Source organism: Streptomyces sp. MNU76, assembly GCF_020982545.1.
Lineage (GTDB): Bacteria > Actinomycetota > Actinomycetes > Streptomycetales > Streptomycetaceae > Streptomyces.
This window is the reverse complement of the sequence record NZ_JAJKLK010000002.1, coordinates 1-57671: the sequence shown is the minus strand read 5'-3', so window position 1 is coordinate 57671 and position 57671 is coordinate 1. Positions and strand designations below refer to the sequence as shown.

46 protein-coding genes and 8 pseudogenes (1 of these 54 running past the window's edge) are annotated in these 57671 nt (G+C 71.4%); 29 read left to right on the top strand and 25 right to left on the bottom strand.

Going from position 1 to position 57671, the window contains the following annotated elements; all coding sequences use genetic code 11:
• Positions 1-132 carry the 3' end of a class I SAM-dependent methyltransferase gene (locus E4N62_RS06245; protein WP_230212591.1) on the top strand. It extends 675 nt beyond the left edge of the window, so 132 of the gene's 807 nt are visible here — the last part of the coding sequence; the start codon falls outside the window, past its left edge; it ends in the stop codon at positions 130-132.
• A 115-nt stretch (positions 133-247) separates the two neighbouring features.
• Here the strand turns inward: E4N62_RS06245 and E4N62_RS06240 are convergent, their stop codons facing one another.
• Complete coding sequence (locus E4N62_RS06240; protein WP_230212588.1) at positions 248-763, bottom strand: helix-turn-helix domain-containing protein; 516 nt, start codon at positions 761-763, stop codon at positions 248-250.
• Between the two features lie 89 nt (positions 764-852).
• Here E4N62_RS06240 and E4N62_RS06235 point away from each other — a divergent pair, with 89 nt between their 5' ends.
• The 4 genes from E4N62_RS06235 (at position 853) to E4N62_RS06220 (ending at position 5417) form a co-directional block, all read left to right on the top strand.
• Positions 853-1350: a PaaI family thioesterase gene (locus tag E4N62_RS06235; RefSeq protein ID WP_230212586.1), complete on the top strand. Its 498-nt coding sequence runs from the start codon at positions 853-855 to the stop codon at positions 1348-1350.
• A 495-nt stretch (positions 1351-1845) separates the two neighbouring features.
• Positions 1846-3849, top strand: a complete 2004-nt coding sequence (locus E4N62_RS06230; RefSeq protein ID WP_230212584.1) for a serine/threonine-protein kinase — start codon at positions 1846-1848, stop codon at positions 3847-3849.
• A gap of 182 nt (positions 3850-4031) precedes the next feature.
• On the top strand, positions 4032-4865 hold the full coding sequence (locus E4N62_RS06225; RefSeq protein ID WP_230212581.1) for a PIG-L family deacetylase: 834 nt from the start codon (positions 4032-4034) through the stop codon (positions 4863-4865).
• A gap of 129 nt (positions 4866-4994) precedes the next feature.
• Positions 4995-5417, top strand: coding sequence for a hypothetical protein (locus E4N62_RS06220; RefSeq protein WP_230212578.1), 423 nt, complete (start codon positions 4995-4997; stop codon positions 5415-5417).
• A 127-nt stretch (positions 5418-5544) separates the two neighbouring features.
• Here the strand turns inward: E4N62_RS06220 and E4N62_RS06215 are convergent, their stop codons facing one another.
• Positions 5545-5736 carry a hypothetical protein gene (locus E4N62_RS06215; protein ID WP_230212576.1) on the bottom strand — a complete coding sequence of 64 codons (192 nt, stop codon included), beginning with the start codon at positions 5734-5736 and terminating at the stop codon, positions 5545-5547.
• Between the two features lie 359 nt (positions 5737-6095).
• On the opposite strand from E4N62_RS06215, the gene dhaK reads away from it, so the two are divergent.
• The 3 genes from dhaK (at position 6096) to E4N62_RS06200 (ending at position 8195) form a co-directional block, all read left to right on the top strand.
• A complete protein-coding gene (dhaK, locus tag E4N62_RS06210; protein ID WP_230212574.1) occupies positions 6096-7088 on the top strand; it encodes a dihydroxyacetone kinase subunit DhaK in 993 nt (330 codons plus the stop codon).
• An 89-nt stretch (positions 7089-7177) separates the two neighbouring features.
• Entirely contained in the window at positions 7178-7792 is a 615-nt protein-coding gene (gene dhaL / locus E4N62_RS06205) for a dihydroxyacetone kinase subunit DhaL (protein ID WP_230212571.1), read from the top strand.
• Entirely contained in the window at positions 7785-8195 is a 411-nt protein-coding gene (locus E4N62_RS06200) for a PTS-dependent dihydroxyacetone kinase phosphotransferase subunit DhaM (RefSeq protein ID WP_230212568.1), read from the top strand. The genes dhaL and E4N62_RS06200 overlap by 8 nt, the downstream gene beginning before the upstream one ends.
• A gap of 375 nt (positions 8196-8570) precedes the next feature.
• Here E4N62_RS06200 and E4N62_RS06195 read toward each other — a convergent pair whose 3' ends face one another.
• A complete protein-coding gene (locus E4N62_RS06195) occupies positions 8571-9311 on the bottom strand; it encodes a glycoside hydrolase family 75 protein (protein WP_230212566.1) in 741 nt (246 codons plus the stop codon).
• A 370-nt stretch (positions 9312-9681) separates the two neighbouring features.
• Between E4N62_RS06195 and E4N62_RS06190 the strand changes: the two genes are divergently transcribed.
• Together E4N62_RS06190 and E4N62_RS06185 are read left to right on the top strand one after the other, a co-directional pair.
• Positions 9682-10662, top strand: a complete 981-nt coding sequence (locus E4N62_RS06190; RefSeq protein ID WP_230212564.1) for a fibronectin type III domain-containing protein — start codon at positions 9682-9684, stop codon at positions 10660-10662.
• 162 nt (positions 10663-10824) lie between these two features.
• Entirely contained in the window at positions 10825-11361 is a 537-nt protein-coding gene (locus E4N62_RS06185) for a hypothetical protein (protein ID WP_230212562.1), read from the top strand.
• Positions 11362-11532: 171 nt separating this feature from the next.
• On the opposite strand, the pseudogene E4N62_RS06180 reads toward E4N62_RS06185, so the two are convergent.
• From E4N62_RS06180 to E4N62_RS06165, 4 genes and pseudogenes are all read right to left on the bottom strand, one after another.
• Positions 11533-12072 (bottom strand): annotated as a pseudogene (locus E4N62_RS06180) (PadR family transcriptional regulator); the annotation flags it as partial.
• 74 nt (positions 12073-12146) lie between these two features.
• Positions 12147-14167 (bottom strand): annotated as a pseudogene (locus tag E4N62_RS06175) (FAD-dependent oxidoreductase).
• 213 nt (positions 14168-14380) lie between these two features.
• A complete protein-coding gene (locus tag E4N62_RS06170) occupies positions 14381-15157 on the bottom strand; it encodes a putative protein N(5)-glutamine methyltransferase (RefSeq protein WP_230212560.1) in 777 nt (258 codons plus the stop codon).
• 112 nt (positions 15158-15269) lie between these two features.
• The gene (locus tag E4N62_RS06165) at positions 15270-15968 is read right to left on the bottom strand and encodes a GNAT family N-acetyltransferase (RefSeq protein WP_230212558.1); all 699 of its coding nucleotides are present in this window, start codon (positions 15966-15968) and stop codon (positions 15270-15272) included.
• Positions 15969-16314: 346 nt separating this feature from the next.
• Here E4N62_RS06165 and E4N62_RS06160 point away from each other — a divergent pair, with 346 nt between their 5' ends.
• The 7 genes from E4N62_RS06160 to E4N62_RS49275 all read left to right on the top strand — a co-directional run bounded on the left by E4N62_RS06160 (position 16315) and on the right by E4N62_RS49275 (position 22539).
• Entirely contained in the window at positions 16315-16920 is a 606-nt protein-coding gene (locus E4N62_RS06160; protein ID WP_230212556.1) for a sulfite oxidase-like oxidoreductase, read from the top strand.
• Positions 16921-16966: 46 nt separating this feature from the next.
• Positions 16967-17758 (top strand): ferredoxin reductase, encoded by a 792-nt coding sequence (locus tag E4N62_RS06155; protein ID WP_230212666.1) that lies wholly within the window; start codon positions 16967-16969, stop codon positions 17756-17758.
• A gap of 204 nt (positions 17759-17962) precedes the next feature.
• Positions 17963-18547: a hypothetical protein gene (locus tag E4N62_RS06150; protein ID WP_230212554.1), complete on the top strand. Its 585-nt coding sequence runs from the start codon at positions 17963-17965 to the stop codon at positions 18545-18547.
• Positions 18548-18710: 163 nt separating this feature from the next.
• Positions 18711-19112, top strand: a complete 402-nt coding sequence (locus tag E4N62_RS06145; RefSeq protein WP_230212552.1) for a DUF485 domain-containing protein — start codon at positions 18711-18713, stop codon at positions 19110-19112.
• Positions 19106-20731 (top strand): cation acetate symporter, encoded by a 1626-nt coding sequence (locus tag E4N62_RS06140; protein ID WP_230212550.1) that lies wholly within the window; start codon positions 19106-19108, stop codon positions 20729-20731. The genes E4N62_RS06145 and E4N62_RS06140 overlap by 7 nt, the downstream gene beginning before the upstream one ends.
• A gap of 100 nt (positions 20732-20831) precedes the next feature.
• Positions 20832-21800, top strand: coding sequence for an acetylxylan esterase (locus E4N62_RS06135; RefSeq protein WP_230212548.1), 969 nt, complete (start codon positions 20832-20834; stop codon positions 21798-21800).
• Positions 21801-21810: 10 nt separating this feature from the next.
• On the top strand, positions 21811-22539 hold the full coding sequence (locus E4N62_RS49275; protein WP_374116946.1) for a nuclear transport factor 2 family protein: 729 nt from the start codon (positions 21811-21813) through the stop codon (positions 22537-22539).
• Positions 22540-22618: 79 nt separating this feature from the next.
• On the opposite strand, the gene E4N62_RS06125 is transcribed toward E4N62_RS49275, so the two are convergent.
• Complete coding sequence (locus tag E4N62_RS06125) at positions 22619-23419, bottom strand: class I SAM-dependent methyltransferase (RefSeq protein ID WP_230212546.1); 801 nt, start codon at positions 23417-23419, stop codon at positions 22619-22621.
• Positions 23420-23483: 64 nt separating this feature from the next.
• Between E4N62_RS06125 and E4N62_RS06120 the strand changes: the two are divergent.
• A pseudogene (locus E4N62_RS06120) lies at positions 23484-25068 on the top strand (alpha-amylase family glycosyl hydrolase).
• Positions 25069-25114: 46 nt separating this feature from the next.
• On the opposite strand, the gene E4N62_RS06115 reads toward E4N62_RS06120, so the two are convergent.
• The gene (locus E4N62_RS06115; RefSeq protein ID WP_230212544.1) at positions 25115-26899 is read right to left on the bottom strand and encodes a sulfatase; all 1785 of its coding nucleotides are present in this window, start codon (positions 26897-26899) and stop codon (positions 25115-25117) included.
• Between the two features lie 385 nt (positions 26900-27284).
• Here E4N62_RS06115 and rho point away from each other — a divergent pair, with 385 nt between their 5' ends.
• Together rho and E4N62_RS06105 are read left to right on the top strand one after the other, a co-directional pair.
• Positions 27285-28427 carry a transcription termination factor Rho gene (gene rho / locus E4N62_RS06110; protein ID WP_230212542.1) on the top strand — a complete coding sequence of 381 codons (1143 nt, stop codon included), beginning with the start codon at positions 27285-27287 and terminating at the stop codon, positions 28425-28427.
• Positions 28428-28507: 80 nt separating this feature from the next.
• A complete protein-coding gene (locus E4N62_RS06105; RefSeq protein ID WP_230212539.1) occupies positions 28508-29737 on the top strand; it encodes a D-alanyl-D-alanine carboxypeptidase family protein in 1230 nt (409 codons plus the stop codon).
• Positions 29738-30012: 275 nt separating this feature from the next.
• On the opposite strand, the pseudogene E4N62_RS06100 reads toward E4N62_RS06105, so the two are convergent.
• The 12 genes and pseudogenes from E4N62_RS06100 to E4N62_RS06045 all read right to left on the bottom strand — a co-directional run.
• A pseudogene (locus E4N62_RS06100) lies at positions 30013-30615 on the bottom strand (glycosyltransferase 87 family protein); the annotation flags it as partial.
• A 257-nt stretch (positions 30616-30872) separates the two neighbouring features.
• A complete protein-coding gene (gene mptB, locus E4N62_RS06095; RefSeq protein WP_230212664.1) occupies positions 30873-32264 on the bottom strand; it encodes a polyprenol phosphomannose-dependent alpha 1,6 mannosyltransferase MptB in 1392 nt (463 codons plus the stop codon).
• Between the two features lie 152 nt (positions 32265-32416).
• A complete protein-coding gene (locus E4N62_RS06090; RefSeq protein ID WP_230212537.1) occupies positions 32417-33337 on the bottom strand; it encodes a glutaminase in 921 nt (306 codons plus the stop codon).
• On the bottom strand, positions 33337-34752 hold the full coding sequence (gene aspA / locus E4N62_RS06085; protein ID WP_230212535.1) for an aspartate ammonia-lyase: 1416 nt from the start codon (positions 34750-34752) through the stop codon (positions 33337-33339). The genes E4N62_RS06090 and aspA overlap by 1 nt, the downstream gene beginning before the upstream one ends.
• Positions 34753-34982: 230 nt before the next feature.
• Entirely contained in the window at positions 34983-36029 is a 1047-nt protein-coding gene (locus E4N62_RS06080; protein ID WP_230212533.1) for an asparaginase, read from the bottom strand.
• An 8-nt stretch (positions 36030-36037) separates the two neighbouring features.
• Positions 36038-37486, bottom strand: a complete 1449-nt coding sequence (locus E4N62_RS06075; protein ID WP_230212531.1) for an amino acid permease — start codon at positions 37484-37486, stop codon at positions 36038-36040.
• Positions 37483-38214 (bottom strand): FadR/GntR family transcriptional regulator, encoded by a 732-nt coding sequence (locus E4N62_RS06070; protein ID WP_230212529.1) that lies wholly within the window; start codon positions 38212-38214, stop codon positions 37483-37485. Before E4N62_RS06070 ends, E4N62_RS06075 begins: the two co-directional genes overlap by 4 nt.
• Positions 38215-38334: 120 nt before the next feature.
• Positions 38335-38877, bottom strand: a pseudogene (locus tag E4N62_RS06065) (undecaprenyl-diphosphate phosphatase); the annotation flags it as partial.
• Positions 38878-38918: 41 nt separating this feature from the next.
• The gene (gene crcB / locus E4N62_RS06060; protein ID WP_184898206.1) at positions 38919-39293 is read right to left on the bottom strand and encodes a fluoride efflux transporter CrcB; all 375 of its coding nucleotides are present in this window, start codon (positions 39291-39293) and stop codon (positions 38919-38921) included.
• Positions 39290-39679, bottom strand: a complete 390-nt coding sequence (locus E4N62_RS06055; protein WP_230212527.1) for a DUF190 domain-containing protein — start codon at positions 39677-39679, stop codon at positions 39290-39292. The genes crcB (E4N62_RS06060) and E4N62_RS06055 overlap by 4 nt, the downstream gene beginning before the upstream one ends.
• A pseudogene (gene crcB, locus E4N62_RS06050) lies at positions 39676-40089 on the bottom strand (fluoride efflux transporter CrcB); the annotation flags it as partial. The gene E4N62_RS06055 and the pseudogene crcB (E4N62_RS06050), both read right to left, overlap by 4 nt.
• 269 nt (positions 40090-40358) lie before the next feature.
• Positions 40359-41324, bottom strand: a pseudogene (locus E4N62_RS06045) (SMP-30/gluconolactonase/LRE family protein); the annotation flags it as partial.
• Between the two features lie 113 nt (positions 41325-41437).
• Between E4N62_RS06045 and E4N62_RS06040 the strand changes: the two are divergent.
• Positions 41438-42241, top strand: coding sequence for a hypothetical protein (locus E4N62_RS06040; protein ID WP_230212525.1), 804 nt, complete (start codon positions 41438-41440; stop codon positions 42239-42241).
• A gap of 314 nt (positions 42242-42555) precedes the next feature.
• Here E4N62_RS06040 and E4N62_RS06035 read toward each other — a convergent pair whose 3' ends face one another.
• Complete coding sequence (locus E4N62_RS06035) at positions 42556-44124, bottom strand: arabinogalactan endo-1,4-beta-galactosidase (protein ID WP_230212523.1); 1569 nt, start codon at positions 44122-44124, stop codon at positions 42556-42558.
• 216 nt (positions 44125-44340) lie between these two features.
• A complete protein-coding gene (locus E4N62_RS06030) occupies positions 44341-46362 on the bottom strand; it encodes a beta-galactosidase (RefSeq protein ID WP_230212520.1) in 2022 nt (673 codons plus the stop codon).
• A gap of 209 nt (positions 46363-46571) precedes the next feature.
• Between E4N62_RS06030 and E4N62_RS06025 the strand changes: the two genes are divergently transcribed.
• From E4N62_RS06025 to E4N62_RS06005, 5 genes are all read left to right on the top strand, one after another.
• Positions 46572-47891, top strand: coding sequence for an extracellular solute-binding protein (locus E4N62_RS06025; protein ID WP_230212518.1), 1320 nt, complete (start codon positions 46572-46574; stop codon positions 47889-47891).
• Complete coding sequence (locus E4N62_RS06020; RefSeq protein ID WP_230212516.1) at positions 47888-48811, top strand: carbohydrate ABC transporter permease; 924 nt, start codon at positions 47888-47890, stop codon at positions 48809-48811. Before E4N62_RS06025 ends, E4N62_RS06020 begins: the two co-directional genes overlap by 4 nt.
• The gene (locus E4N62_RS06015) at positions 48808-49713 is read left to right on the top strand and encodes a carbohydrate ABC transporter permease (protein WP_230212513.1); all 906 of its coding nucleotides are present in this window, start codon (positions 48808-48810) and stop codon (positions 49711-49713) included. The genes E4N62_RS06020 and E4N62_RS06015 overlap by 4 nt, the downstream gene beginning before the upstream one ends.
• Complete coding sequence (locus E4N62_RS06010) at positions 49710-50741, top strand: LacI family DNA-binding transcriptional regulator (protein WP_230212511.1); 1032 nt, start codon at positions 49710-49712, stop codon at positions 50739-50741. Before E4N62_RS06015 ends, E4N62_RS06010 begins: the two co-directional genes overlap by 4 nt.
• 182 nt (positions 50742-50923) lie before the next feature.
• The gene (locus tag E4N62_RS06005; RefSeq protein WP_184898189.1) at positions 50924-51724 is read left to right on the top strand and encodes a VOC family protein; all 801 of its coding nucleotides are present in this window, start codon (positions 50924-50926) and stop codon (positions 51722-51724) included.
• Between the two features lie 16 nt (positions 51725-51740).
• Here the strand turns inward: E4N62_RS06005 and glgX are convergent, their stop codons facing one another.
• Together glgX and E4N62_RS05995 are read right to left on the bottom strand one after the other, a co-directional pair.
• On the bottom strand, positions 51741-53867 hold the full coding sequence (gene glgX, locus E4N62_RS06000) for a glycogen debranching protein GlgX (protein ID WP_230212509.1): 2127 nt from the start codon (positions 53865-53867) through the stop codon (positions 51741-51743).
• Positions 53864-54379, bottom strand: coding sequence for a pep a2 (locus E4N62_RS05995; protein WP_230212507.1), 516 nt, complete (start codon positions 54377-54379; stop codon positions 53864-53866). The genes glgX and E4N62_RS05995 overlap by 4 nt, the downstream gene beginning before the upstream one ends.
• Before the next feature lie 268 nt (positions 54380-54647).
• On the opposite strand from E4N62_RS05995, the gene E4N62_RS05990 reads away from it, so the two are divergent.
• The 3 genes and pseudogenes from E4N62_RS05990 to E4N62_RS05980 form a co-directional block, all read left to right on the top strand.
• The gene (locus E4N62_RS05990) at positions 54648-55010 is read left to right on the top strand and encodes a DUF5133 domain-containing protein (RefSeq protein WP_230212504.1); all 363 of its coding nucleotides are present in this window, start codon (positions 54648-54650) and stop codon (positions 55008-55010) included.
• A gap of 60 nt (positions 55011-55070) precedes the next feature.
• A pseudogene (locus tag E4N62_RS05985) lies at positions 55071-57078 on the top strand (maltotransferase domain-containing protein).
• Positions 57075-57671, top strand: a 597-nt coding sequence (locus tag E4N62_RS05980; RefSeq protein ID WP_268269102.1) for an alpha-amylase family glycosyl hydrolase, incomplete at its 3' end; no start/stop codon positions are given. The pseudogene E4N62_RS05985 and the gene E4N62_RS05980, both read left to right, overlap by 4 nt.

Genomic DNA, 57671 nt, shown 5'->3' with positions numbered 1-57671 from the left:
CCGGAGGAGATGGACACCTACGCCCGCGCCGCCGGCCTCGTCCCCGAGAGCCGCTTCGGCGACTGGCCCGCTGACGCGGCCCCGTACTCCCTGGACTCGCCGCTCGCCATCTGCACCTACGTCAAGCCCTGACCCGTCAGAGCATCGCGAGGAGGGCGTACCCATCTCCGTGCCGGTCGGTGGCGATGGTTCCGTGCAGTGCGGTGATCGCCAGGATGGTGAGGATCCCGACCGGCGACGAAGACGGTCAGGCCCGGTCCGTAGCGGGCCGGGTCTCGTCACCTCGGACATCTGCCCCGGCGAGGAACCGCGCCGAGGGGCCGGGACGGGCACGGGCGTCCCGCGGGGTCAGCGGTCCGTGGCCCTTCTCGCAGACGACCACCGCCCGGACGGTGTCGCCGCAGTCCGCGTGACTCACCTCCAGAGGCGGCCCCTCGGGGTCGGCCGTGTACCGGTCGCCCCACTGCTTGAGTGCGATCATCGCGGGCCACAGGTCCCAGCCCTTGCGCGTGAGCCGGTACTCGCGCCGGGTGCGGCTGCCGGGCTCGCGGTAGGCGACGGTCTCCAGGATCCCGGCCGCGACCAGCTTGCGCAGCCGGTCCGCGAGGACGGCCTCGGACAGCCCGACGTGGCGCCGGAAGTCGTCGAAACGCCGTACGCCGTTCATGGCGTCCCGCAGCAGCAGCAACGACCACTTCTCGCCGACCAGATCCAGCGTCCGGTGGACCGTGCAGTTCTCCGCGCTCGTCTCCAGCCACCTCATGTGCTCATCCTAGGCTGACTTCGCGATTGACAGCCAGATGCGTGCCCAGCTAGCTTCATTTGGAGAAGCCAGCTACTTCGGGAGTGGAAATGCGCAGGTCACGTACGTTCGCGTGGGAGGACCCCACCGTCTCCGCCCGAGCCGTCGGTGACCACAACGGACTCGACTTCCTCCGGGAGATGCTCGCCGGGCGGCTGCCCACTCCTCCGGTGGCCGCCACCTTGGGCTTCACCCTGGAGGAGGCCGAGCACGGCCGGGTGGTCTTCGTCCTGGTGCCGGGCGAGGAGCACTACAACCCGATCGGGAGCGTCCACGGCGGGGTGTACGCCACCCTGCTGGACTCGGCGGCCGGCTGCGCGGTGCAGTCCGTGCTGCCGCGGGGCATGGGCTACACCTCGCTCGATCTGACCCTGAAGTTCCTGCGCCCGGTCACCGTCGACACCGGCAAGGTCCGCGCGATCGGCACCGTCCTCAACAGCGGCCGCCGCACCGCCCTGGCCCAGGCCGAGCTCCGCGACTCCGAGGACCGGCTGCTGGCCCACGCCACCAGCAGCTGCATGGTGTTCCCCGTCCCGCCCAGTTCGTAGCCGTGCCGTAGCCCGGCAGGCGTCCGCAGGACCCGACTTTCCCGCCGCGTACGCTCGTTCGCCGGGCCGGACGACGTTGGCCGGGGCTCCGTGCTGTGGTCATGCTCCGGGCCTCGGGGGCAATCTTCAGCACGGGTGCAACAGCTCTGCACCGCACCTGAGTTCATCTTCACGACCCCTGTGGGCTCTTCTCCACGATCCCTGGAGCGGAGTGGGTCGGAGCGGGTTTCGCGAGTGCACCGGATGAGCCGGGGGCGGTCGGCGGTCCAGACGTCCCAGGGGCGAGGTCCATGGGGAGCGCCGCCATCACGCCGGAGAACGACAGCTGTCCGATGTGCACGGCCGGATATCATCCAGCCTCGAACGTCTCCCGCACGACCGATCGGACTGTCTGTGAGCGCTGCTGGACCGGTCGGGCGGATACAGCCCGCTCGCCCGGGTGATCCCTCCCGTGTCGGCCCGTACCGCGTGGTCGGCCGACTCGGTGCGGGCGGCATGGGAACCGTGTACGCCGCGCTCACGGACGACGGCGCCCGGGTGGCGGTGAAGGTGATCCACCCCGTGCAGGCGGGGGATCCGGAGTTCCGGGCTCGGTTCCGCCGTGAGGTACGGCTCTCCGCCCTGGTCCAGGGCCCGTTCCTGCTGCCGCTCCTCGCGGCCGACCCCGATGCCGACGCCCCCTGGCTGGCGACCGCCTACGCCCCGGGCCCCACCCTGGCCCAGCATCTGGCCGCCCACGGACCGCTGAGCGAGGGCACGTTGTACGCCTTCGCCACCGGCACCGCACAGGCCCTCGCGGCGATCCACGCCGCCGGCGTCGTGCACCGGGACGTCAAACCGCAGAACGTGCTGCTGACCCCGGCCGGCCCCCGCGTCCTGGACTTCGGCATCGCGCACGCCGCCGACGGCACCAGCGTCACGAGGACCGGCATCCTGACCGGCACCCCTGGCTGGATCAGCCCCGAGCACTACCGCGGCGGCGTCACCGCGGCCGAGGGCGACCTGTTCGCCTGGGGCGCGCTGGTGGCCCACGCGGCGACCGGCCGGCTCCCGTTCGGCAGCGGCGCTCCCGAGGCGGTGGCCTACCGTGTCCTGTCCGGCGAGCCGGATCTCGACGGTGTCCCCGACGCGCTCAGGCAGATCCTGGAGAAGGCCCTCGCCAAGGAACCCGCCGAGCGGCCGGACGCCGCCGGGGCCGCTGACGCCTGCGCGCGGCTGCTGGCCGCGGAGTCCACTCAGCTGCTCGCCGGCGACAGGGCGGCGGAAGAGGGTGACGCTCTCCTGTCGGTCGGCGAGTTGGTCACCGCGCTGTGGTCCGTACCGGTCCCCGACGACCCGTCCTGGCCCGTACCGGCACCCGGCCCTCCGGCAAAGCCCTCCCGACGCCGGGCCGTTGTCGCTGTCCTGGTCGCGGCGGCCGTCGTCGGCGCGACCGTCGGCGGCGTACTGGCCTTCAGCCGGGACGGGAGCGGCACGGATTCGGCGGACGGTGCCGGAGCGACGGCCTCGACGACCTCCAGGGGCACCGGCGGCTCAGGTGCGGGAGCCGGCCGGTCACCCTCCGCCGTGTCCGACGCGGAGGGGACCGGCCCGGCGGCCACCGACCCACGTGCCGTGCCCGTCCCGGCCGACCCGCTCGCCGGGGTGGCCGATCCCGCCTTCACCCGCGCGGACGACGAGGCCCAGCCCGTCCCCGGCGAGTGGGGCGCGAGCCGGTACGCCACCGGCGCGGAGGAGCGGGAGGCCGCGGCCGACATCGTCGACGAGGTGACCGCCATGCTCACCACGAAGGACATGTCGTTCATGAAACCCACGGTCACCTTCAACCGCCGGGCGCAGACGGTGATGGTCACCGGAGGCCCGATCTCCACCCTCACCGACGACTACAAGGAGGTCTTCCGGCGGGCGAGCGAGATGGCCGCCTGCACCACCCTGGCCCACCGGCTCAAGGACGCGCCGAGCAGCTGGCCGTACGGCAGGTTCTCCGTCTACTGGAAGGACCACGACGGCCAGGACGAGGCCACGATCCTAGGCTTCGGCAGAGCCACCACCGGCTGCTACAGCGAGGAGGCCGGACAGCGCCAGGGCACGGACGAGGGCATCGTCACCGCCGAGCTGCCCAGCGCCGACGCGGACGAGATCCGTGTCGCCGGTGACACGGTCGAAGCGATCACCGCCGCCTGGGACACGCGCGTCGCCGAGGGCCACGGCCTGGAGCCCTTCGACCACGACGACGCGATCACCCTCGGTTTCGATCCCGTCGACAAGATGGTGTACGTGTGGGCCCTGGACGGCTCCGGGGTGCTCTCCGGCCGCGCCCAGCAGTCCCACTTCCAGGACGTCGTCACCAGAATCGCCTGCCCCAGGCTGCTCGCCGAGTACAAGCGCGACAAGCGCTGGAACTACACCCACTGGACCGTCGCCGCGTACCAGGGGAACAGCGCCTGGCCCCAGCTTTTCACCTCCGGGGACTGCCTGCCTGCGGAAAGCCGGCCCTGACCGGCGAATCAAGCGGTCTCGCCGGGAACAGCGCGTCCGGCGAGCCGGTTGCACCGGCAGAGGGGCGGGGAGCGCGGGGATCACCGGTCCGTCTGTCCGCTCCCTCGCGATCCGAACTCCGTGCGCGCGAAGTCCTCACCGCGCGCTGAGACCGACACGTACTTCCGCAGAAGGGCTGTTGCATGACTGACCACCCCTTGACGCTCATGGCCGTTCACGCTCACCCCGACGACGAGGCCACCGGAACCGGAGGAGTCCTCGCGCGGTACGCGGCGGAAGGCATCCGCACGGTTCTCGTGACGTGTACCGACGGCGGTTGCGGTGACGGACCGGGCGGCGTCAAACCGGGTGATCCCGGCCACGATCCCGCGGCGGTCGCCCTGCTGCGCCGCCGAGAACTCGAGGCGAGCTGTGACGTTCTGAAGATCAGCGATCTGGAGACGCTGGACTACGCCGACTCCGGGATGATCGGCTGGCCGAGCAACGACGCCCCCGGATCCTTCTGGCAGACCCCCGTGGAGGAGGGCGCGGCCCGGCTCGCGGAGCTCATGCGGCACTACCGGCCCGATGTGGTCGTCACCTACGACGAGAACGGGTTCTACGGCCACCCCGACCACATCCAGGCCCACCGCATCACGATGGCGGCGCTGGACATGACCGCGCTGACGCCGAAGGTGTACTGGACCACGGCGCCCCGCTCGATGATGCGGCGGTTCGGCGAGATCATGCGCGAGTTCCATCCGGACATGCCCGAACCGGATCCTGCCGAGGCCGCCGCCACGGCCGAGATCGGGCTGCCCGACGACGAGATCACCACGTGGGTTGACACCACCGCGTTCAGTGGTCAGAAGTTCGACGCGCTTGCCGCGCACGCCAGTCAGGGCGAGAACATCTTCTTCCTCAAGATGGGCAAGGAGAGGTTCGGCGAGTTCATGGGCATGGAGACCTTCCTCCGCGTCCGGGACAGCACCGGCACGGCCACACCCGAGGACGACCTCTTCGCCGGACTGCGCTGACCGGAGACAGGTCCCCGCACCCCTCATGAAGGGTGCGGGGACCTGCGCGGCTCGGCACGTTGCGCCGCTGCTTGCCGGGGCAGGCGGATTCGCAACGCCCCGTACGACGTCAGGTGAGAGGATCACAAGGTGCCTCTGCCTCAGCCCGATGATCTGACCTCGCTGGTCCTGCGTACCGACTTCGGTGACGAGGAGGCGTGGGACGCGGTGCGAGCCGCACTCGACGCGGCTGGCGAGTACCCCCATGCCACCTATGTCAGCGAGCATCGCTTTGCCGGCTTGGGCGTCCAGGCCGTGATGGCCGAGGAGGCTGCCGCGGGCGAAGACGAGCAGATCTTCTACCTGTTTCTGGCTGACGCGGCCACGATGAAGGATTCGGGCCACCCGCTCCTGGCCGTGGACCTCTCGGACGAGCCCGGGCGGACGTTCAGGGTCCCCGCTCGGTGGTTTCCTGACATCTCGGCCAACCTCAGCATCGCCAACATGGACTTTGCGGAGTTCGCCGACGCCGCTGATGGATCAGGAACCTTCCGCGGCTTTGACCAGGTCTGATGCTTTCGGGCGCTGTGTACCGCGCCGGATCGGAGTCGGCTCTCACCGCCGGCGGCGGTCAGCGGCCGTCGACGACACCCGCCACTGCCCGGCAGGCGCCACAGGCGTCGGCTCCGCCGCTTCCGTCTCAGACCACCCTCCGATCGGCGAGCGCAGCCGCCTCGGTGAAGTACGCGCGGAACAACGGCTCATCGCCGGGTGGTACCACCCCCGACGCCTCCCGGTTCTCGATCGTCGTCAGGGCCAGGTGCGCCGGGATCGCCGATTCCCGGGCGCACCTCGGCATGTCGGCGAGGTAGCGGATCAGGGCGCAGACCACGAGCAGGCACGCCCCCGCCGATCGTCAGTCGCAGCGTGGGCGGTTCAGGGTGAGGAGGCGAGCGTGCTCTCGGACGCCCTGGTGCGGCCGTGATCCGCCCCGGCACGCTCGTGCGCGCTCAGGCACGTGACCTTGGCCGCTGCTCGGTCGATACTTCCGGCAGATGCGAATGCGCCGATCCCTGTCCGACAACCCCTGGCACCTGACGCCCGTCATCGAAGTCAGTATTGAGTCAGCGTCAGTCGCCGGGAGCCCGCCTACGGCCGCGTCGACCGTCACGATCAATAGTTGAACAAGGCTGCGCAGGCCGGCGAAAACGCAGGTCAGCGGCTTGCCCAAAACGTCTGCAGGAGGTAGCAGTGAAGATGCTGATCAACGTGGCCGAGAGCGTTGTCGCTGATGCGTTGCGAGGCATGGCGGCCGCGCATCCCGAGCTGACCGTGGACGTGGAGAACCGGGTGGTGGTGCGGCGGGACGCGCCGGTGGCCGGGAAGGTGGGGCTGGTCTCCGGGGGTGGCTCGGGCCACGAGCCGTTGCACGGTGGGTTCGTGGGACCCGGGATGCTGTCGGCGGCCTGTCCCGGGGAGGTGTTCACGTCCCCGGTGCCGGACCAGATGGTGCGGGCCGCGGCGGCCGTCGACAGCGGCGCCGGGGTGCTGTTCATCGTGAAGAACTACACCGGGGACGTGCTGAACTTCGACATGGCGGCCGAGCTCGCCGAGGACGAGGGCATCCGGATCGCCAAGGTCCTCGTCGACGACGACGTGGCCGTCACCGACAGCCTCTACACCGCCGGGCGGCGCGGCACGGGCGCGACACTGTTCGTGGAGAAGATCGCCGGGGCAGCCGCCGAGGAGGGGCAGCCGCTGGAGCGTGTGGAGGCGCTGGCCCGGCAGGTCAACGAGAACTCCCGCAGTTTCGGGGTCGCCCTGAGCGCCTGCACCACTCCGGCCAAGGGCAGTCCCACCTTCGAACTCCCCGCCGGAGAGCTGGAGTTGGGCGTCGGTATCCACGGTGAGCCGGGGCGTGAACGACGCGCCATGATGACCTCGCGGGAGATCGCCGACTTCTCGGTGAACGCCGTTCTGGACGACATGAGCCCCCGCAACCCGGTGCTCGTGCTCGTCAACGGCATGGGTGCCACGCCCCTGCTGGAGCTGTACGGCTTCAACGCGGAGGTGCAGCGGGTGCTCACCGAGCGCGGCGTGGCCGTGGCCCGCACCCTCGTCGGCAACTACGTCACCTCGCTGGACATGGCCGGTGCCTCGGTGACGCTGTGCCAGGTCGACGAGGAACTGCTGCGGCTGTACGACGCGCCGGTGCGGACGCCGGGTCTGCGCTGGGGCGTGTGAGCGGGCGCACCGGACGGCCGCGCTCGCACCGCTCCAAGCAGTGGCATCCCTCACTGCCCGTCAGTTCACCCACCACGCAAGGAGATTCCGTGCTCGACGCCGATTTCTTCCGTCGCTGGATGACGGCCACCGCAGCCTCGGTCGAACGCGAGGCCGAGCGGCTCACGGCGCTCGACTCGCCGATCGGGGACGCCGACCACGGCAGCAATCTGCACCGCGGGTTCACCGCCGTGGCGGCCGTGCTGGAGAAGGAGGCCCCGGACACGCCCGGCGCCGTCCTCGTGCTCGCCGGGCGGCAGCTCATCTCGACCGTCGGCGGCGCGTCCGGCCCGCTGTACGGCACCCTGTTGCGCCGGACCGGCAAAGCGCTCGGCGACGCCGCCGAGGTGAGCGAGGCCCAGCTCGCGGACGCCCTGCGCGTCGGGGTCGACGCCGTCATGGCGCTGGGCGGTGCGGCCCCCGGGGACAAGACCATGATCGACGCACTGGTCCCGGCGGTCGACGCGCTCGCGGGGTCGTTCGCCGCCGCGCGGGCAGCGGCCGAGGAGGGTGCCCTCGCGACCACGCCGCTGCAGGCCCGCAAGGGCAGGGCCAGCTATCTGGGTGAGCGGAGCATCGGCCATCAGGACCCCGGTGCCACCTCCGCCGCGCTGCTGATCGCGGCCCTCGCCACCACCGCCGACCCGGAGGCCGCCGATGTCTGAGGAGAAGCGGGTCGGCATCGTGCTGGTGTCGCACAGCGCCTCCGTCGCCGCCTCGGTGGCCGAGCTGGCACAGGGGCTCGCCGGTGCGGGCGCCTCCGTTCCCGTCGCGCCGGCCGGGGGCACCGAGGGCGGAGGTCTGGGCACCAGCGCGGAACTGATCTCGGCGGCGGCCGCCTCCGTGGACCGGGGCGCCGGGGTCGCGGTCCTGACCGATCTCGGCAGCGCGGTCCTCACCGTGAAGGCACTGCTCGCCGAGGGCGACGAACTCCCGGCGGACACGCGTCTGGTGGACGCCCCGTTCGTCGAGGGCGCGGTCGCGGCGGTCGTCACGGCGTCGACGGGCGCGGACCTCGCGACGGTGGCGGCCGCGGCCGCGGAGGCGTACACGTATCGGAAGGAGTGACCCTCCGGTCGACGGGCGGGCGACACCCACGGGGCCCGGGCCCACCAGCGACCGAAGCTCACGTGGCCGAGCCCACCGGCGACCGCACGTCACAGCGCCTGATCCCACCGACGATCGGCACGCACGGCGCCCGGAGCCGCAGGCGACCGGCGGCCGAGCCGGGGAGGTGGGATCCGTCCGTCCGCCCGGCACGGTGATGCGGGCGGACGTCGCGGTGGCGTTGGGGGGATCGACGCGACGGCGCCAGGCGGCCGACGCGGCGCCCTCGCGCGATCGACGCGACGGCGCCAGGCGATCGACGCGGCGCCGCCAGGCGACCGGCACGGTGCCGACAGGCGGCGGGCGGCGGGCGGCGGGCGAGGGCTGTTGGGCGCCTTAGGGCGGCGGAATCAGTGCGTCGCCCGCCCTCATCGCTGCCCCTCGACGAAGTCCCGCGCCCTCCACCCACTTTCGGGCGAGTGCCTCGCCGAGTTCGACCGCCGCTCCGTGGTCCTCGATCGGCGTCACCTCGGAGTCCTCGAAGACGATGTAAGTGACCCCGGAGGCGGTGCCGCCGGTGCGCGGGTCGGGGCGGATGCCGAGCCTCTTGGCCGTGGCGTAGGAGGCCTCGCCGATGATGTTCTGCGGGCCGGTGTCACCCACGACGGCGTACTGGACCCGGTCCCCGTGGACCACAGCCGCGACGGAGCCGCCCTTGATGCCGTGCACCCGGAAGTCCCAGACGCGGCTCGGGGCGGGGACGACGACGAACGGCAGGCTCTCGGAGCGGAGGTAGCGTCCGTCGGACTGCAGGAAGGACGTGGCGGGCTGGAACCACGGGTCGGTCTCGCGGTTGCAGCGCGGACTCGGCCGGCCGTCGCAGTCGATGTCCATGTCCGCCTTCCAGTACACCGCGCCGTCGACACCGCAGACGGGGATCACGGCGGGCTTCCCGGCGTCACTGCTGTACAGCCCCTCGGAGACCCGGACGCAGCCGCGCGCCCTGGCCAGCAGCTCGGCGGCGGTCACACCGCCCTCGTGCTGCGCGGGGCGCTGCGGATGGGCCAGGGCGGGCAGCGCGACGGGGGCCAGCAGGGCGGCGCCGACCGCGGCCAGCGTCAACGAGCGGACTCGCACGATGAGGAACCCTCTCCTGGGGGGACATGACGGACACTCACCCAAAGGTGGTGCGGGTCGGAGAGGACGGCCACCGGGAGGGGGCCGGACGGACCACGGGCGCGGCCGAGGGCCCGGGCCCGCCTCGGCCCCGGCCGCTCGGCCGCTCTCGTCGGCGCGGGTTCGGCGACGACAGCGGCCCGCGCCGTACGGCATGAACAGGCCTGGCACAGAGGCGAGTTCACGCCGTGTCGGAGCACCAGCATACGTAGCCGCCCGCGGAGCCGTGAACCGCGTCCACCTCGGATCCACCTCTTGATGTGACCGCGTCAGTCATGTCATACATGGAGATAGGTACAGACCAATCCCGCATCGATCGAGGGAGCAGATCGTGCGACGCGTTTCCGTTGCGGCACTCGTCCTGGTGCCCACGCTCTGTGGCTCGCTGCTCCTCACGGCCGGCTGCGCGGTCAAGGAGCGCCCCGGCGGCCGCCCGCCGCCCGCCCCACCCGGCGTCACCGCCGACGCGGGCAGCGCCACCAGCGTGCACGTCATGTGGAACCGGGCACCCGGGGACACGGAGATCGCCGCGTACGAGGTGTACCGGGGCGGGACCAAGGTCAAGGACGTGCCGGGCGACGAGCGCATGGTGGACGTCACCCGGCTCAGGCCCTCCACCACGTACGTGTTCACCGTGCGGGCCCGCGGCACCTCCGGGGACCTCGGGCCGCCGAGTGCGGGGGTCCGCGCCACGACACCCGCCGCCGGCCCGGCGGACCGGCGACCCCCGAGTCGGCCGGAGCGCCTCGACGGGAAGGTGCTCGGGAGCCGGACGGTGCGGTTGTCGTGGGAGCCGTCGACGGATGACCGGGACGTGGAGTCGTACGACATCCTGCAAGGCGGCTCGAAGATCCACGGTGTGGGCGGGGAGCGGACGTCGGCCGTGGTCACGGGGTTGCGGCCCGGTACCCGGTACTCCTTCACCGTGCGGGCCCGGGACGCCGCGGACAATGTCTCGCCCGTGAGTGCGGAGGTACGGCTCAGCACCCGTCCGGGAGCGGACGACGGGCGGGGCTCCGCGCCCACCGGGTTCCGTGCGGAAGCACGCCGGCACGACGGGGCGTACTCCGTCGAACTGTCCTGGCTTCCTCCGCCCGTCGACGGGATCGTCATGGAGTACGAGATCCAGCTCGACGGGCGGCCGGCGACCACCCTCGTGTGGGGCGGGGCTCCGCCCCGGGGCCGGGCCTCTTACGACTTCTACGTGGGCGAGAAGGCGGGGGTGACGTACCGCGTGCGGATCCGGGCCAAGCTTCCGGACGGGACCTGGGGCGGGTTCTCGGTGGAGCGGACGGTCACCACCGGCGGGTGAGGGCCCTGGTGTCCCCCACACGGCGGTATCCGTCACCTGCCCGGGCGTCGTCCGCATGCGGGCGGGGCGCGGGGCACGTTGGCTCACCCTGAGGCAGCACGGGTCCCCCGAACCTCGGCGGCGCAAGGGATGTGCCGCGACCGTGCCGCTGGAGGGCAGACCATGCGAACGTCTCAGCTACTCCTCCGCTCCGGCCTGACGGTGGCCGCCGCCGCACTGCCGATCGCCCTGACCGCGCAGTCGGCCTCGGCGGTGCCGACGGGCATCTCGGTGAGCACCACGGGTTCCTCGGTCAGCGTGACCACGAGCGATTGCCCCGACAGCACCAACGGCACGTTCGGAACCGCCTCGCTCCTCTCCGGCGGGCAGGCGAACTTCTCCCAGGGGCGTCAGGTGACCCTGACCGGCACCAGCACCGCCCAGTCCGCGTCGTGGGCGAACGTGGGCCCGGGCACGTACACCGTGATCGTGGTGTGCAAGGACGGGACCACGGCGGGCACCCAGTCCGTCATCGTCACGGCGGCGACCCCCACCATCTCCACGACTGCCTCGCCCGCGCGCGGCGTCATGGGCGGCGTCGGCGGCGCCACCCGGGAGTACGGCACCGTCACCCTCGTGGGCGGCGGGGCGCTGGTGGCCGTGGGCACCGGAGCGGCCGTCTGGTACCTGCGCCGCCGGGCCAAGCCGCACCGTCTGTGACCACCGGGCCCGCTACTCCTCCCTCGCGCGCTCATCCTCAGCGCGGCCGCCCCCCACCTTCCCGCCGTCGTCCGCGCTCATGTCATTCCCGCTCATGTCTTTCTCGCTCGTGTCTTCGTCACCGACCTCTTCCGCCGCGCCCGCCCCACCGCTGTCCTCGCCGCCGCCGGTGTCCCCCGGCAGCGTCGAGAACTCCTCCAGGGCGCTGGTCAGCCACTGCGTCCAAAAGGTCTGCAGATCGATCCCCGCCCGCAGGATCAGATGCTGGAGCCGGTCCTGGGCGGTGTCCCGGCCGGGCCCGAAGTCCCGCTTCTCGATCTGCTCGTACTCCGCCAACTTCTGCCGGTGCAAGGTGAGATGGCGCCGCAGATCGTCCTCCAGGCCGTCGGTGCCGACCACGGCGGCGGCGCGCAGACGGACGAAGAGCGCGTCGCGCCACGGCTTGGGGTCCTGGGGCGCGGAGGTCCAACGGGCCAGTTCCGCCCGGCCGGCCGGCAGCACCTCGTAGCTCTTCTTCTGGCCCCGGGCGGGCCGCTCGGAGGGCAGGGCCCGGATGTAGCCCTCGCCCTCCAGTCTCCCGAGCTCGCGATAGATCTGCTGGTGCGTGGCCGACCAGAAGTAGCCGATCGACCGGTCGAACCGCCGGGTCAGCTCCAGGCCCGACGAGGGCTTCTCGAGCAGGGCGGTGAGGATCGCGTGCGGGAGTGACATGGGCTCATCCTAGGAAGGCCGGAGGCCCGCCACGGCCGCTCGCACCGCCGCGGCCGAACGCCCCCGACCGCCTCCTACAGTGCCGCCGCCAGCTCCGTCCCCTGTTTGATCGCCCGCTTGGCGTCCAGTTCGGCCGCCACGTCGGCCCCGCCGATGAGGTGCGCGGAGCGCCCCGCGGCGATCAGGTCGTCGTAGAGGTCGCGGCGCGGGTCCTGGCCGGTGCACAGGACGACCGTGTCGACCTCCAGCACCTGACGGACGCCGTCGACGGTGACGTGCAGCCCGGCGTCGTCGATCAGGTCGTACTGGGCGCCGGGAACCATGGTGACGCCGCGGTGCTTGAGTTCGGTGCGGTGGATCCAGCCGGTGGTCTTGCCCAGTCCGGCGCCGACCTTGGTGGTCTTGCGCTGGAGCAGGTGGACCGAGCGCGGCGGCGCGGGCCGCTCGGGGGCGGCGAGACCGCCGGGGGCGCGGTAGTCCATGTCGACGCCCCACTGCCGGAAGTACGCGGCCGGATCCTCGCTGGTCTTCTCGCCGCCGTCGGTCAGGAACTCGGCGACGTCGAAGCCGATACCGCCGGCGCCGAGGATGGCGACGCGGTCGCCGACGGGGACGTTGTCGCGCAGGACGTCCAGATAGCCGAGGACCTTGGGGTGGTCGACGCCGGGGAGTTCGGGGTGCGGGGGGTGACACCGGTGGCGACGACGACCTCGTCGTACGCCGTCGCCGTGAGGTCGTCGGCCGTGACCCGGGTGCCCAGGCGTACGTCGACGCCGTGCTCGTCGAGTTGGGTGCGGAAGTAGCGCAGCGTCTCGTCGAACTCCTGCTTGCCGGGGACCCTGCGGGCGACGTTCAGCTGGCCGCCGATCTCGCTCGCCGCGTCGAACAGGGTGACCTCATGGCCGCGTTCGGCCGCGCTCACCGCACAGGCGAGTCCCGCCGGGCCCGCGCCGACGACCGCGACGCGCTTGCGTCGCCGGGTCGGGGAGAGCACGAGTTCCGTCTCGTGGCAGGCGCGCGGATTGACCAGGCAGGAGGTGATCTTGCCGCTGAAGGTGTGGTCCAGGCAGGCCTGGTTGCAGCCGATGCAGGTGTTGATGGCGTCGGAGCGGCCCTCGCGCGCCTTGTTGACGAAGTCCGGGTCGGCGAGCATCGGGCGGGCCATGGACACCATGTCGGCGTGGCCGTTGGCGAGCAACTCCTCGGCCAGTTCCGGGGTGTTGATGCGGTTGGTGGTGACGAGCGGGACGGAGACCTCGCCCATCAGCTTCTTCGTCACCCAGGTGTACGCGCCGCGCGGCACCGAGGTCGCGATGGTGGGGATACGGGCCTCGTGCCAGCCGATACCCGTGTTGATGACGGTCGCCCCGGCCGCCTCGACGGCCTTCGCCAGCGTGACCACCTCGTCGAGAGTCGAGCCGCCGGGGACCAGGTCGAGCATTGACAGCCGGTAGACGACGATGAAGTCCTCGCCGACCGCCTCGCGCACCCGGCGCACGATCTCGACGGGGAAACGCATGCGGTTCTCGTACGAGCCGCCCCAGCGGTCGTCGCGGTGGTTGGTCCCGGCGGCGATGAACTCGTTGATCAGATAGCCCTCGGAGCCCATGATCTCGACGCCGTCGTACCCGGCCCGGCGGGCGAGGCGGGCCGCGTTCGCGTAGTCGTCGATCGTCTGCTCGACCTCGGCGTCGGTGAGCGCGTGCGGGACGAACGGGCTGATCGGGGCCTGCAGCGCGCTCGGCGCGACGAGGTCGCGGTGGTAGGCGTACCGGCCGAAGTGCAGGATCTGCATCGCGATCCGGCCGCCCTCGCGGTGTACGGCGTCGGTGATCTCGCGGTGCCGGTCGGCCTCGGCGTCGGTGGTGAGCTTGGCGCCGCCCTCGTACGGCCGGCCGGCCTCGTTGGGCGCGATGCCGCCGGTGACGATGAGGCCCACTCCCCCGCGCGCCCGGGCGGCGTAGAACTCCGCCATGCGCTCGAATCCGCGCTCGGCCTCCTCCAGGCCCACGTGCATGGAGCCCATGAGCACGCGGTTGGGGAGCGTGGTGAAGCCCAGGTCGAGCGGGCTCAGCAGGTGCGGGTAACGGCTCATGGGGCCCTCCGTGCGTGGCGTCGTCAGCAAGGTTGTAGACGACGCCACGACTATTGTGCAACTAGTTGCACAATGACTGAGGGCAAGGCCACATCAGGTTGCGGGAGGCCCGGAGGGGCCGGCCGGCGTCGGCGCGTGGAACGTGGAACCCGTCGGCGGCGTCGGCGCGCGGGAACCGGCGGGTGAGGTCGGCGCGCGGGAACCGGAGGATTCTCAGGCTCTGGTGCCGATCACCACGTGGGCGTGTGCCTCCTCCGCGACGGCCGTGCGGGCGGTGAGGCCGGAGCTGCGGAAGGCGTCGAGGGCGAGCGGGGCCTGGCGGCGGCTGGTCTCGACGACGAGGCAGCCGCCCGGGGCGAGCCAGTCGGGGGCCTCGGCGGCGACCCTGCGCAGGACGTCGAGGCCGTCCGTGCCGCCGTCGAGGGCGACCAGGGGCTCGTGGTCGCGGGCCTCGCTCGGCAGGAGCGGGACCTCGCTGGTGGGGACGTACGGGACGTTCGCCGCGAGGATGTCGATCCGGCCCCGCAGTCGGTCGGGGAGCGCGGTGTAGAGGTCGCCCACGTGGGCGTGGCCGTCGTAGGGCGCGAGGTTGCGCCGGGCGCAGCGGACCGCCACGGGGTCGATGTCGGCGGCGTGCAGTTCGGCGCCGTCGAGCGACGCGGCCAGGGCGGCGCCCACCGCGCCGGAGCCGCAGCAGAGGTCGACGACGACACGGGCGCGGGGGGCGGTGGCGAGGGCCTGCTCGACGAGGAACTCTGTGCGGCGGCGGGGGACGAAGACGCCGGGTTCCACGGTGATGCGCAGTCCGGCGAACTCCGCCCAGCCGAGGACGAGTTCGAGGGGCAGGCCCGCGACGCGCCGGTCGACCATGGCGGTGGCCTCGTCCGGGGTGCGGGCGGTCGAGAGGATCAACTCCGCCTCGCCCTCGGCGAAGACGCAACCGGCGGCGCGCAGCGCCGTGACGACGGAGGTGAGGGAGAGAGGTGGCATGACAGCCGAGGAGCCTTCCGGTGGGCCGAAGGGCGCTCCGCGGTGACCTATCGGCGACGCACCGCGCCGCGTCGAGGGGAGAGCACCCGACCTGCTACAGCGGTAATGGGTCTCACCTCCCGGGTCCACGTGCTGACTGGCCCGGCAACCCTACCCCATGGTCACGACCGACCGGCGGGGGTCCGAACGGCTCCGCCGGAACCCTCCGGAGGCACGACCCCCGACGCCGAACGCCCGCCCCGCGCACGGCCGAGAGCCCGGCCACCGCCACACCCACGGCAGCGCGGGACGCCGTGCGACCTCGGTGGACCTGCCCGGCCCCTTCGGCGAGCGACGCTCCCCGCACCTCTCCCGCGCTACACCCCCACAGGAAGGGGCCGGGCTGGGTGCGTTCGACGAGGTCCAGCATCTCGGGCACGTCGGCCGGGCCGAGCCGTACGGCCTCCTCGTCCGGGGCGGCCGCGACGCCGTCGTCCACGAGCTGCACCCCCGCCAGGTCGAAGGTCATCTCCCAGCCGGCCGGGAAGCCCCCGCTGCAGGCCGGGACCGGGACCTGGGCGCCGGGGCCGGCCGGCGCCGCGAGGTCGGCCCAGTCGTCGGCGTCCGGCTCGTCGGGGAGACCCAGCCACGGCGAGGCGTCCAGCGGATAGCGCAGCACCCGGCCGCGCCGCTCGGCGATGGGGGCACCTCCCACGCCCTTCAGGCTGTGGGGGAGGGCGTGCGGCCCGGTGAGGGAGGCGCGGGCGGGGTTGTCGAGGACGTGCGGCGCGGTGTCCGTGCCCTTGCGGCCGCCCGTCGCGTACTCGGTCATGCGCTCTCGCACTCCACTCTGCGCCACTCTGTTCAACTCCGCTGCCATCGGGCCCGGCCGCCGGACCGCCCGGCCACCCGCCAGGCCCGCCCGGGCGGCCCGACCGCCCGGCCACGCGCCTGGCCAGCCCGTACGCTCGCCAAGCCCGAACGGCCGTCCGCCGTCGGGGCCGGCCCGCTCGCCCGTCCTGGCGCTGGCGGCAAGGAAGATCGTCGCGGCCCTGTTCCCGGCGCTCCGGAGAGTTCACGCGGCCGCAATGATCGTCGCCCGCCCCCGGGCCGGGGCATGCCTCGGCGGCACGTACGGTTGTATGACTCAGCAACCACCGCCGTCACGTTGGACCCCCATGAACGTCACCCGAGGCTTCACCGGACGCCCCCGCGTCCACCACCCAGGGCTGCCGCCCGGCCAGTACGACGCCGGCGACGACTGGCCCGTCCTGTCGGCCGAGGTCACCCCCGACCTCGCGCCCGCCGACTGGACGTTGCGGATCGACGGTCTGGTGGCGGAGCCCCGCATCTGGGACTGGGACGAGGCGCACGCACTGCCCGCCTCGGGGTACGAGGGCGACATCCACTGCGTGACGAGCTGGTCGAAGTTCGGGGTGCGCTTCGGGGGCGTCTCGCTGGACGCGTTCTGGGACGTGGTCCGGCCCGACGCGTCCGCCACGCACGTGGTCGCGTACTCGCACAGCGGTTACACCACGAACCTCCCGCTCGCCGACCTCACCGGCGGACGTGCCTGGATCGCGTGGGAGTACGACGGCGAGCCGCTGCCCGCCGAGCACGGCGGTCCGGCGCGGCTGCTGGTGCCGCACCTGTACTTCTGGAAGAGCGCCAAGTGGATCGCGGGCCTGCGGCTCCTCGACCACGACGAGCCCGGCTTCTGGGAGCAGAACGGGTACCACGCGCGGGGCAACCCGTGGGAGGAACAGCGGTACTCCGGTGACTGAGACGACGGCGGTGACCGAGACGGCAGCGGTGACGGACACAGCAGCGGTGACTGAGCCGACCGCACCGACCGGGACGACAGCGGCGCGCCCGCCCTTCTCGCCGCCCACCCGGTTCGCCGTGCCCGGCCGCATCGCCGTGAGCAATCGGGAGGCGGCCCGGTGGCAGACGGCCACCCTGACGGAGATCCGGCGGGAGACGCCCGCCGTGTCCACGTTCCGGTTCGCGGTGCCCGGGTGGGCGGGACATCTGCCGGGACAGCACCTCATGCTGCGGCTGACCGCCGGTGACGGTTACACGGCGCAGCGCCACTACTCGCTGGCGTCCCCGCCGGACGACACGGGGCACATCGAGCTGACCCTGGACCACGTCGAGGGCGGTGAGGTCTCCGGCTGGTTCCACACCGAGGCCCGGCCGGGCGACGTGGTGGAGGTGCGCGGCCCGCTCAGCGGTTTCTTCGCCTGGCCCGGGGACCGGCCCGCGCTGCTGATCGGCGCCGGTTCCGGTGTCGTACCGCTGATGTCGATGCTCCGCCACCACCGCGGGCGGGCGCTCGACGTGCCCCTGCGGCTGCTGGTGTCCGCGCGCGGACCGGAGGAGCTGATCTACGCGGCGGAATACGGCGCGGAGACCACGGCCGTGTTCACCCGGCGGGCGCCCAAGGGCGTGCCGGTGGGGCGGCTGTCGGCGGCGCAGGTGGCGCCGGTACTGGCCGAGCGACCACCGGGCGGGTGGGAGGCGTACGTGTGCGGCTCCAACGCGTTCGCCGAGCACGCCTCGCGGCTGCTGGTGGCGGCGGGCCAGCCGGTGGACCGCATCCGCATCGAACGGTTCGGCTGACCCTCACGCATCCCGGACGGCCGGGCTGGGCAGTCCGGCCGGGCAGTCCGACGCGGGTGCTGCACACCCCGGGGATCCGGCCCTTCCACCATGATTCATGGCGCAAACAATGCCATTCCGCCCCCTTTCGGGTACACCGGAAGTGCGGACCAGTCCTAACCGGGGTTCTCGTATCTGAGGGCCGTGCCGGTGAGGGAGGGCGAGATGCGAGGCCAGGTCTTCGGGTGGCGTTGGCGCGCCAACCCGCTGCGGCGACGTTCGGACGTCGTCGAGGCGTGGACGGTGCTGTGCGTCGTGCTGCTGCTCGTCCTCGGCGCCCCGGCCCTCGGGGTCGCGGTGGGCCGGTGGGCCCACGAGGACGCGCGGGCGCACGCCGCCGCCGAGCGCGCCACGCTGGCCCGGGTCAGCGCCGTGGTCGTCGAGAGGGCGCCGGCCTCCGTGCCGTCGGCGCACGGCGACAGGCAGCCCAGGTACTGGGTGGGGGCACGCTGGACCGAGCCCGACGGCGGCTCCCGCACCGGTGAGGCCCGGGTGCCCGCGGGCACCGAACGCGGCGACCGCGCCGACGTGTGGCTGGACGAGGCCGGGCGCAGCGTCCACCCGCCACCGACCGACACCGCCGTCTGGCAGCACGCGCTGGCCATGGGGACCTGCGCCACGGGCGGCGCCGTCGCCGTGGTACTGCTCGGGCACGTCGTGGTCCGCCGGGTCGCCATTCGGCACCGGCTCGCCGAATGGGAGCGGGAGTGGGCGCGGACGGGGCCCGACTGGGGACACCGTTGGGCCTGACCCAGAACCCGATCAATTCTCAGCTAATAGCTGCGCAGCGCATGTCGACCCCCTCGGAATATCCACAAAATCCACTTCTCCAACGCAGTTGATACTTCAATTGCCTTGCTGCCATACTCCGCTTCCTCCCCCCACATGCATAAGGCAGCGAAGAGGGTGCATTGTGTCCAACTACGAGGCACGGTACGGCAGTTCCGCCCCGCCTCCCCCCGCACAGACAAGCCGACAGCCCATCCACACCCATCCTGAATTTCGTTCAATAAGCTCGTCATTTCGCCGATTCGGGATAACGGCGACCGCATTGTCCGTCGGCGCATTCCTGTCGTACGTCCTCCTGTCGAGTTTCGCGCCAGGAGTCATGAATCAGCGATTGATCGGACATCTGACTCTCGGGCTTACCCTGGGCCTCGCGCAGTTCGCCGTCATGGGCCTGACCGCGTTCCTGTACGTCCGGCACATGCGCGCGAACATCGACCCGGTCGTCCGGCGGCTCCGCGCCCAGATGGAGGAGCACGAGGCCGAGCAGCGCCGGGTTCGGGCCGAACGGCGGTTCGGCGCATGGTGACCTTCTCCGCGAGCGTGGCCGACGCGTTCAGCCTGCGGCTGACGTTCGTGCTGTTCCTGACCGTCGTCGTGATCACCCTGTTCACCGCCCTGCTGACAGCGCCGCAGCGGGACGAGATCGGCGAGTTCTACCTCGGCAACCGTGACATGTCGCCCCTGCGCAACGGCCTCGCCATGTGCGGTGACTACCTCTCGGCCGCGACCCTGCTCGGCAGCACCGGCCTCGTCGCCCTCACCGGGTACGACGGTCTGCTCTACCTCGGCGGCACGGTCGTCGCCTGGATGATGGTGCTGCTGCTCATCGCCGAACCCCTGCGCAACGCCGGGAAGTTCACCCTCGGCGACGCCCTGGCCCGGCGGCTCCCGCTGCGGCAGCGGCAGGTCCGGCTGGCGCTCGCCGTCTGCACGCTCTCCGTGTGCACCCTGTACCTCGTGGCCCAACTGGTCGGCAGCATCGCGCTGATGACACAGTTCGTCGGCGAACCCGGCCCGACCACCCGCACGATGATCGTGATCATCATCGGCTCCATCGTCACCATCTACGCGGCCATCGGCGGGATGCCCGGCGCGACGTTCATCCAGGTGGTCAAGGCCGTGATGCTGGTCGCCGGGGTCACGGTGGTCGCGTTCCTGGTGTTGAACCGCTTCGACTGGAACATCGACGGCCTCCTGGCGTCCGCCACCGCGGGCAGCGGACTGGGCGACCAGTACCTGCAGCCCGGTCTGCGCTACGGGGCGGGACCGATCAGCAAGATCGACTTCTTCAGTCTCCAACTGGCCATCGTGCTCGGGCTCGCCGCACTCCCCCACGTCATGATGCGGCTGTTCGCACCGCGCCGGACCAGGGTGCTGCGCGCCTCGGTGGTGTGGGCGGTGGGGCTGGTCGGGTTCGTGTGCCTGATGGCCGGCGTGCTGGGCCTCGGCGCCACGGCCGTCGTCGGCCGTGAGGCCATCGCCGACATCGACCACAAGGGCGACGCGGCCGTCCTGCTCCTCGCCCACGAACTGGGCGGAGAGGTGCTCACGGCGATCGTCTCGGCCCTGGCCTTCGTCACCCTGCTCGCGGTCGCCGCCGGTCTCATGCTCGCCGCGGCCTCGTCCGTCGCCCACGACCTGTACGGCGAGGTGATCCGCAAGGGCAGGGCCAAGGAGACGCAGGAGCTGACCGTGGCCCGGATCGCCGCGGTGATCCTGGGGGCCCTGAGCATGCTGTTCGCCCTCCTCGCCTGGGGCACCAACACCGCCACGCTCGCCTTCCTGGCCTTCGCGATCGCCGCGTCCGCCATCCTGCCGACCCTCGTCTACAGCCTGTTCTGGCGGGGGTTCACGGCGCGCGGCGCCCTGCTCAGCCTGTACGGCGGTCTGGTCACCTCCGTACTGCTCGTGCTGTTCTCGCCGGTGGTCTCCTCCACCCCCGGGTCGGTCTATCCGCAGGCCGACTTCGCGTGGTTCCCGCTGCAGAACCCCGGCATCGTGTCGATCCCCGCGGGCTTCCTGCTGGGATGGCTCGGGTCCCGCCTCGGTGCCCGGGAGCGGGAGAACGTCTACGAGGACTTCGAGGTCCAAGCCCTGGTCGGCCGACCGGAGGTGAGCACCGGCGCCGGTACCGGCCACGGGTGAACCGTGGGGCGTCGCACCCCCGGAAAAGCCCCTTGGCGGGCCGCGACGCCCCACGTACGGTGTGATCATCCGCACCCCAGAACCCAGAAGGTGGTCCTTCATGGCCCTGTTCGACCTGCCGTTGGACGAGCTCCATGGTTATCGAAGCGCTTCGACGGAGCCCGAGGACTTCGACGCCTTCTGGGCGAAGACGCTCCAGGAGGCCCGCGCGCACGACCTGAACGCCCGTTTCGAGCCGGTCGAGACCCATCTGAAGACGGTCGAGGTCCACGACGTCACCTACTCGGGATTCGGCGGCCACCCGGTCAAGGGCTGGCTGGTCCTTCCGGCCGGAGCGACCGAACCGCTGCCCACCGTCGTGGAGTTCATCGGCTACGGCGGCGGGCGCGGCCTGTCCCACACCCACCTCCTGTGGGCCTCGGCGGGCTACGCGCACTTCGTCATGGACACCCGGGGCCAGGGCAGCGCCTGGGGCGGGGGCGGCGACACCCCCGACCCGGTGGCGGGCGCGCCCGCCTTCCCCGGCTTCATGACCCGGGGCATCGACGCCCCCGAGAACTACTACTACCGCCGGGTCTACACCGACGCCGTTCGCGCCGTGGAGGCCGCCCGAGCACATCCGCGGACCGACGCCGCGCGCACCGCCGTGATCGGTTCCAGCCAGGGCGGCGGTATCGCCATCACGGTCGGCGGGCTCGTCCCCGACCTGGTGGCGGTCGCGCCCGACGTGCCGTTCCTGTGCGACTTCCCGCGCTCCACGACGATCACCGACCGGGATCCGTACCGCGAGATCGGCAAGTACCTCAAGACCCACCGCGGTCGCACGGAGCAGGTCGGGCGCACGCTCGCCTACTTCGACGCCGTGCACTTCGCCGCGCGCGGTCGGGCCGCCGCGCTGTTCTCGGCGGCCCTGGAGGACCAGACCTGCCCGCCGTCCACGGTCTTCGCGGCCTTCAATGCCTGGGCCGAGCCCGACAAGCGCATCGAGGTCTACGACTTCAACGACCACGAGGGCGGCGGCCCGTTCCAGGAGGTGGTCAAGCTGCGCTGGCTGGCCGCACAGATCTGAGGGGGACCTGATGGACACGGCCGAGGCCACGGAGCGGTTCGTAGGGGTGTGGCAGCGGGCGTGGGCGGCTCATGACGTCGACGCGATCCTGGAGTCGTACGCGCGGGACTGCGTGCACCGCTCCATGCCCTTCCGGGAGCCGCACCGGGGCCACGGCGAACTCGCCGAGTACCTGCGCCGGTCGTTCACCGACGAGCGGGGGGAGGACGTGCGGTTCTCGGAGCCGAGGGTCGGCCCGGACGGCGTGGCCGTCGCCGAGTTCCGGGTGCTGTCCGAGTTCGACGAGGACCCGCAGACCCTCGCGGGCTGTGTCTTCGTCCGGTTCGACGCGTCCGTGCCCGAGGTGAAGGCGCTGGTGTACGTGGCGGCCTTCATGCCCGACAAGGGCGAGGTGCTCGGCGAACTGGCGAACCGTTTCCCGGGCTCCGAGCTCAACCCGGCATCGGAGGCGCTTCCGGACGGGGCCGGCCACCACGACGTGGCGATCAAGCCGGACAAGTTCCACGACGTGTTCGCGGCCGATCTGCCGCGCTCCACGACGTCGGTGCCGGCGGTGTCCCAACGCCCGGTCAGCGTGGGGCGTTCGAGTCCACGGCGCAGGCCGCGGCGTGGCGCACGATTCCCTCCTGGTTCCTGGTGGCCACCCAGGACAAGACCATCTCCCCCGCGCTGGAGCGCTTCCAGGCGAAGGGGGCGGGCTCGCACACGATCGAGGTCAACTCCTCGCACGTGGCGATGATGTCCCACCCGGACAAGGTGACCGCACTGATCAAGTCGGCGGCGAAGTCCACGCGTTGAGGCTCGGCCCGACGGTCGCGTCAGCCCCCGCGGGTGGCCACCACCATGCGGCAGCGGGGGCTGCCGTCAGGCCGCCGCCCGAACTCGGGCAGCGCGAACAGCTCCACCTCGAAGCCGGCGCGTTCCAGCTCGCTCCGCACGAGCCCGAGCCGGAACGGCCGGTAGTACATGACGAACGGCGGCCGCCAGACCGCGTTGCGCACCCGCATCGCGGTGTCGAAGCCGAGGGCCGCCCAGTACCAGGGGGAGCGGGCCGGGGCGGGCGCCGGCAGCGGGAACGCGAAGCGCCCGCCCGGCCTGAGGACGGAGTGGACCTCGGAGAACAGGCGCGGCAGCTCCTCGGGCAGGAAGTGCCCGAACGCGCCGAAACTGACGACCAGGTCGAAGGCCGAGGCGAAGGGCAGGGCGAGGGCGTCCCCGCGCACCCAGGACAGGCCGGGGCCTTCGCCTCCGGCCAAGGCGCCCACGGGGCCCGATCGGCTGTCGGAGGACTCCCCGGGACTCGGGGAGCGGGTGGGGCCGGAGCCCACCCGCTCCCTGCCCACCGCCAGCATTCCGGCGCTGATGTCCACACCGGTGACGCTCTTCCGGCAGACCTCGCGCAGCACCTCCATCCCGGCCCCGGTCCCGCAGCAGAGGTCGAGGCCGTCCTCGAACGGGCCCATCGACGACAGGGCCGCCTCGACCGCCTCCAGCACGGAGTCCGGGGTGCGGAACGGGGTGTGATCGAACTTGGGCGCGAGCAGGTCGTAGCCGTGTTCGACGGAGGAGAGTGCCTGAACGGCGAGTTCGCGGAGGCTGGGGCCTTGCGGGGTGAACATCACCTCAGCTTAGGCCCTGACTCGGGGCAGCGCCGGGCGCGGACTGTCACCTATGGTCCGGGGCATGACTTCGTTCCGTCCCGCCCCGACCTGGCTGGCCGACGCCGTCTTCTACCAGATCTATCCGCAGTCCTTCGCCGACTCCGACGGGGACGGCATCGGGGATCTCGCCGGGATCACCGACCGCCTCGACCATCTGTCCTGGCTGGGCGTCGACACCGTCTGGCTGAACCCCTGTTTCGTCTCGCCGTTCCGTGACGCCGGGTACGACGTCGCGGACTATCTGAACGTCGCCCCGCGTTACGGGTCCAACGACGACCTGGCGAGGCTCGTCGACGCGGCGGGCCGCCGGGGCATCCGGATCCTGCTGGATCTCGTCGCCGGGCACACGTCGATCGACCACCCGTGGTTCCGGGCCTCCGCGAACGACCCGGACGACCACCGCTACATCTGGACGGCCGAGGGCCGCCCCGAGGGCTTCGTCGCCTCCCCCGGCACCCGGCCGGGCGCGTACCTGCCGAACTTCTTCGACTCCCAGCCCGCCCTCAACTTCGGTTACGCGCGCGGCAATCCGGCCGAGCCGTGGCGGCTGCCGGTCGACGCCGAAGGGCCGCGCGCCAACCGCGAGGCCCTCCGTACGATCATGGACCACTGGCTGGGGCTCGGTCTCTCCGGCTTCCGCGTCGACATGGCCGCCTCGCTCGTGAAGGACGATCCGGACCGGGCCGAGACCGCCCGGGTCTGGACCGAACTGCGGCACTGGCTGGACACCGCCCATCCGGACGCCGTGCTGCTCGCCGAGTGGGGCGAGCCGGAGGTGTCGATCCCGGCCGGTTTCCACGCCGACTTCTTCCTGCACTTCGGCGGCCCCACCGACGGTCTCGCCCTGCGCTCGCTGTGGAACAACGGCACGGGCACGGTCCACGAGGACTGGGACCCCCTCGACTGTTTCTTCGACGCGAGCGGTGAAGGTTCACCGGGCCCGTTCGTGGATGCCTGGCGGCAGGCGACCTCGGCCGTCGGCGACACGGGCTTCATCTCCCTGCCCAGCGCCAACCACGACTTCTCCCGCCTCAACTGCGGCCCCCGTACGCCCGAACAGCTGCCCGCGGCCTTCGCCTTCCAGCTGACCTGGCCGACGCTCCCGGCGATCTACTACGGCGACGAGATCGGCATGCGCTACCTTCCCGGCCTGCCCGACAAGGAGGGCAGCGTCCTCGGCCCCGACTACAACCGCGCGGGCTCCCGCACCCCCATGCAGTGGGACGACACCCCGAACGCGGGCTTCTCCACCGCCCCGCCGACCGTCTCTACCTCCCCATCGACCCCTCCCCGACCGCCCGACCGTCGCCGCCCAGCGCGCCGACACCGCCTCGCTCCTCCACCTCGTCCGCCGCCTGATCGCCCTGCGCCGCCGGACCCCCGAACTGGGCTCCGGCGGCTCGGTGGAGGTGCTGCACACCGGCGGTCCGTTCGTGTACGTCCGGGGCGGGCGCCATCTGGTGGTGATCAACCCCCGGCGCAGCACGGCCGATTGCTCGTACGGGCGCGCCGTCCGCGGCGCCCTGGAGAGGCAGGGCGTGGAGATCGGGGACGGCACGATCACCGCGCAGGGCTTCGGATACGGGATCTTCGAGCTCGACGGCTAGGGCCTGTCGTTCGGATCACGCCTGGGCCGCGGGGCTTGGTACGCACCTACGGCGCGGGCGAGCCGGCCTTCTTCGGCTCCTCGCCGTACGCCGTCAGGAAACGGTCGCGGAAGGTGTCCATGCGCCAGACCGGGGCGTCGTCGCCGGGCCGCAGGCCGTCGGACCAGCCCCAGTCGGCGATCCGGTCGAGGACCTTCGGGTCGTGGGCCACGACGGTGACCGGTACGTCGTGACTCGCGCCGTTGCCGCTGACGCTCGCCATGGGCTGGTGGTCGCCGAGGAAGACCAGGACGGTGTTCTCGTCGCCGTACTTCTCCACGTACTGCAGGAGGCTGTGCAGCGAGTACTGGACGGACTTGCCGTACTCCTCCTTGACCTTGACGGGGTCGGTGAAGACGTCGGCGGGGTCCTTGCCGGCCTTCTCGATGTCCCGGTAGACGGAGCCGTCGCCGACCTCGTCCCAGCCGACCATCTTCGGCAGCGGCGCCCAGGGCTGGTGACTGGAGGTCAGGATGATCTCCGACATCAGCGGCTTGTCGCCCTTCTTGGCGGCCTCCAGGCGCTCGAAGGCGGTGAGGGCGTACTGGTCGGGCATGGTCGACCAGCTGAACTTCGGCCCCTGGTAGCCGAGATCACGGGAGTCGTAGACCTTGTCGAGGCCGTAGAAGTCGCCCTCCGGCCAGTTCTTCTGCACGCCGGGCACGATGCCGACCGTCCGCCAGGCGCCGCTCTTGTGGAACGCGCCGGGCAGTGTGAGGCGTTCGCCGGCGGTGACCGTGCGATAGCGGCTCTGGTTGTCGATCCACAGGCCCGTCAGGAACGTGGAGTGGCCGAGCCAGCTGCTGCCGCCGTACGTCGCCGAGGTCAACCAGCCGCTCTTCGCCGTGAACCCGGCTTCGGTCAGGGCCTTGCCCTCCTCGTCGAGGGCCGCGGTCACGCCCGGTGCGATGGCCGGGTCCTCCAGGGCCGCGCGCCCGTAGCTCTCGATGAAGGTGATCATGACGTCCTTGCCGCGCAGCCCGGTCAGCAGCCGGTCGGCGGGCACATCGGCGAACTCGTCCTTCCTGGCCTCCTTGGCGAACGCGGCCTCGTCCCGCAGGGTCTCCCGCACCCGGTCCAGGCGGTCCTGCACGAAACCGATGGTGTTCCTGGAGGCGACCGCCGTGTTCTGGATCGGCGTCAGACCGAGCGCGGCGCAGGTGATCCACACGGTCCCGGCGACGATGGTGCCCCGGGTCGCCCGGTCCCGGTCGCGGACCAGGACGGCGACGAGCCGCACCACCGCCAGCGCCATGACGGCGAACAGCAGCAGCACCAGCACCACGAGGCCGGCCACGGCGGCCGTCGCGCCCGTCGGGCCGAGCGTGTCCTGGACGTAGGACTCGGCGTCGTCCAGCAGGCCCCAGTCGAGGACGACGTTGAAGCCCCGGCCGAGGAACTGGTTGAAGCCGATGTCGAGTGCCTTCACGACCACCAGCGCGGCCAGGCCGAGCCCGATGACGACCGCCGCGACCAGCCTCGGCCGCCGGGGCAGCACCAGCATCAGGGCGGCGGCGAGGATCGGCTCCACGGGTATCCGCAGGAACTGCCGCGCCTCGAAGTACTCGGGCTTGCCGGGCATCAGCAGCGCGAAGAGCACGAGGGCGGCGGCCAGGCCCGTGACGCCCCACGACACGCTCCGCGCCGCGACGGGGTACTTCGTCCGGAACGCCGTCCGGTAACCGCGCCATCGACGGACGGGGCCGACGGTCTTCGGCGGTGTGTCCTCGGCCGAGGGCTTGCCCGTCTCGTCCGTGTCGGGTGAGGGGCTGGAGCGCGTGAAGAGCGACACGCGACGTTCCTTCCGTGCGAAGACCGCTGGCGGTGCCCCCATCTGTACGGGGACTCCGCGAGATCGGTTCAACGACCACGGGTAAGCCATCGGTAAGGAACTCTCCACAGCCTGCCACCGATGGTGGTACGCTCAAATCGGCACATGTGTATCGCCCTTGCTCGGGCGCCGTTGCCACTCTCTCTTGGATCCCATTGATCCTGAGATCTTTCTCGCCATACCGCCCGTCGATTCCCGACCGGCCGTCGGCTTCACCGCAACCACCCGCGACGCACGGGCCGCTTCTCGCAACGCGGCCGTGCACGGCTCGGCCTCACTCCGGGTGTGCGCCATCCCCCTCCCCTTCCCACGCGTTTTCCTCACGTCCTCGAAAGGACCTCCCTTCATGACCACCACCACACTCGAACGCACTTCCACCGAACCTCGGCAGCCGGTCCGGGTCACCGGCGTCCTGAAGACCACGCAGGGCGGGCAGGGGCAACTGCGCGTCGCCGGCTGCCTGCCGACCCCCTCCGACCCGCAGGTCTCCGCGACGCTCGTCCGCCGGTACGGCCTGCGCAAGGGCGACACCGTCGAGGGCCTGCGCGACGGCCGGCGCGCCCTCATCGAGGTCGAGCGGATCAACGGCCGTACGCCCGGGGAGCTGCGCGCCCGCCCGCACTTCCACGACCTCACCCCGCTGCACCCCCGCGAGCGGCTACGGCTCGAACACCCGGCGAGCGGTCTGACGGGCCGTCTGGTCGACCTCGTCGCCCCCGTCGGCAAGGGACAGCGCGGGCTGATCGTGGCCCCGCCCAAGACCGGCAAGACCGTCCTGCTGCAGCAGGTGGCCGCCGCGATCGCCGCCAACCACCCCGAGGTCCGCCTGATGGTGGTGCTGCTCGACGAACGGCCCGAGGAGGTGACCGACATGCGGCGCTCCGTGCGGGGCGAGGTGTACGCCTCGACGTTCGACCGGTCCCCCAAGGAGCACATCGCGCTCGCCGAACTCGTCGTGGAGCGCGCCAAGCGGCTCGTCGAGCAGGGCGAGGACGTCGTGATCCTCCTGGACTCCCTGACCCGGCTGTGCCGCGCCCACAACAACGCGGCCGCGTCCGGCGGCCGCACCCTCAGCGGCGGAGTGGACGCCGCCGCCCTGCACGGCCCCAAGCGGCTCTTCGGCGCCGCCCGTCTGACCGAGGAGGCCGGCTCCCTCACCATCCTGGCCACCGCCCTGGTGGAGACCGGGTCCCGCGCCGACGGCTTCTTCTTCGAAGAGCTCAAGGGCACCGGCAACATGGAACTCCGCCTGGACCGCGCCCTCGCCGACCGGCGGGTCTTCCCCGCCGTCGACATCACCCCCTCCGGCACCCGCCGCGAGGAACTCCTCCTGACAGCAGGCGAGTTGGCGGCCTTACGCGGTCTGCGGCAGGCGCTGCGGTCGCGCGAGGGGCAGCCGAACCTGGAGACACTGCTGGAGCGTATGCGCGCCACACCGGACAACGCCGCCTTCCTGCGGCAGGTGCGGCCCACGCTGCCGGCGGCATGACATGCGGCATCCGGGTGCTCGATCCGTGCGCTCGGCCCTGGCATCCGGGAGTACGGCACCCCCCTTCCTACGTTTGTGGTATGACCATCGGATTCCCATCCCGCGCTCCCCGCGCTCCCCGTGCCACCCGCACCGCCCGTGGCGCCCGCGCTTCCCGTGCGGCCCGCCTCACCGTGTGCTGCACCGCCGTCTGTGCGCTCGGGGCCCTGGCCGTCGTGACCGACCCGGACGCCACCGGCCCCCGGTCCGTGACGGACGCGCAGGACGCCAAGGCCGCGCAGGGCTCGCCGTCCCTGTACCGGCAGGGGACGCAGGTGCGGCTGCTGGCCGGGGCGCCCGAGGTGCCGGACGTGTCCGCGGTGTCGTGGCTGGTGGCCGACGCCGACAGCGGCGCGGTCCTCGCCTCGCACGACGCGCACCGCAGACTGCCGCCCGCGAGCACCCTGAAGGCCCTGTTCGCGCTCACCGTGCTGCCGGGCCTCCCGGCGGGTCTCAGACACACCGTGAAGAGCGAGGAACTGGCGGGCATCGGCGCCGGGAGCAGCATGGTCGGCGTCAAGGAGGACCACACGTACACCGTCGCCGACCTGTGGCGCGGGGTCTTCCTCAGCTCGGGCAACGACGCCGTACGCGTCCTGGCCCACCTCAACGGCGGCTGGAAGGCGACCGCCCGTCAGATGCGGGACAAGGCCCGCGCCCTGGGCGCCCGCGACACGCACGTCGTCTCCCCCGACGGCTACGACGCGCCCGGCCAGGTGTCGTCCGCCTACGACCTGGCGGTGTTCGGACGGGCGGGGCTGCGCAACGCCGAGTTCGCCGGGTACTGCGCCACGGCCACCGCGAAGTTCCCGGCGGGCGGCTGGTCGTACGGCATCCAGAACACCAACCGGCTGCTCACCGGCGCCGGAGTGGAACGCTATCCGGGGCTGATCGGCGTCAAGAACGGCTACACCACCAACGCGGGCAACACGCTGATCGCCGCCGCGAAACGGGGCGGACGCACCCTCGTGGTGACGGTGATGCGCCCCGAGTCCGGCGGCTTCGCCGTGTACGAGGAGGCGCGCTCCCTGCTCGACTGGGGGTTCGACGCCGCAGGGCAGGTGGACGCCGTGGGCTCGCTCCTGCCGCCGCGCCCGGCGGCGGCGCCTCAAGCCGGTCCCCGATCGCGGCCCGTGACCCGCGCGGAGGCGGCCGAGGTGACCGTTCCCGACTGGCCGGTGGTGGGTGCGATCGCGGGCGCGGCCGGGGTGGGCGCGGCGGCTGTGGCCCTGGCACTGCGGCTCAGGATCGGCCGGTCCACCCGGGGCTGACCGACCGGCAGCCACAGCAGCAGACCGAGCGTGATCCACACATAGGTGTTGCTGCCGACGAAGCCGCCGACGCCGGACGCGTCGTCGAACCACAGCCACACGACGCTGCTGCACAGCACCGCGTACAGGGCCGCCGTGAGCGGCAGCAGCCGACGGTGCCTGAGCAGGACGGCGAAGGCCGGCAGCAGCCAGACCAGATGGTGCACCCAGGTGATCGGGCTGACCAGAGCGCCGGTCAGCCCGGTGAGGGCGAAGGCGGCGGTCCAATCGGCGGCGCGTACCGCCGCACGGGTCCGCCACGCCCACACGCACAGCACCACGAGCACCAGCGCCGCCCACACGGCTCGGCTCGGCTCGTGCGGCGCCACGAGCCGGGCCAGGACACCCTGCAACGACTGGTTGGAGACATAGTCGAGGCGGCCGACGCGGCTGGTGTCCCACAGCGCCTCGGTCCAGTAGAAGCGCGAGGCGGCCGGGGCGATCCAGGCCGCGGTGGCGGTGGCGGCCGCGGCGACGGCCGTCGCGAGCCCGGCGGCCCGCCACCGCCGGGCGAGCAGCAGCAGCCCGATGAAGATCGCGGGCGTCAGCTTGACCGCCGCCGCCAGGCCGATGCCGACGCCCGCCCAACGGCCCCGGCCCGTGGCCAGCAGCCGGGCGTCGGCGAGGACCAGGGCCAGCAGCAGGAGGTTCACCTGCCCGAAGCTGAAGGTGTCTCGCAACGGTTCGAACACCGCGAGCGCGCAGAGAAGCAGCACGACACCGAACCAGCCGTGGCGACTCGGCGCCGGGCCGGCCAGTAGCCGCAGGACGGCCGCGAGTGCTGCCAGGTTCAGCCCCAGGCACAGCACGATCGCGGTGCGCAGCCCGACCAGCGCCATCGGCAGCATGACGACGGCCGCGAACGGCGGATAGGTGAAGCCGTAGGTCGTGCCCGGCACCAGGTAGTCGTACAGGCGGCCGTCGTGGTGGACCCAGTGGTCGATCGTGCCGTGGTAGACGCGCAGGTCGAAGAAGTCGCGCAGCAGCGGGACGGTCGCGGTGAAGGCGGTGACGGCCAGGGCCGACACGAGGACGAGGAGGACGCGGGCCCGCTCGGTGCGTGGCTGAAGCTGAAGCCGCCTCGGGCGCGGTTCGCTCATGCCGTGCGCTCCAGAGCCGGCGCCCGGGAGGCCAGTTCGGCCTGCCAGAGCACGACCACCGCGAGCACTCCCCCACACACCGCGAGGACGAACTGCTCGGTGTCCGCCGGGTTCCCGCTCGGCAGGACGGCGAGCGCGAGCACCCCGCTGGCGGCCGCGACCCGGCGCTGCGTGGTGACGTTCTGGGCGGCCGCGGCGATGAGGAACAGCCCCCACAGGGCGTACCAGGGGCGGATCGCCGGGCCCAGCGCGGCCACGGCCGCCAGGCTGAGGCCGAGCGCGTACACCGGGCCGGGTCGCAGCCGCAGCCATATGTGGAGGACGACGGCGAGGGTCAGCAGCAGTCCGGCGGCGCGCCAGGCCGGGAGGGCGAGGGGGGCCAGGTCGCTGCCGAGGTCGTGCAGCAGGGTGGCGGTGGCGCGGCCCAGGACGGTGGTGGGCGACCAGTTCTGGGCTGACACGGGGGTGCGCAGCGCGGCGGCGATCCAGCCGTACCCCGTGCCGGTCAGGGCGGTCGCGGCGGCCGTGGTGCCGACGGCGACGGCCAGGGTCCCCGCCGCGGTCCGGAACCATCCCGTACGGCCGCGTATCGCCACCACCGCCACCAGCCCGAGCGCGGCGGGTGCCTTCACCAGCGCGGCGAGCGTGACCAGAACGACGCCGACGAGGTACCAGCGGCCCCGCGCGAGCACCAGCCCGACGCCCAGCAGTCCCAGCATCATCGCGTCGTTGTGGGCCCCGGCCACCAGGTGCAGGAGCACGAGCGGGTTGAGCGCGCCGAGCCAGAGCGCGACCGCCGGGTCGGCTCCGCTGTGCCGGGCGAGGCGGGGCAGTGCCACGGCCATCAGCGCCACGCCGAGCAGCGCGATCAGGCGCATCCCGATGAGCCCGGCCGGGATCCGGCCGTCGGTCAGAGCGGACAGCCCGGAGGCCAGGGCGAGGAAGACCGGGCCGTACGGGGTCGCGGTGTGCCGCCACATCGGGGCCACCTCGTCGGCGAGCGGTCCGCCGAGCCGTGCGGGCCCGTGCAGATGGACGTCCATGTGCGCGTCGACCATGGCGCCCTGGGCGAGGTAGCTGTAGACGTCCCGGCTGAACAGCGGGGGCGCGAGCAGCAGCGGTGCCGCCCAGACGGCCAGAACGAGCAGCAGGGCGCGCGGAGTCGGTGGTTCCGGGCCGCGTATCACCTTGCCGAGCAGCGCCCAGGCTGCTGTCAGCAGGACGACGCCGAAGTAGACGCCGACGAGCCCCAGCGCGCCGCGCCCCGAGGTCGGCGACAGCAGCTCCCGCACGGGCAGGGCTCCGGCGGTCTCACCTCCGAGGGCGAGGAAGGCGGTTCCGGCCAGGCCGAGTGCCTGACAGCGGCGCAGATCGACGGGAAAAGCGATGGCCAACACTCGGTCAGGCTGTCAACGCCGGGTGGCGCGGAAGCGACGCCGCGCCTTCCGGGCGGGTACCGGCACGTGACCAGGAGCGAACCCGCCGCCCCGGTCGGCGAGGTACCGGGGCGGCGGGCCCTGGGGGCCCTGGGTGGGGAGGGTCAGAAGATCGACAGCCCCGTCAGGGTGGTGAACCGGTCCAGCGCCGCCACTCCGGCCACCGAGTTGCCGCGCTCGTCCAGCCCGGGGCTCCAGACGCAGAGCGTGCACCGGCCGGGGACGACCGCGATGATGCCGCCGCCCACCCCGCTCTTGCCGGGCAGACCCACGCGGTACGCGAAGTCACCGGCGGCGTCGTACGTGCCACAGGTGAGCATCACCGCGTTGATCTGCTTCGCCTGGCTGCGCGTCAGCAGCCGGGTACCGTCGGCGCGGACGCCGTGCCGGGCCAGGAAGCCGATGGCCAGGGCGAGGTCGGCGCAGGAAGCGGTGAGGGAGCACTGGCGGAAGTACTGGTCGAGGAGGACCGGTACGGGGTTGTCGATGTTGCCGTACGACGCCATGAAGTGGGCGAGGGCGGCATTGCGGTCGCCGTGGGCGGATTCGGAGGCGGCGATCTCCGGGTCGAAGTCGAGGTCGGGGTTGCCGCTCTCCGTGCGGAGGAAGGACAGCAGCGTGCCGGCGGCGTCGCCGGTCCGGGTGTGCAGGCGGTCGGTGACGACGAGGGCGCCCGCGTTGATGAACGGGTTGCGCGGGATGCCGCTCTCGTACTCCAGCTGGACCAGGGAGTTGAACGGGTTGCCGGAGGGCTCGCGGCCCACGTGTTCCCAGAGGGCGTCACCCTCGCGCTCCAGATCGAGCGCGAGAGTGAAGACCTTGGTGATGGACTGCGTGGAGAACGGCTCACGCCAGTCCCCCACGCCGTACACCGTGCCGTCCGGCTCCGCGACGGCCATGCCGAAGCTGCGCGGGTCGCGGGCGGCGAGCGCCGGGATGTAGTCGGCGGGCCGGCCCCGGCCCGGGGTCCGTTCGATCTCCTCGGCGATGCGTTCCAGGATCGGCCCGAAGGCGGACGTCTCCATCAGGCCGACGGGGCGCCGCTGCCCGCGAGGATCTCGGGCCGCAGCAGTTCCCGAAGTCGTTCGGCGGGCAACAGGCCCTTCTCCTGGACGAGTTCGGCCACGCCCCGGCCGGTGGCGAGGGCCTCCTTGGCGATGTCGGTGGCGGCCGTGTACCCGATGTGCGGGTTGAGGGTGGTGACCAGGCCGATGGAGTTCTCCACGGCGGCACGCAGTTCGTCCTCGTTGGCGGTGATGCCGTCGACGCAGCGCTCGGCGAGGGTGAGGCAGGCCGCGCGGAGGTGGGTGAGGGACTCCGAGAGGGAGTGCAGGATGATCGGCTCGAAGGCGTTGAGCTGGAGCTGTCCGGCTTCGGCGGCCATGGTGATGGTGACGTCGTTGCCGATGACCTCGAAGGCGACCTGGTTGACGACCTCGGGGATCACCGGGTTGACCTTGCCGGGCATGATCGACGAACCGGCCTGCACCGGCGGCAGGTTGATCTCGTTGAGGCCGGCGCGCGGCCCGGAGGAGAGCAGCCGCAGGTCGTTGCAGCTCTTGGAGAGCTTGACCGCGATGCGCTTGAGCACGCCCGACATCTGCACGAACGCACCGCAGTCCTGGGTGGCCTCGACCAGGTTGGCCGCGGTGACCAGCGGCAGACCGGTGATCTCGGCGAGGTGGCGGCGCGCCGATTCGGCGTAGCCGGCGGGGGCGTTGAGGCCCGTGCCGATGGCGGTGGCGCCGAGGTTGATCTCGTGGATCAGCTCGACGGCCTCGGCGAGGCGGCTGCGGTCCTCGTCGATCATGACGGCGAACGCGGAGAACTCCTGGCCGAGCGTCATGGGGACCGCGTCCTGGAGCTGGGTGCGGCCCATCTTGAGCACCTCGCGGAACTCGACGGCCTTGGCCGCGAAGGAGTCCTGGAGGACGGCCATCGCCCGGAGCAGCCCGCGCACCGCGAAGACCGTGGCGACCTTGACGGCGGTCGGGTAGACGTCGTTGGTGGACTGGCCGAGGTTGACGTCCTCGTTCGGGTGCAGGTGCTCGTACCGGCCCTTGGGGTGGCCCAGCAGCTCCAGCGCCCGGTTCGCGATCACCTCGTTGGCATTCATGTTCGTCGAGGTGCCGGCGCCGCCCTGGATCACGTCGACGACGAACTGGTCGTGCAGCTTGCCGTCGCGGATCTCCCGGCAGGACTCGATGATCGCGGCGGCCTTCTGGGGGGCGAGCAGGCCGAGTTCCTCGTTCGCGCGGGCGGCGGCCTCCTTGACGGCGGCCAGGGCGTCGACCATGTGGGGGTAGGCGGAGATCGGGGTGCCCGTGATGGGGAAGTTCTCCGTGGCGCGCAGGGTGTGGACGCCCCAGTACGCGTCGGCGGGGACGTCACGGTCTCCGAGCAGATCGTGTTCGCTGCGGGTCGCTGCGGCGGCGGTCATGGCAGGGGGCCTTCTTTCGTGAGCTGCGGGTGAGTTGGTGGTCGGGGTGGGGTGGGTGCGTCGTCGGGTGCGGGTGGGTGGGGGCTGGTCGCGCAGTTCCCCGCGCCCCTGAAGAGCCGGGCTGCGCCCCGTGCTTCGGGCACGAAAGCAGGGCGCAGCCCCGCTTTTCAGGGGCGCGGGAACTGCGAGAGAAGCCCCACCGGGCCCGCACCCGACAACGCAGCCACCCGTCAGGGCAGACGCGGCATCGGATCCAGCGCCCGCACCGCACTGACCCGACCCACTTCCCGCCCGCCCCCGAGCAGCGCCTCACCCGAGAACCCGGCGAGAGTCTCGGGATCGACCCCGGCCCGTACGAGCGCCGCCGCGGTCACCGGCACCCGGGCCCGGTTCGCGCCGTCGGCGATCTTCACGGCGACGGCCCGGCCGTCGGGCAGCACGGCGACCTGGACGCCCTCGAAGCCGTCCTTGGTGAGCAGTCCGGGCACGGCCCGCATCAGCTCGGCGACGTCGCGTCCGGCGCCGGAGGCCATCTCGGCGTGTTCGCGCATGGCGTCGGCGACGGTGCGCTCGGGGGTGCCCTCGGCTGCGGTGGTGATCCGGGCGAGGGCGCGGGCGAGACCGTGCAGGGAGACGGAGAACAGGGGCGCGCCGCAGCCGTCGACGGTCACCCGGGCGACGGCCTGCCCGGTGAGGTCCTCGACGATCTCCGCGATGGCCTGCTGCAGGGGGTGGGCCGGGTCGAGGTAGTCGTCCAGGGACCAGCCGTTGAGCTTGCAGGTGTAGAGCATGGCGGCGTGCTTGCCGGAGCAGTTCTGCGCGAGACGGGAGGGCTGCCTCCCCTCGCGTATCCACACGTCGCGGACGGCCGGGTCGTACGGCATGTCGGTGACGTTGCGCAGGTCGGCCTCGGTGACGCCGGCCAGCTCCAGGATCCGCCGGGCTCCGGCGAGGTGGCGTTCCTCGCCGGAGTGGCTGGCGGCGGTCAGCGACAGCAGTTCGCCGTCCAGGGGGAGTCCGGCGCGCAGCATCGCCACGGCCTGGACCGGCTTGAGCGCCGACCGGGGGTAGAACGCCGCCTCGATGTCGCCGAGTTGGAGTTCCACCTCCCCGTCGGCACCCAGCACCACGACGGAGCCGTGGTGGATGCCCTCGATGACACCTCCGCGTACGAGGTGGGCGACGGGGGCGTGCAGCGGTTCCCGGATCGCGGGGGCCGCGGCCACCGGAGCCGCAGGGATCGCCGAGGCGCCGGTGGTCGTGGGGTCGTACGTCACGGCGTGGATCACTTCTTCACTCCGGCCGACTGCTGGGCGACCCGGCGACGCACGCCGAACCACCCCGCGATCAGCGCCAGCACGATGAGGGGCAGGCACAGCACGGTCGTGCGGCCCGCGCCGCCGTCCGCGTACATCAGGACCAGGACCGACGCCAGGAAGAACAGGGTCACCAGTTCGGTCCACGGGGAGCCGGGCAGCCGGTAGCTCGGCCGGGTCAGCTCGCCCTTCTCGGTCTTCTGCCAGAACACCAGGTGACAGATCATGATCATGCCCCAGGTGCAGATGATGCCGATCGCGGCGAAGTTGAGCACGATCTCGAACGCGTCGGCCGGGACCACGAAGTTCAGCCCGACGCCCAGCACACAGATACCGCTGGTGAGCAGGATGCCGCCGTAGGGGACCTGGTTGCGGCTCATCACGCCGGTGAACTTCGGGGCGGAGCCCGCCATCGCCATGGAGCGCAGGATGCGGCCGGTGGAGTACAGGCCCGAGTTGAGCGAGGACATGGCCGCGGTCATCACGACCAGGTTCATGATGCCGCCGGCCGCCGGGACGCCGATGTTGGAGAGCACCGTGACGAAGGGGCTCTCGCCGGCCTTGTACGAGGACCAGGGCAGCAGCATCGCCAGCAGCAGGACGGAGCCGACGTAGAACAGACCGACGCGCCACATGATCGAGTTGATCGCCTTCGGCATGACCTTCTCGGGGTTCTCCGTCTCGCCCGCCGCGACGCCGACCAGTTCGACGGAGGCGTAGGCGAAGACGACACCCTGGATGATCAGCAGCATGGGCAGTAGACCGTTGGGAAAGATGCCGCCGTTGTCGGTGATCAGGGACGGGCCGGGGGTGTGGCCGTCGACCGGCTGCTGGGTGACCAGCAGGAAGATGCCGATCAGCATGAAGGTGACGAGCGCGCCCACCTTGATGATCGCGAACCAGAACTCCAGTTCGCCGAACATCTTCACCGAGATCAGGTTCACGGCGAGGACGACCCCGAGCGCGATGAGCGCGATGACCCACTGGGGGATGTCGGAGAACATGCCCCAGTAGTGGGTGTAGAGGGCGACCGCGGTGATGTCGGCGATACCGGTGGTGGCCCAGTTCAGGAAGTACATCCAGCCGGCCGTGTACGCGCCCTTCTCCCCCAGGAACTCCCGGGCGTAGGACACGAAGGCGCCGGACGAGGGCCGGTAGAGGACCAGTTCGCCGAGGGCACGGACGACGAGGAAGGCGAAGACTCCGCAGACCGCGTAGGCGATGAACAGGGACGGGCCGGCGTCGACGAGACGGCCGCCGGCGCCGAGGAAGAGGCCGGTGCCGATCGCGCCGCCGATGGCGATCATGTTGACGTGGCGGGACTTGAGGGACTTGCTGTAGCCGGCGTCTCCGGCGTCGACGTGGGCCGTCGGCTGCCCGGCCTGTACGGCGTCTTTCTCGAGGGACTGCTCGCTCACGCCTCGGGTCCGCCTTCCGTGGAGCTGTCCGTGCGCGGGGAACGCACGATGTCGGTGAGGGTGTTCTCGACGCGGTCGAGGTGGTGGGACATGGCCTCCACCGCGTCGTGTTCGGAACCGTCGATCAGCGCCTCGACGATGGCCCGGTGCTCTCGGTTGGACTGCTCGCGCCGGCCGCCGAGTTCGTTGAGGAAGGCCGACTGGCGGGCCAGTGCGTCCCGGATCTCCTCGATCACCCGGCGGAACACCGGGTTCTGGGCGGCTTCGGCCACGGCCAGGTGGAAGAGGGTGTCCATCGCGACCCAGGCAGTGGTGTCGGTCTCCCGCTCCATCCGGTCCAGCAGATGGGCCAGATGGTCCAGGTTCTCCGGGGTGCGGCGCACCGCCGCGTACCCGGCGACCGGGATCTCCACGTGCCGGCGCACCTCCAGCAGGTCGCTGGCCGCGTAGTCGCCGAAGGTGGGGTCCTCGACGGCGTTCGCGATCACGAAGGTGCCCTTGCCGGTGCGGGACTGGGTCAGCCCCATCACCTGGAGGGCGCGCAGCGCCTCGCGCAGGACCGGTCGGCTCACTTCGAGCTGTCGGCAGAGCTCCGCCTCCGAGGGGAGCTTGTCCCCGATGGCGTACTTGCCGCGCTCGATGGCGTCGCGGAGGTGGGTGAGCACCGCTTCCATGGCGCTGACGCGCCGGGGTGCCGAGCCACCTGTCTGGCTGTCTGACAGGTTCACGGGGGTGATCCTGCGGGTGACCGGAGGCGGCTGTCAAGGGGGCCTGTATTCGATCTTCCAGGTCATGGGCGGTGGTGGATCCGCTGCGTGCCGGGCGCCGGCCGCGCCCTGCGGGCCACGTCAGCTGAGGCCACCGGCCGCGAGCAGTCCGAACAGCAGCACGCCGACGACGATCCGGTACGACACGAACACCTGGAAGGAGTGCCTGGTCACGAACTTCAGCAGCCAGGCGACCGAGGCGTACGCGACCGCGAACGACACGGTGGTGCCGGCGATCAGCGGGGCCGCGCCCACCCCCGCGCCGAGGGCGTCCTTCAGCTCGTACAGACCGGCGCCGGTGAGAGCCGGGATACCGAGGAAGAAGGAGAGTCGGGTGGCGGCGACGCGGTCGAGGTCGAGCAGCAGCGCGGTGGACATGGTGGCGCCGGAGCGGGAGAAACCGGGGAACAGCAAAGCGAGGATCTGCGAACCGCCGACGAGCATCGCGTCCCGGAACCGGGTGTCCTCCTCCGCGCGCCTGCGCCGGCCCACCTGCTCGGCGACCCACATCACACCGCTGCCGACGATCAGGGAGCCGGCCACCACCCACAGGGAGGCGAGCGGCCCCTCGATCAGCGACCGGGCGGCCAGCCCCACGACGACGATCGGGATCGTCGCGGCGATTCGGCACAGTCAGTCGTACTACAGCCGGGTAAGACCCCGGCTCACCTCCACAGGGCCTCCGCCGCCGACACCCCCACGAAGGCCGCGCCCAGCCCGGCCACCACGCTCGCCGTCACGTTGACGACGGCGTGCAGGCGCGCGCCGTCCTGGGCCAGGCGCAGGGTCTCGTACGAGAAGGTCGAGTACGTGGTGAGCGCCCCGCAGAGTCCCGTGCCCAGGAGAAGCTGCAGGTGGGAGGAGGCTGCACCGGCCGCCACGGCACCGGTGAGAACTCCGAGGACCAGCGATCCGGCGACGTTCACGATGAAGGTCCCCCAGGGGAAGACCGTGTCGTGGCGGGACTGCACGGCCCGGTCGGTGAGATAGCGCAGGGGCGCGCCCACCATCGCGCCGACGACGACGAGCAGCCAGTTCACGTGGACCTCTTACCTTCCGCCGAGGGCGCGGCCGGGTCGTGCCGACCGACGATCTCGCACTCGTCCAGCACCACCAGCCCCTCCCCCTCGTTGAGCAGTTCCTCCAGTCGGGGCAGGAAGGCCCGGACGCGCTCCTCCGTGTCCACGATGATCACCGCGACCGGCAGGTCCTCGCTGAGCGAGAGCAGCCGCGAGGTGTGGACGACCGAGGAGGCACCGAAACCCTCGATGCCCCGGAAGACACTGGCGCCCGCAAGACCCGCGGCGTGTGCGCGGTGCACGATCTCGCTGTAGAGCGGCTTGTGGTGCCAGGTGTCCTGCTCGCCGATCACCACGGTGAGACGGAGTGCCGGACCGGTGAGCCGCTGCCGTCCAGAGCTTGTCATGGCCGCCTCCGCGCGAGGGCCCGGCGTGCCGTGGCCGCCGCCAGCCAGACGGCGGCCAGGGCGGCGAGAAGGGTGGCGGCGAGATAGGCGAGGGCCGTACGGGGGTGCCCTTCGTCCACCAGCCGCTCGACGTCGACGACGTACGCCGAGAAGGTGGTGAAGCCGCCGAGCACACCGGTGCCGAAGAAGGGCCGCACCAGCCGATGGGCTGCCCACACGTCCGTGATCACGACCATGAAGAGGCCGATCACGAAGCAGCCGACGATGTTCACCCAGAACGTGCTCCACGGGAAGTGACCGGGCTGCGCGGGCCACAGCAGCGACACGCCGTAGCGGGCCGTAGCGCCGGATGCGCCGCCGACGGCGACGCATCCGACAACGAGTCCCTGGCCCCGCCAGGGGACGGTCCGTGGGGACGGGCGGGTGGTCGTGGAGGACCGGACCCTGTCGGTGGGGGCACTGTCATGCGCAGACGTCTCCTACTCGCCGGGGCCCGGGTGTCCGGGCGCGATCCGTCGCAAGCAGGGACCGTTGTCGGCATCGATGCCGCGGTTCGGGTACGGCGGGCCCCACCGCCGCGCCGCGAGGAGTCTCGTGGCCGTTCACCAGCGTAACGCGGGCCCTCACAGCACCGCACGCCCCCGTACCCGGCCTCGGGCTGTCCTCGGCCCGCCTCCCCCGGCAGCTCGCACACCGCGATGCCCCGTTCCCACAGGCTTCCGAGGATCAGCCGCCCCTCCGTCACGCACGCGCTCGTGACCATGCGGAAGCGGGAACGGCGGTCGACGAGGGTGTGGACCGTGTGTGCCTCGTCGTCGACCGCGACGACCCCGGCGAACCCGAGGGGCCGGAACGGCGCCCGGACCGCCATCCGGCTCGCGGCGCCGCGCACGGCCGGACTCGCGCGGTGCAGCCGGTCGAGGGCGCCGATGCGCGGTCCGGCCAGCGCCCCCCACAGCAGTCCGCTCCCGGGGTCGCGCCACATGTTGTCGGGCGTGCCCGGCAGGTCCTCGACGAAGGGCTCGCTCGTGCCGGCCCCGGCCCCCGTGAGGTGGACGCGGGTCAGGCGCCGGGCGCCCGTCTCGGCGACCACGAGGAAGGACTCGTCGGCGGAGGGTGCGAGACCGTTGGCGAACTGGAGCCCCTCCAGGACGACTTCGGGTTCCCCCGCCCCCGGCGCGAGACGCAGCAGCCGCCCGGTCCCGGTGTGCTCGACGATGTCGCCGATCCAGTGGTGGAGGGGGTATCGGCGGCTGGAGACCGTGAAGAAGACCGTCCCGTCGGCAAGCGCCACGGCATTGCTGCAGAACCGCAGCCGCTCACCGCGCACCTCGTCGGCGAGCACCCGCACAGTGCCGTCACCGGTCCCTACCCGCAGCAGCCCCCGCTCGGCGTCGCACACCAACAGGTCCCCGTCCGGGAGGAGTTCGAGGCCGAGGGGCCTGCCGCCGGTCTCGGCGAGCGTCTCGACCCGGGCCCGCCCCGGCTCCGCGAGCCCGTCCACCCGCAGGACCCGGCCGTCCTCGACACCGGTCAGCACCCGGCCACGCCCGTCGGCGACCACGTCCTCGGGCCCGCGCCCGCCGATCCCGACGAACGCCTCCGGTACCAGTGCGGCGCCCCGTGAAACCGTGCTGCCCGTCATGTCCGCCTCCCGAAAGTCCGCCCGATCGCCCGCGCCGCTCCATCCTGGCAGGGGCCGAGCCGCCCCACAGGCCACTCGGGTTAGGTTGGCCGTCACCGACCAGGGAGACCGCCGTGCCCGTCCGCCGCCGCCTGCTGTACGTCACCGACCTCGCCTATCCGGCCCGGGGGCGGCGGTACTGCGACGAGGACATCTTCCTCACCTCCCGGCTGCGCGCGGAGTTCGACATCGCCCTGTGCCGCCCGCTGGACGCGGCGGCCCTGCTGGACGGCTTCGACGCGGTCGTGGTCCGCAACAGCGGGCCCGTCCTGCACCACCAGGAGGCGTACGACGCCTTCCGCGAGCGGGCGACGGCACTCGGCACCCGCGTCTACAACCCACTGACCGGCCGCGCCGACATGGTCGGCAAGCAGTACCTGCTGGACCTCACCGGCGCCGGGTACCCGGTCATCCCCACCGTCGACCGGCCCGAGGACCTCACGCGGCTGCCGAAGTCCGCCTCGTACGCGGTGAAGCCGAAGGCCGGCGCGGACTCCCTCGGCCTGCGCTTCCTGACCGGCCCCGAGCTGACGGGCCTGACCTGGGGCGACGTCCGCCTGGTCGAACTGGAGGACCTCAACCGTTCCTGGGGACTGAGCATGAGTGAGTCCGCCCAGCCGCACGCCCCGAACGGTCTTGGGCGTTCCCCCACTGCCTCAAGGGCGTGGGAGGTACCCCCAGGTCCCCGGCGTACTCAACCCCGGGGCGGCGACACGCATCCTGTACGTGGTCCGTCCCGGGAGGCCGGTTCCCTCACGACCTGGCCAGGTGGGTACGGACAGAGGGCGACGGAGAGGCCCCGGACCCTCTCTCCGGAGGAAAGGCGGCTCCGCACGCCGGCTCCGTTCCCGGTGTCCCGGATCGCCCGCTCACCGTAGCCCGAACAGCCCACACCGTCGCAAACCCGGAAGCCGATCATCACACGATCGAGCTCATCCACCCTCGTACGCACTCCCCGGCAAGCAGTTGGCAACCCCCTAACCTCGCCCTGGACCGCCTCCCCGAGCGGGTCCGGGACACCTTCGTCACAGCCATGGCCACCTCACTGCACGCGTTCCTCGGCGGCTGAGCGGCCGGAGGGGGCCGCACGTCGAAACGTACGGCCCCTCCGGCGCGCCCCTTCAGGGGCGCGGGAAACTGCGCGACCGGCCCCCACCGGCCCGCGCTGTCACCACGGACCCGTCGCCCGTATTCACCGGTGGCTGAACCACGCCGCCGCCGGCAGCAGCCTGTCGTCGTATCCGAACAGCGCCTGGTTCTCCCACCCGTTCCCGGAGGCCGCGTCCGTCGGGTCCCAGCCGTTGCCGTCGACCGCGGTCCACGTCGACTCCCAGTAGAAGATCCCGAGACCACGGCCGTTCGGGACGGCCTCGACGATGCTCGCGATGTCCTTCATCCACCGGGTCTGACCGGCGGTGGTGGCCGGGTAGCCGGACACCAGCTCGCTCGACAGGTCGATGATGTTCTCGTGCGCGTCCTCGCTGTCCAGCCGGAACGGGTACGCCGTCTCGGCGACGAACACCGGCTTGGCGTAGCGGGACGCCGCGTCGTCCAGCGTGGTCTGGAAGTCGGCGAGCGTGCCGTGCCAGTAGCCGTAGTACGACAGGCCGATGACATCGAACTTCACGCCCTGGGAGACGGCGTTGTCGAACCACCAGCGGGTGCCGGACAGGTCCCCGCCCTTGGCGAGGTGCAGCGCCACCTGGGTGGAGGAGTTGACCGCCTTGACCGCGTCGTAGCCGGAGTTGAGCAGTCCGGCGAGCTGCGACCAGTTGGAGGTGGAGCCCGCCGACCACAGCATGCCGCCGTTGATCTCGTTGCCGACCTGGACCATGTCGGCGGTGGTGCCCTGCGCCTTGAGGGCGTTGAGGACGTCGTAGGTGTGGTTGTAGACGTCTGTCCGCAGCTGGCTGTAGGAGTGACCGGTCCACGCGGACGGCACGGTCTGGGCGCCCGGGTCCGCCCAGGTGTCCGAGTAGTGGAAGTCGACCAGGAGCTTCATGCCCTGCGCCTTGACGCGCTTGGCGGCGGCGAGCACGCGGGTCTTGTTGTTGTAGCCGTCGGCGGGGTTCACCCAGACCTTGAGGCGTGCGTAGTTCTGGCCTGCGCCCTTGAGGATGGCGAGGGCGTCGCCGGTGGTGCCGGAGCTGTTCCTGTAGACGCCGCCCTTGGCCTCGCTCTTGACGAGCGAGGACACGTCGGAGCCCTTGATGGGCACGCCCGTCGTCCCGGACGCGAAGGTCAGGTCGTCGACGTTGATCCAGTTCCCGGCACGGGCGTCGGAGTTGACGCTGATGGTGCACTGGTTGTTGGCCACCGCGATCGAGGTGACGATCCGGATCCAGCCACTGGCGGAGACCGGGATGTCGGTGCGCTGCTCGGCGCTGCCGCAGTTCTTCAGCGCGAGGTACGCGGAGTTCTGGCCGCCGCCGGAGCGCACCCACGCGGTGAGCTTGTAGTTCCCGTTGGTCAGGCCGGACAGGTACTGGTACGTCTCCACCTTGTAGGCGGAGGACGACCAGTGGGTGAGGCGGTGACTGCCGCCGTGACCGCCGGACTCGGTGAAGGAGGCGGCGTTCTGCCCGCCCGCCGAGTACGTCGACCAGCCGGCCGGCGTCGCGGTCCCGGTGCCGTCGGACTCGAAGCCCCCGTTGGTGAGCGTGGCGGCGGCGTGTGCCGGGCCGGCGGGCACGGTGGTGAGCGCCAGACCCGCGAACAGCGGTATGAGCAGGGCCCTGAGGGCACGTCTCGCGTGGAACATCGTCGTCCCTTCGACGAAGGTGGGGAGCCGGGTGTTGCGGTGCTGTGGCGGCGCCGCGCCCGAAGGCCGTGGGCGCGGCGCCGCCTGGACCGACCGGATGTCCCCAGAGATCCGGTCGGGGTCGGGGATGACCCGGGGCCGGGAAACGCCCCCGGGCGGGGAGCGGCGGCCGTCACCCGTGCGGCTCGGTGACAGGCCGCCGCCCACATCTGCCGATCAGGGGTCGAGGCGTACGACCCTGACGCCGCCGGCGGCTACGACGAGGCGGCCCACCGCGCGTTCGCCGGTGAGGAGTTCGGTGCCGGCCGTGTCCAGCGGCACCTTCGCGTCGAGCGCGGTGTGGTTGATCGCGAAGAGGAAGTCGCCCGACTCCCCCGCGCGGCGCACCACTTCGACGTCGCGCGGCAGGTCGGCGCGGGGTGCGATGCCCGCGTCGTCGGCGGCCCAGCCGAGGAGCGCGTCGAGGCCGTGTGCGTCGAGGCGGGTGGAGACGTACCAGGCGGAGCCCTCGCCGAGCCGGTGCCGGGTGACGGCGGGCCGGTCGGCGGCGAGTCCGTCGGCGTAGGTCCACACGGGCTCGGCGCCGTGCGGCACCACGAACTCGGTCCACACGTCACCGGTCAGTTCGGAGCCGTCGGGGCCGGTGACGCGGACGCTCTCGCCGCCGAGCAGGGGCGAGAACTCCTCGACGGTCAGGCCGAGTACGTCCCGCAGGGCACCAGGGTAGGGGCCCTCGTGGACGGCGTCGTGCTCGTCGACGATCCCGGAGAAGTAGGAGACGACGAGGGTGCCGCCGTTCTCGACGTACGCCTTGAGGTTGTCCCCCGCCGCTCGCGTCATCAGGTACAACGCGGGAACGACGACAAGGGGATAGGCCGACAAGTCGGCTTCCGGATGGGCGAAGTCGACCGTGAGGTGGCGGTCGTAGAGGGCCTCGTAGAAGGCGTCGACGCGTTCGCGGGCCTCGTGGTCCTCGCTGGGGCGCCAGGCGAGGTTCTGCGCCCACCAGGAGTGCCAGTCCCACACGACGGCCACGTCGGCGACGGTCCGGCTGCCCCTGATCTGGCTCAACGAGTCGAGGGAGGCGCCCAGTTCGACGACCTCGCGCCAGACCCGGGATTCGGTGCCGGCCTGCGGCAGCATCGCCGAGTGGAACTTCTCGGCGCCGCGCCGGGACTGCCGCCACTGGAAGAACATGGCGCCCTCGGAGCCGCGTGCCACGTGGGCGAGGGAGTTGCGGGCCATCTGGCCGCGGGCCTTGGCGGGGTTGCGGGCCTGCCAGTTGACGCCCGAGGTGGAGTGCTCCAGGAGCAGCCAGGGGGCACCGCCGCCGACCGAGCGGGTGAGGTCGGCGGCCATCGCGAGGTTGACATGGGTGCGGCGGCCGTCGGTGATCAGGTAGTGGTCGTTGGTGACGAGGTCGACCTCACGGCCCCAGGCCCAGTAGTCCAGGGAGTCGCACTGGCTGAGCGCGGTCATGAAGTTGGTGGTGACCGGGATGCCGGGGGCGAGGCGGTGCAGGATGTCCCGCTCGGCGACGAAGTTCTCACGGATGGTCTCGTCGGCGAACCGCTTGTAGTCGAGGGCCTGCCCGGGGTTGCCGACCGTGGGGGTCGTGCGCGGCGGGTTGATCTGCGCGAAGTCGGTGTAGTGCTGGCCCCAGAAGGCGGTGCCCCAGGCCTCGTTGACCGCCGCGACGTCACCGTACGTCCGCTCCAGCCAGCGGCGGAAGTGCGCGGCGCAGGAGTCGCAGTAGCAGGCGGAGACGGGGACGCCGTACTCGTTGTGGACGTGCCACAGGGCGAGCGCCGGGTGGTCGGCGTAGCGCTCGGCGAGCTTCGTGGTGATGTTCGCGGCGGCGGCCCGGTAGTCGGCGTTGCTGTGGCAGATGGCGCCGCGCGAGCCGAACTCGTAGCGGGTGCCGTCGGCGGCCACGGGCAGCGCCTCGGGGTGCTCGCGGTAGAACCAGACCGGCGGTACGACCGTGGGGGTGCCGAGGTCGACGCGGATGCCGTTGTCGTGGAGCAGGTCGAGCAGACGGTCGAGCCACGCGAAGTCGTAGGTGCCCCGAGAGGTCTCCAGCAGAGCCCAGGAGAAGATGCCGACGCTGACCATCGTGACGCCGGCCTCGCGCATCAGCCGGACGTCCTCGTGCCAGACGGTTTCCGGCCACTGCTCGGGGTTGTAGTCCCCACCGAAGGCGAGCCCGGTCAGGCCCGTGGGGGTGGTCTCCGGCATGGATCTCTCCCGTTTTATCGATCATTTGGGAACGTGCACACACAGCGACGCAGTGCGGGGCCCAACATAACCGCACAGCAACAACCATTGACAAGCGTCCGGGATGTTTCTCTACTGTGAACGCTCACAGACCCACTGTCTGTGAACGCTCACAGAGCATGGCATGGTCCTCGCAGCAGACGAGGACCCAGGTCAGGGGAGAACGATCCATGCCCAACAGCACGAAGCACCGGCGCTTTGTGGCCACCGCCGTCGCCGTCACGCTCGGCGCCACCACACTCGCCGCCTGCGGCGGGTCCGACGACAGCGAGGCTCAGTCGGGGCCCGCCAAGCTGACGTACTGGACCTGGACGCCGGGCATGGACAAGGTCGTCGACCTCTGGAACAAGGGTCCCGGCAAGGAGCAGCAGATCACCGTCACGGCGAAGAAGCAGGCTTCCGGCGACACCCTCGTCACCAAGATCCTCACCGCGCACAAGGCGGGCAAGGGCCCGGACCTGGTGCAGGCCGAGTACCAGGCGCTGCCGACCCTGGTCAGCAATGACGCGGTCGCCGACATCGCGGGCGAGACGGGCGACGCGAAGGGCAAGTTCGCCGACGGTGTCTGGCAGCAGACCACACTGGGCACGGACGCCGTCTACGCGATACCGCAGGACATCGGGCCGATGATGTTCTACTACCGCGAGGACCTCTTCAAGAAGCACGGCCTGACCGTCCCGAAGACCTGGGACGAGTTCGCCGAGACCGCGCGCAAGCTGAAGAAGGCGGACCCGGACGTCGACCTCACCACCTTCTCCGCGAACGACTCCGGTCTCTTCGCCGGTCTCGCCCAGCAGGCGGGCGCGAAGTGGTGGACCACCGAGGGCCAGAAGTGGAAGGTCGGCATCGACGACGCGGCCACCGGGCGCGTCGCCGACTTCTGGGGCGGGCTGGTCAAGGAGGGCGCCATCGACAACCAGCCGATGTACACCCCGGCCTGGAACAAGGCGCTCAACACCGGCAAGCAGATCGCCTGGGTCAGCGCCGTCTGGGCGCCGGGCACGCTGACCACCGCCGCGCCCGACACCGAGGGCAAGTGGAAGGTGGCGCCGCTGCCGCAGTGGTCGGCCTCCGAGAACACCACCGGCAGCTGGGGCGGCTCCTCGACCGCCGTCACCACGGACTCGAAGAACAAGGGTGCCGCCGCGAAGTTCGCCACCTGGCTGAACACGGACCCCGAGGCGCTGACCGCGCTGGCCAAGGAGGGCGGCATCTACCCGGCCGCCACCACCGCGCAGACCAGTGACGCGTTCGCCCAGCCGCCGGCCTTCTTCTCCAACCAGGCCGACTTCTACACCGTGGCCTCCGAGGTCGCGAAGACCACCGCGCCGTCCGCGTGGGGTCCGAACGTGAACGTCGCGTACACCACCTTCAAGGACGCGTTCGGCGCCGCCGCGAAGAACAAGTCGGACTTCGGTGCCGCCCTGAAGACGATGCAGGACGACACGGTCGCCGACATGAAGAAGCAGGGCTTCGAGGTCGCTCAGTGACGACGGCACGCCGCAGGTCGTACGGGGTCAAGGGGGCCCCGTACGCCTTCCTCCTCCCCGCGACCATCCTGTTCGCCCTGTTCTTCGCGCTCCCGATCGGCTACGCGGTCTGGCTCAGTCTGCGCAAGGTGCAGGTCAAGGGGCTCGGCCTCGGCTCGGGCGCGCGCAGCGAGGTGTGGGCGGGCCTGGAGAACTACACCGACGCGCTGACCGACTCCGAACTGCTGGACGGCGCCCTGCGCGTCCTCGGCTACGGCGCGATCGTCGTCCCGGTCATGCTCGGTCTGGCACTGGTCTTCGCCCTGATGCTGGACAGCGACAAGGTGCGGCTGGCCCCCTTCACCCGGCTGGCGATCTTCCTGCCCTACGCCATCCCCGGTGTCGTGGCGGCTCTGCTGTGGGGCTTCCTCTACCTCCCGGACGTCAGCCCCTTCTCCTTCGTGCTGGAGCGGCTGGGCCTGCCGCAGCCGGACCTGCTGGACGGCGGCGGCCTGTACGCGGCGCTGTCGAACATCGCGATCTGGGGCGGCACCGGCTTCAACATGATCGTCATCTACACCTCGCTGCAGGCGATCCCCGCCGAGGTGTACGAGGCGGCCAAGCTGGACGGCGCGTCGCCGCTGCAGATCGCGCTGCGGATCAAGATCCCGATGGTGGCGCCCTCGCTGGTGCTGACCTTCTTCTTCTCGATCATCGCCACGCTCCAGGTGTTCAGCGAGCCCACCACCCTCAAGCCGCTCACCAACTCGGTCTCCACGACGTGGAGTCCGCTGATGAAGGTGTACCGGGACGCGTTCGGCGAGGGCGACATCCACTCGGCGGCCGCGGGTGCCGTGATCATCGCCGTGGCGACGCTCGTCCTCTCCTTCGGCTTCCTGAAGGCCGCGAACTCCCGTAGCAAGCAGGAGGCAGCACGATGAGCTCTCTTGCCGTACGCAAGGCCGCCCCGGCGGCCGGCACCACCCCCGGTGCCGCCCAGGGCCCGCCGCTGCGCCGCCGGATCGCGCTCGTCCCGACGCTCACCCTGCTGCTGGGCGCGATCTACTGTCTGCTGCCCGTCGCCTGGGTGCTGATCGCGGCCACCAAGTCGGGCAGCGAGCTGTTCAGCACGTTCACCTTCCTGCCGGGCACCGGCTTCGCGGACAACCTGTCCGACCTGAACGCCTACCGCGACGGCGTGTACTGGACGTGGATGGGCAACTCCGCGCTGTACGCGGGCGTCGGCGCCCTGCTGTCCACCGCCGTCTCCGCGATCAGCGGCTACGCGCTGGCGATCTACCGCTTCAAGGGCCGCGAGACCGTCTTCAACGTGCTGATGGCGGGCGTGCTGATGCCGCCGGTGATCCTGGCGATCCCGCAGTACCTGCTGATGGCGAAGGCGGACCTGGCGGACAGCTACTGGTCGGTGCTGCTGCCGCTGATCCTCTCCCCCTACGGCGTCTATCTGTCCCGGATCTACGCCGCGGCCGCCGTCCCCGCCGACGTGGTGGAGGCCGGGCGGATGGACGGGGCGAGCGAGTGGCGGATCTTCACCCGGATCGCGCTGCCGATGATGGTGCCGGGTCTGGTGACGGTCTTCCTGTTCCAGTTCGTGGCCGTCTGGAACAACTTCCTGCTGCCGTACATCATGCTCAGCGACGACGAGAAGTTCCCGATCACCCTGGGCCTGTTCACCCTCCTCGAACAGGGCTCCAACACCCCGGCGCTCTACACCCTGGTGATCACGGGCGCGCTGCTCGCGGTGATCCCATTGATCGCGCTCTTCCTGGTCATCCAGCGGTTCTGGAGCCTCGATCTGCTCTCCGGAGCCGTAAAGTCATGACCATGAGCAACACGGGGGGCAGGCGCAGACCGCCGACCATTCACGACGTGGCGCGCGAGGCGGGAGTCTCCCGGGGAACCGTCTCGCGCGTGCTCAACGGCGGTCACTACGTCAGCCCGACGGCGGCCGAGGCGGTCAACGCCGCGATCCGCAAGACGGGTTACGTGGTGAACCGGCACGCCCGCTCGCTGATCACGGGCCGTTCCGACTCGATCGGCTTCCTGCTGACGGAACCGCAGGAGAAGCTCTTCGAGGACCCCAACTTCAATGTCCTGTTGCGGTGCTGCACCCAGGCACTGGCCGCGCACGACATCCCGCTGCTGCTGATGGTGGCGGGCACGGAGGACGAGCGGCGGCGGATCACGCGGTACATCACGGCGGGCCACGTCGACGGTGTGCTGGTGGTGTCCAGCCACTCCGCGGACCCGGTCGCCCAGGAGCTCCGCGAGGCGGGCATCCCCCTCGTCCAGTGCGGCAAGCCCATGACTCCCGGCTCCAAGGTGAGTTACGTGGCCGCCGACGACCGCGACGGCGCCCGTGACATGGTCCGCCATCTGCTGTCGCTGGGCCGTCGGCGGATCGGGGTCGTGACCGGTCCGCTGGACTCACCCGGCGGTGTCGACCGCCTCGCCGGCTACAAGGAGGTGCTCACCGAGGCGGGCGTCGCGATCGACGAGCGGCTCGTCACCTCCGGCGACTACAGCCGCGCCAGTGGCGAGGCGGGCACCGACCTGCTGCTGGAGCGGGCCCCCGACATGGACGCCGTGTTCGTGGCCTCCGACCTGATGGCGCAGGGCGCCCTCACGGCGCTGCGCCGGGCGGGCCGCCGGGTCCCCGAGGACGTGTCCGTGGGCGGCTTCGACGACTCGGCCGCGGCCACGGAATCCGTCCCCGCCCTCACCACCATCCGCCAGCCCTACGACCGGATCAGCAACGAGATGGTGCGGGTCCTGCTGGCGCAGATCGGCGGTGAGGCCCCGGCCGCCGTGATCCTGCCGACGGAGCTGGTGCGGCGGGAGTCGACGTGAGCTGCGACCCCCGGTAAGAACCTGGGACCCCCAGTCACCACCCGAACGGCCGTCCGAAGATCGCGCTGTCACCGGGGTCGGAAGCCCGTCTCGGGGTACTCGACGCGCACCGGCCCCGGATCCGGTTGGACACTGGAGTGCGGCCGGGTAGCGCCGACGGACGAGACCAGGACACGACTGCCATGAACAGCGACAGCAATCACCGGGACGCGGAGAACATCGTCTCCAGCCATTCCGTCTTCGGCGCGCCCTGCTGGGTGAGCCTCACCAGCCGGGACCTGCCGGCCACGGAGGATTTCTACGCCGCCGTGCTCGGCTGGCAGTGGCGTACGGCCAAGCTCGGCGACCACTTCCGGATCGCGCTCGCCGACGGTGTACCGGTCGCCGGGATCGCCGGGGTGGCCTCCCTGTGGCAGATGGCGGTGGCCTGGACCCCGTACTTCGCCGTGTCGGACGCCGACGCGGCCGCGTCCCGGGCCAGGGAGCGCGGCGGCACGGTCGCGGTCGGCCCCCTCTCCTTCCCGCCCGGACGCGCCGCGCTGCTGGCGGACCGGCACGGCGCCTCCTTCGGGATCTGGGAGGGCGCGCTGTTCACCGACTGGGAGACCTGGCGCAAGGCCGCCCCGGCCTTCATCCGGCTGCACACCCGGGACGCCTTCGACGCGGCGATCTTCTACGGCGAGGTCCTGGAGTGGGCCACCGAGAAGCCCGGCTGCTGCGAGGTGCGCTACGAGGCGAACGAGGTCGTCCTGCGCAGCGAGGGCGAGGTGGTCGCCCGGATCACCTCCGGCGCGCTGGAGGCCGCCCCCGACCCCACGATCCGCCCGCACTGGCAGGTCCACTTCTCCGTCTCCGACGTGGCGGCCCGTGTCGAGGCCGCTCAGCACCACGGCGGCACGATCCTCACCCAGGACGCGCACGAGGCGGTCCTCCGCGACCCGGACGGCGCCCAGTTCACGATCACGTCGCGCGGCGAACGCTGACCGGGACGACCGAGGATCAGCCGGCCCGGGAGGGCCGGGACAGCAGCATCAGCCCCCGCGCCTCCAAGGTGATCTCGGCGCCCGCCTTGTGCTCCGACTCGTCCGGGTCGCCGTCGGGTTCCGCGGTCGTGTCGACGCGGGTCGTCCAGCGCTCTCCGTACGCGGTACCGGGGAGCCGGAAGACCCGTGGTTCCCAGTGGCTGTTGAGCAGCAGCAGGAAGGAAACGTCGACGACGGGGTTGCCGCGGTGGTCGCGTTCGGCGATGGCGTCGCCGTTGAGGAACACGGCCACGGCGTGCGCGTCGGAGCGGTCCCAGTCGGCGTCGGTCATCTCGTGGGCGTCCGGCCGCAGCCACACCAGGTCGGGCAGCGGCCGGCCCGCGCGGGTCGGGGTGTCGCCCCGGAAGAAGCGGCGGCGGCGCAGCACCGGGTGCGCCGCGCGCAGAGCGATCAGTTCGCGGGTGAACGCGAGCAGCGCGCGCCGTTCGTCGTCGAGCCGCCAGTCGAGCCAGGAGACCTCGTTGTCCTGGCAGTAGGCGTTGTTGTTGCCGCGCTGGGTGCGGCCCGACTCGTCGCCGTGGCAGATCATCGGGATGCCCTGGGACAGCAGCAGGGTGGCCAGCAGGTTGCGTTGCTGCCGGGCCCGCAGGGCAAGGACCCGGGGGTCCCTGGTGGGTCCTTCCGCGCCGCAGTTCCAGGAGCGGTTGACGCTCTCGCCGTCCCGGTTGCCCTCGCCGTTGGCCTCGTTGTGCTTGTCGTCGTAGGAGACCAGGTCGCGCAGGGTGAAACCGTCGTGCGCGGTGACGAAGTTGACGCTGGCGCGCGGGCGGCGCCGGCTGTGCTCGTAGAGGTCGGCGGAGCCGGTCAGCCGGGACGCGAACTCGCCGAGCGTATGGGGACGCCCGCGCCAGAAGTCCCGTACGGCGTCACGGTATCGGCCGTTCCACTCGGACCACAGGGGCGGGAAGTTGCCGACCTGGTAGCCGCCCTCGCCGACGTCCCAGGGCTCGGCGATGAGCTTGACCCTGCTGATCACGGGGTCCTGCTGGATCAGGTCGAAGAACGCCGAGAGGCGGTCCACCTCGTGGAACTGCCGGGCCAGCGTGGCGGCGAGGTCGAAACGGAAGCCGTCGACACGCATCTCGGTGACCCAGTACCGCAGCGAGTCCATGATCAGTTGCAGGACGTACGGGTGCCGCATCAGGAGGCTGTTCCCGGTGCCCGTGGTGTCGTAGTAGTGCGCCCAGTCGCCGTCCACGAGGCGGTAGTACGAGCTGTTGTCGATGCCCCGGAAGGAGAGGGTGGGTCCCTTCTCGTTGCCCTCGGCGGTGTGGTTGTAGACCACGTCGAGGATCACTTCGAGGCCCGCCGCGTGCAGGGCCTTGACCATCGACTTGAACTCGGTGACCTGCTGGCCCCGGGTGCCGTGGGCGGCGTAGGCGTTGTGGGGCGCGAAGAAGCCGATGGTGTTGTAGCCCCAGTAGTTGACGAGGCCCCGGTCCTGCAGGACGCCGTCCTGCACGAACTGGTGGACCGGCATCAGCTCGATCGCGGTCACGCCCAGCGAGGTGAGGTGCTCGACGACGGCGGGATGGGCCAACCCGGCGTAGGTGCCGCGCAGTTCGGGGGGAACGTCGGGGTGGGTGCGGGTGAGGCCGCGGACGTGGGCCTCGTAGACGACGGTGTCGGCGTACGGCCGGCGCGGCGGGCGGTCGTCCCCCCAGTCGAAGAACGGGTCGGTGACGACGCCGAGCATGGTGTGCCCGGCGCTGTCGGCGCCGGGTTCGCGGAGGGAGGGGTGGTTGTCGACCTGTCCGTCGACGGCCGTGGTGTACGGGTCGAGCAGCAGCTTCGCCGGATCGCAGCGGTGGCCGGCGGCGGGGTCCCAGGGGCCGTGCACCCGGTAGCCGTAGCGTTGCCCGGGTCCGACGCCGGGGAGCCGGCCGTGCCAGACGAAACCGTCGGCCTCGGTGAGAGGGACGGTGCGATGGCGGCCCACGTCGTCGACGAGCACGAGGTCGACGCCGTCGGCGACCTCGCTGAAGAGGGCGAAGTTGGTGCCGGTGCCGTCGTAGGAGGCGCCCAGCGGGTAGGGGTGCCCGCTCCACACGGGCACCCCTTCGCGGTCCGGACGCACGGTCACCGCGCGTCTTCGAGGATGTCCGGGGCCTCGCCGCCGGGCGCACCGGCGAGCGTCGCGACGGGCATCTCGCGGGGCACCTGGAGCATCGCGCGCAGGGCCGGCTCGGGTGCCGTCGGCACCAGGGGCGCGCTCTGGTCGACGGGGGCCCGCTGGGTGAACCAGATGACCGTGCTGCCGGTGTCCGTGGAGCAGCAGCCCCAGCCGTCGCTGAGCGCGGCGATACGGGTCAGGCAGGGACGCAACTCCCGGTCGGGGCGCAGCTCTCGGTCGTTCTCGGCCACCGCCGAGATGAGGTGCTGGCCGTTCCACCACATCTCGATCGAGGTGTTCTTGTCCGTCGCGTGCTCCTCGATGGTGTGCAGGAGGAGTTCGGCGCTGTGGCAGACGGGCTGGACGAGCGTCTCCAGGTCCCAGAACCGGAGGTGAGCGGCCAGGATGCGGCTGACCTGCCCGACCCGCTCCGGACTGACTTCCACGTCGAGGTGGTAGTAGCGAGGCACTTCGGTCTTCATCGTCGTTGGCTCCTCACCGGCGAAGCTCCCTCCGTGGATGCACGAAGCGTGAGCACCGATTACTTCTGAGTCACCTACAGAGTGGGAGGGCTACGCCATTCGTGCAACACGAGCGACTCCCGAGGTTGTTGAAGAACCAACAAGACGCCTGGTGGTTGCGCGTGCACCATGAGTGAAGGCATCGGCTCCGTGAGCGTTCGATGCCCCTCCGTGCACGACCTCCCCCCGGGAAGCGTGCTCCGCCGAGAGTGCCGGGAGGGACCAGCACATGCTGCTGCCCGCCAAGAATGAGGTGGCCAGACATCTGCGGCGCTACCGCACCTGGGAACGCGTGATGCTCGCGTCCCCGACCGACCGCGCGGCCCGGGACAGTTTCGAGGACTCGGGCTACACGCTGTGTGTCCTCATGGGCAAACGCTGTGCCCGGGAGGCCGTGGCGGCCGCCGAGCGCTATCTGCAGACGAGCCCGCCCTCCCGTCTCCAGGAGCAGGGCGACCGTCCCGAACAGGAGGCCGCCGGCAAGCCCCGTAAGGACCGGGCCCGTAAAGGGGCCGGCAAGACCCGGACCGGCGAGAGCCGTTCCGCCACAGGTGGTCCGCCCTCCGGTCGGCGTTCCAAGGCAGGGCTGTAGGACCCGCAGAGCACCCGTTCGGCCCAGCGCCGATCCCCGAGCACGGCGGAGGTGAGACCCATGAGCCCGACTCCGGCCCCGGCCGTCGGCCGCGTCCCCGTCAGGGATGTCCGCCCGCTCGTCGAGTGCGGCAGGCGTCCCGCGAAGGCAGTCGTCGGCGAGACCTTCGAGGTCACCGCGACGCTGTTTCGCGAGGGGCACAGCGTGGTGGCCGCCAATGTCGTGCTCAAGGATCCCGAGGGCCGTCCGGCCCCGTGGACCCCGATGCGCGAGCTGGCCCCCGGCACCGACCGCTGGGGTGCCTTGGTCACCCCCACCTGTGAGGGCCGCTGGACGTACCGCGTCGAGGCATGGAGCGACCCCGTCGCCACCTGGCGTCACACCGCCCGCGTCAAGGTCCCGGCCGGCATCGACACAGGGCTCGTCCTGGAGGAGGGCGCCGAACTCTTCGTACGGGCGGCCGCCGGGGTGCCGGAGGCGGACCTGCACGCGGTCCTGGTGGCGGTGGTCGGCAGGCTCCGCGACGACACCCTGCCGGCCGCCGACCGGCTGGCTGCGGCGTTGGCGCCTGAGGTGGACGAGGTCCTGGCCCGGCATCCCCTGCGGGAACTGGTCACCTCCTCCGAACCGCTGCCCCTGCTGGTGGAACGCGAACGGGCCCTGTTCGGCTCCTGGTACGAGTTCTTCCCCCGTTCCGAGGGCACCCCCGAGCAGCCCCACGGAACCTTCCGCACCGCCGCACGGCGCCTGCCCGCCATCGCCGCCATGGGCTTCGACGTCGTCTACCTCCCACCCATCCACCCCATCGGCACCACCTTCCGCAAAGGCCGCAACAACACCCTCTCCCCACCCCGACGACGTCGGCGTGCCCTGGGCCATCGGCTCCCCGAAGGCGGCCACGACGCCGTCCACCCGGATCTGGGCACGATCGGGGACTTCGACTTCTTCGTCGCCGAAGCACGGGCCCTGGGCATGGAAGTGGCCCTGGACTTCGCCCTGCAGTGCTCCCCGACCACCCCTGGGTCCACAAACACCCCGAGTGGTTCAACCACCGCCCCGACGGCACCATCGCCTACGCCGAGAACCCGCCCAAGTACCAGGACATCTACCCCATCGCCTTCGACGCCGACATGCCCGGCCTGATCACCGAGACCGTCCGGATCCTGCGCCACTGGATGGACCACGGGGTACGCATCTTCCGCGTCGACAACCCCACACCAAACCGGTCGTCTTCTGGGAACAGGTCATCGCCCGGATCAACGCCACCGATCCGGACGTCATCTTCCTGGCCGAGGCCTTCACCCGCCCCGCGATGATGCACACCCTGGCCGCCACCGGCTTCCAGCAGTCCTACACCTACTTCACCTGGCGCAACACCAAGCAGGAACTCACCGACTACGCCACCGAACTCGCCGGCGAGGCAGCCGCCTACATGCGGCCCAACTTCTTCGTCAACACCCCCGACATCCTCCACGCCTTCCTCCAGGAAGGCGGCCGCCCCGCCTTCGAACTCCGCGCCGTCCTCGCCGCCACCCTCTCCCCCACCTGGGGCGTCTACTCCGGCTACGAACTCTGCGAGAACACCCGCCTCAAACCCGGCAGCGAGGAATACCTCGACTCCGAGAAGTACCAACTCCGCCCCCGCGACTGGGACGCCGCCGAACGCGACGGACGCACCATCGCCCCACTCATCACGGCGCTCAACCACATCCGACGGCGGCACCCCGCACTGCACGGACTGCGGAACCTGCGCTTCCACCACACGGACAACGACGCGGTGATCGCGTACAGCAAGCGCACCGGTTCGGACGCGGTCGTGGTGGTCGTCAACCTCGATCCCCACCGTGCCCAGGAGGCCACGATCACACTCGACATGGCGGAACTCGGCCTGGGCACGGGCGAGACCATGCCGGTGCGCGACGAGTTGACAGGGGAGACCTACCACTGGGGACGGACGAACTACGTGCGCCTGGAGCCCGGGCGGGCGCCCGCGCACATCCTCCATGTCCCGCTCTCCTCCGACAGCTCGTCCTCCTCGTCGCAGATCGGAGGGTCAGGTACGCCATGACCACGAACAAGCCCATCCCGGACACCTTTGAGGACACGCCGCGGAAGGACCGGGACCCGGACTGGTTCAAACGCGCCGTCTTCTACGAGGTCCTCGTCCGCTCCTTCCAGGACAGTGACGGCGACGGCATCGGCGACCTCAAGGGCCTGACCGCGAAACTCGACTACCTGCAGTGGCTCGGCATCGACTGCATCTGGCTCCCGCCGTTCTTCAAGTCACCCCTGCGCGACGGCGGTTACGACGTCTCCGACTACACCGCCGTCCTCCCCGAGTTCGGCGACCTCGCCGACTTCGTGGAATTCGTCGACGCCGCCCACCAACGCGGCATGCGCGTCATCATCGACTTCGTCATGAACCACACCAGCGACCAGCACCCGTGGTTCCAGGAATCGAGAAAAGACCCCGACGGACCCTACGGCGACTACTACGTCTGGGCCGACGACGACAAACAGTTCCCCGGCGCCCGCATCATCTTCGTCGACACCGAAGCCTCCAACTGGACCTTCGACCCCGTCCGCAAACAGTACTGGCACCGCTTCTTCTCCCACCAGCCCGATCTCAACTACGAGAACCCGGCCGTACAGGAGGAGATG

Bases quoted from the DNA above. Each gene is read 5' to 3' on its own strand.
- E4N62_RS06200 (WP_230212568.1), top strand. From the start codon at position 7,785: ATGTCTGAGGAGAAGCGGGTCGGCATCGTGCTGGTGTCGCACAGCGCC.
- E4N62_RS06225 (WP_230212581.1), top strand. From the start codon at position 4,032: ATGACTGACCACCCCTTGACGCTCATGGCCGTTCACGCTCACCCCGAC.
- E4N62_RS06105 (WP_230212539.1), top strand. From the start codon at position 28,508: ATGACCATCGGATTCCCATCCCGCGCTCCCCGCGCTCCCCGTGCCACC.
- E4N62_RS06090 (WP_230212537.1), bottom strand. From the start codon at position 33,337: ATGGAGACGTCCGCCTTCGGGCCGATCCTGGAACGCATCGCCGAGGAG.
- E4N62_RS49275 (WP_374116946.1), top strand. From the start codon at position 21,811: ATGGACACGGCCGAGGCCACGGAGCGGTTCGTAGGGGTGTGGCAGCGG.
- E4N62_RS06035 (WP_230212523.1), bottom strand. From the start codon at position 44,124: ATGTTCCACGCGAGACGTGCCCTCAGGGCCCTGCTCATACCGCTGTTC.
- rho (WP_230212542.1), top strand. From the start codon at position 27,285: ATGACCACCACCACACTCGAACGCACTTCCACCGAACCTCGGCAGCCG.
- E4N62_RS06015 (WP_230212513.1), top strand. From the start codon at position 48,808: ATGAGCTCTCTTGCCGTACGCAAGGCCGCCCCGGCGGCCGGCACCACC.
- E4N62_RS06125 (WP_230212546.1), bottom strand. From the start codon at position 23,419: ATGTTCACCCCGCAAGGCCCCAGCCTCCGCGAACTCGCCGTTCAGGCA.
- E4N62_RS06170 (WP_230212560.1), bottom strand. From the start codon at position 15,157: ATGCCACCTCTCTCCCTCACCTCCGTCGTCACGGCGCTGCGCGCCGCC.
- E4N62_RS06165 (WP_230212558.1), bottom strand. From the start codon at position 15,968: ATGACCGAGTACGCGACGGGCGGCCGCAAGGGCACGGACACCGCGCCG.
- E4N62_RS06140 (WP_230212550.1), top strand. From the start codon at position 19,106: ATGGTGACCTTCTCCGCGAGCGTGGCCGACGCGTTCAGCCTGCGGCTG.
- aspA (WP_230212535.1), bottom strand. From the start codon at position 34,752: ATGACCGCCGCCGCAGCGACCCGCAGCGAACACGATCTGCTCGGAGAC.
- E4N62_RS06135 (WP_230212548.1), top strand. From the start codon at position 20,832: ATGGCCCTGTTCGACCTGCCGTTGGACGAGCTCCATGGTTATCGAAGC.
- E4N62_RS06230 (WP_230212584.1), top strand. From the start codon at position 1,846: ATGGGAACCGTGTACGCCGCGCTCACGGACGACGGCGCCCGGGTGGCG.
- E4N62_RS06185 (WP_230212562.1), top strand. From the start codon at position 10,825: ATGCGAACGTCTCAGCTACTCCTCCGCTCCGGCCTGACGGTGGCCGCC.
- E4N62_RS06025 (WP_230212518.1), top strand. From the start codon at position 46,572: ATGCCCAACAGCACGAAGCACCGGCGCTTTGTGGCCACCGCCGTCGCC.
- E4N62_RS06055 (WP_230212527.1), bottom strand. From the start codon at position 39,679: ATGACAAGCTCTGGACGGCAGCGGCTCACCGGTCCGGCACTCCGTCTC.
- E4N62_RS06010 (WP_230212511.1), top strand. From the start codon at position 49,710: ATGACCATGAGCAACACGGGGGGCAGGCGCAGACCGCCGACCATTCAC.
- E4N62_RS06235 (WP_230212586.1), top strand. From the start codon at position 853: ATGCGCAGGTCACGTACGTTCGCGTGGGAGGACCCCACCGTCTCCGCC.
- E4N62_RS06005 (WP_184898189.1), top strand. From the start codon at position 50,924: ATGAACAGCGACAGCAATCACCGGGACGCGGAGAACATCGTCTCCAGC.
- E4N62_RS05990 (WP_230212504.1), top strand. From the start codon at position 54,648: ATGCTGCTGCCCGCCAAGAATGAGGTGGCCAGACATCTGCGGCGCTAC.
- E4N62_RS06030 (WP_230212520.1), bottom strand. From the start codon at position 46,362: ATGCCGGAGACCACCCCCACGGGCCTGACCGGGCTCGCCTTCGGTGGG.
- E4N62_RS05995 (WP_230212507.1), bottom strand. From the start codon at position 54,379: ATGAAGACCGAAGTGCCTCGCTACTACCACCTCGACGTGGAAGTCAGT.
- E4N62_RS06150 (WP_230212554.1), top strand. From the start codon at position 17,963: ATGCGAGGCCAGGTCTTCGGGTGGCGTTGGCGCGCCAACCCGCTGCGG.
- E4N62_RS06160 (WP_230212556.1), top strand. From the start codon at position 16,315: ATGAACGTCACCCGAGGCTTCACCGGACGCCCCCGCGTCCACCACCCA.
- E4N62_RS06240 (WP_230212588.1), bottom strand. From the start codon at position 763: ATGAGGTGGCTGGAGACGAGCGCGGAGAACTGCACGGTCCACCGGACG.